We start from the raw sequence: 56,063 nt of genomic DNA, 5'->3' as shown, positions 1-56,063 counted from the left end.
GGCAGAAAGCACTGTACAATTTTCTGAAGCAAGACGCCGCACGACGGCAGAACCGACCATGCCTCGATGACCGGCGACGAAGATCCGCTTGCCCGAAAGGTCGTAGGTTGAAGTCCCCATCATCCGTTACCCCTACTCGGTCTTCCGATTACGAAAGCCGAAAGCTCAGCCCTTTCGCGTGCCACGGAGTGCCGGCAGCCGGGCTCGTGCGCGCTCCCAGTTGCTAACACAATCTTCACCGTTGAGCAGCCTGCCCAGGCGGGCCAGGCTATTAATGGTGAACTGCAACAGGGTGCGTAAACTTAAAGCAGGCCATTGGCAGTAAAATAGGCGGAGCAGCCGCGCGAGCCGCACGGCTGCCTTCTCGACTAAACATCAGCTAGTCCAGCTGGCGCGAGATCAGTAAGCGCGTCGGAGGACGGGCCCCTCGGGCGCGCAGACGCGGTCCATATACCAGCCATACGGGGTCTCAACCCGAACCAGCGGGCAGTGACGCGACGGCACATAACGGTACGGGTAAGGCTGTGCCCAAAAGGTAACCGGCGTTACCTGAGGGACGGCTGTGAGCAGCGCCGCGCTTGCGGACATCTGCATGCCGGCATTTGCACTGCTCGCTGCCCCCAAGGAAGCGGCCAATGCCAAAAGACTGACCCGCGCAAACGACTTGAACATTCGTAAAGCTCCTTTGCCCCAACAGAATTCACCGGTGAAGCCACTCAGCCCGTCGCGGGGACCGTCTCGGCAGCACTGAGACCCATCAACCAACCCTAGAAATCGCCCTAAAATCGTTGGGCTAGATTACCAAGGCCTGACGGAGGAACGCAACCGTTCCGAGGCACCGGATTCAAACTCGGAGCGATATGGTGCAGAACTGTGGCTTCTTGGCCCTAGTTCTCTCCGTTCCAGGCGCCCGGTGCGCCCAGGTCCGGCGAGCGACGATAAACATCGCGAAGGAATTGATAGTTGACTGCTTGGGCGAGCGGTACCTCCTCCTCGCCCAGCTTCGCGAATATCAGGATGTCCCGAAGGGTCCTCCAGCGGCTTTCATCATAGTCGGCAATGCGCCCGCCGGTCGGCAAGATGAGGCTGCGTTGCTGCTGCAACTCGGCTTTCAGGCGATCCGGGATCAGCGTTTCGGGAGCAATGCTGGCGAGAACAGGCACGCTCCGTGCATAATCGCTATAAGCGAACTGCCAGCCTCGGATAAGGCCTTGGAGCACGTCGGTGATCACGGATGGACGGTCATGAATAAGATCGTTGCTGGCGAAATAGACGAGCCCCGGGACATGGATGCCATAGTCCTGTGGCTTTATGATATTCAGCCGGACGTAACCCGCGCCGGACGGGCTCGGCTGGTCATCGATGGCGGCAATGATGGCGTCGACCTCACCGGCGCGGAGCGCATCGAAGCTGTCGCGATCGGCAACCTTTGTCACCTGACTGCGTGGCAGGCCCAACTGCGCCATCATCGCATCGAAGATCACGTCTCCTTCGCTCGCTCTGCGGTAACCGACGCGCTTGCCAACCAAGTCGGGGGGCCGGCGCAAGCCGGATCCTTCCAGGGTAAAGATCGCAATCGAGGTGTCGAGGAAGCTTGCAGCGAACGCCGTTACGGGGACGCCGCGCCAGGCGGCCAGCAGAAACTTTTGGCCGCTGGTCACGCCGATGGCATGTTCGCGTGCGATCGTTTCAACAAAGTTCGGGTCGTCCGGCTGGGGCCGCAGCGCAATCCGGGAAGTGAAAAAGCCCTGCTTGAGCGCGATCAATTCGCCGGCAAAACGCGCCGCGTAGGGTCCGTCGAGGAGCAGACTCGCCACAGCCGCGGGGTTCGCCTCCTGCCGCAGCGGCAACGAATCCGGGCGCAGCGCGATCAGGGCCAAGCCCAGCAGGGCAACGGTCGCAAGGCCAATCGCCACATACCGGCTGAACCTTCGCCTGGATCGCCGCCGGGACCGGGTCTGAGGCACTGAAGGCTTCCTAACGGGCTGTGAAATTTAACATATCGGGTAAGGGCAAATGCGCTACAATCAATCCATTGGGGTAAGGTTACTTTTTCCTTCGCCTTGTTTTAATTGCGATTCTGCCCGATAGCACGGTGTATTCGGATAGTGAATTGATCGTAAGTGAGCTTTTAGCGCGATGACAATTCTATCACCACGATCGGCCTCTGTGCCTGATTCTGTTGCGGAAATTCGTGTGCTCGAGCAGGCCCCGGCGGCACCTCAAGGTTTAGCCTGGAGCTTTCTTCGCCCTCTGGTGGTGGAACGTCTGGTGATGGTCGGCGACGCCGTGCTGGTGGTGCTGAGCGGCATCGGCTGCGCGGTCGCCTATCATCTCTACACCCAATCGGCGCTCGGCAAGGCCAATGTCTATGCCGCGGCGAGCGTCCTCGTCGCCATCAACTTCATCCTGCTGACCACGGTCCAGCACGGTTACCGGCTCAAGAACATTACCAACCTGTCGCGCGCGTTCCGCACCGCGGTGACGACGTGGACCGGGCTGTTCGGGGCGCTGCTGGCGCTCGCCTTCACCATGAAGGTCAGCGAGGAGTTTTCCCGCGGCACCACGCTCTCGTTCTACCTGGTCGGCCTCACGGTGCTGCTGGCCTGGAAGCTGGCGGCCGGGCGCTGGACCGCCAGGGCGCTCGCGACCGGCGCGTTCGCCAACAGCCGCGCGGTGATGATCGCCGAATTCGGGCTGCCGGCGGCCTCCAACACCATGATGGACCTCGCCCAGCACGGCTATCGCCTGATGCGGATCATGGAGATCCGCTCCGCCGACCTCGCCTCGCCGCTGCTGCTGTCGGCGATCGCGCCGCGCTTTGACGAGCTGATCGCCTATGCGCGCGAGAACCGGATCGAGCACATCTTCCTGCTGATGAACTGGAGCCGGCAGCACGCGATCGACAGCATCCTGGACGCGCTGAAGATCCTGCCCGTTCCCGTGCATCTGGTGCCCGATGCCCACGCCGCGCGCTTCCTGCGCTATCCGCTGCAATCGACCGGCAACACCTTCACCGCGGAGCTGCGCCGCGCCCCGCTGTCGCGGAACGAACGCGCGCTCAAGCGCACGCTCGACCTCGCCGGCACGGCCCTGGCGCTGATCGTGTTCGCCCCCGTGATGCTGGTGACCGCCATGCTGATCAAGGCGACCTCGAAGGGGCCGGTGTTCTTCCGCCAGACCCGCAACGGCTTCAACGGCCGCGCCTTCAAGATCTACAAGTTCCGCACCATGCGCGTGCTCGAGGACGGCCCGAAGATCGTGCAGGCGCAGAAGAACGACCCGCGCGTGACGGCAATCGGCAAATGGCTGCGCAAGACCTCGATCGACGAGCTGCCGCAGCTCTTCAACGTGCTCAAGGGAGACATGTCGCTGGTCGGCCCCCGCCCGCACGCGGCCGCCCACAACACCGAATATGAGCAGATCATCGGCAACTACGCCTTCCGCCACCACGTCAAGCCCGGCATCACCGGCTGGGCCCAGGTTAATGGTTACCGCGGAGAAACCCGCGCGCTCGAGATGATGGAGAAGCGCGTGGAGCATGATCTGTGGTACATCAATAACTGGAGCTTGGGCATGGATGTTAAGATAATTCTGAAAACTGGTCTTTTGTCATTTTGCAAACCGAGCGCGTACTGAGCTGTTCTCCAACTTCACCCTATAAATTTGTATACTGGAAGGATGTAACAGACGCATGACAACTGTGATCACGTACGGCACCTTTGATCTATTTCACATCGGGCATTTGAACGTGCTCGAACGCCTTCGAGCCCTCGGCGATAGACTAGTCGTCGCTGTTTCAACCGATGAGTTCAATGCCGAGAAGGGAAAGAACGCTTGCTTCTCATTTGAAGAGCGACGGAGGATTGTTGCGGGTCTGAGGTGTGTAGACTTGGTCATACCGGAAAATAACTGGGACCAAAAGGTGATGGATGTGAAGACACATAATGTCGACATCTTCGGGATGGGCGACGATTGGGTCGGCAAGTTCGATTTCTTGAAGCCTCACTGCCAAGTTATTTATTTGCCGCGAACCCCCGCGGTATCCTCAACTTCAATTAAGCTGGACATCTTCGAAACACACAAAGAGATGCGAAAGGACGTCCAACCAATAGAAGGTGTTAAGGCACTTGCAGATTAAACGGTCGGCGGTTGATTTCGCGGCGAGATGCCTAACTGAACTGCTTTCTCTTGTTCCTGCGAAATCTAAGCAGGTATGCTTTATTAGCAGTCCCGACTTGGGCGACAACGCGTGGGCGTTTTTTCGGTATTTGGCGGAACATACCTCGCCTAATACTGAATGGGTTTGGCTCGTCGCGAACGTACAAGCGTCGAAGGACAAATTGCTCCATGTGCTTGGAAACGAACACAAGGTCCAGGTTGCCGGCAAGCGCACCTTAGCGGGGCTTTTTCTATTTCTTAGAAGCAAGTACGTTTTTCACACCCATGGACATTACCATTTTTTTAGAGGCTCGAAGAACAGAACAATCGTATGCCTCTGGCACGGTATGCCGCTCAAAACGATTGAATTGTTAGATCCGAGCGCGAGACGCTCGCCTTTTCATTCCGATTATGCAATCGCAACATCCGAGTTTTTTCGAAAAGTGATGGCGCAGGCGTTTGGGATGCCAGAGTCTCGCGTTCTCGTGACCGGCCTGCCGCGAAATGATGCTCTGAGACTCAAGAAGGAGATACCAACCGACTTTGCTCAGCAGGGGTACCGGCGCATGGCCGTATGGATGCCTACTTTTCGCAGGTCTTTCTTTGGGGACGTTCGAGCTGACTCAAACGTCGACGTTGTAACGCCCGAGCTTCTGGCCGAGATCGATCAGCACCTGGGCCAAACACAAACTGTTTGCGTTTTAAAACTCCATCCCATGGACCATCTGAACGCAAATTTGAACGGCTCATACGCGAACATTCGAATCTTGCGCTCTAGTGACGACGGCGAAAAATACGATACTTACGAGGATTTGCTAGCAGCTGCTGACTGTCTCCTGACCGACTTTTCTTCCGTGTATATCGATTTTGCTCTTACGCGCCGCCCAATCGGATTTTATGTACCTGACCAGCATCAGTACATTCGAGGCTTTATAGGCGACGTTATTCGGAATGTTGGATTCCCAGGCGCTCGATTAAATACACCGACTGAGATCGCAGCATTTCTGTCCGGAGCGATTTCTAGAGAAGCTCCTGCCGCATCATTCGCTTGTATGCATTCAGACATAGGGGAGGCATCTTGTAGCGCTCTCCGCCTAAGTCTGCTTGAACGAGGACACTTGAGCGAGCTCAGTTAGCTCACACGACGCGGCCCGAGAAAGTACTCCGAAATGTTATCGAGACGACGTTTTCTCTACCGCAGCGCGGTGCTAGCTTCTGCGGTTTCCGAAATAGCCCTGCACAGGACAGCAATCGCAAAGGAGACCCGAGCGGGTTGGATGAGAGGCCGCTGGGGCATAATGGTTCATTGGATTGCTCCGGGACCTGCGGCACGAGCTGGTGAATACCGGAAAAACCTAAACGAGGCAGTGAATTCGTTCGATGTCGGAAAATTCGTAGATCAAATATCACAGACTAAGGCCGCTTGGCTAATCTTCACAATAGGCCAAAACACTGGCTATTACGCCAGCCCAAACAGGTATTTGGACAGCCTTGCCGGAGCGGGCCATGCCTCCCAACGGGACCTACCATTAGAGCTGGCTATGGCGTTAGCCAAAAGAGGTGTCCGCTTCATCGCTTATCTTCCCGGAGAGATTAAGGCAGTAACAGCCCTTCACAAGGCATTCGCCTGGAATCCAGACAACCAGCGCGAGTTTCAGCTAAGGTACACCGCCTTCATTCGCGAATACTCCGAGCGGTACGGGCGGTTATGCAGTGGCTGGTGGATAGACGGCTGTTACAACTGGAAAGATTTTCCCAATTCTGATCGCGACTGGTCTGTATGGACTTCCGCTATGCGGGCCGGCAATCCTGAAGCAGCACTTGCCTTTAACGACGGCTGCTTCCTCGTAAGGCATCCATTTCCGCCGGCGCCCGACCAGGACTTCCTGTCAGGTGAAGCCGACGGAATCCACCCAACGGGACCCTTGGTCAACAACAAGGGAAGGTTGGAACCTATTCCTCTGACTACAGCCTACATCGACCAACTATCGTGCTTGCCGCATGTACTTGCTCCTATTGATAGCTACGGCCGCTGGGGACATCGCGGTCCAGGCGACATAGGCCCTCCGCTGTATACACGTGATCAGCTGATATCGGTTTTGAGCAGCTATTCGAAACTCGGCATAGGGCTGACAATGAATGTTGGGATCTACCAAGAAGGATCACTAGGGGACGAGACGGCCAAACTATTAAGCCAGCTTCCTTGATTTGAGAAAGTGCCATGTGCGCGAAATATATCCTGTCACACAACTATGCCTACGTGCAAAATCCGGGCGGTGTCGCGGATATGGCAAATAATTTAGCAGCCGCACTTCGGGCCCGCAGTCGTGATGTTGCTGAAGTATTTCCACACACCGGTGTTTTAAAAGGAAGAACTATTCGTCGTTTCCTTTCGGAGATTTTCCTGAGCCTTCGCTATTATTCCTCTCAGGTCGTAATTCTTTTTCCGAATTATTTCGCCGTTCCGCTGCCCGGATCGAGAGCAAGGTCAGTTGTGGTAATTCACGATCTGCAATTCAAATACTATCCGGGCTTTCATTCGATGTTGAAGCGACTCACCTTGGAATTTTCGTACCAATTGGCGCGCAGAGCAGATGGAATAATATTTATCAGCGAGGGCACTAGAAATGACTTCATCAAGTTCTACGGGCGACCCAGCCGATCAAGAGTGATCCTTACCCCTATTGACGTGTCGCAAACCCGTGAAAATCACGACAAGGTCAGTAACGAGACGCACTCGCCGTACGCGATCGCTAATTTTCACTCCTATCCGCACAAGAACATGGAGAAGGTTTTTGAAGTTTTCCGGAAGGTCCAGCTCGTTATACCGCACCTAAAACTGATCATAACAGGGCGCCAACCCATGCGAGACGACCTGATCGCAAGGTTCAACTTGGCTCCAGGGTCGGTGATCTTTACCGGCTTCATCGAAAAGCAGCAGGTCCTTCGCCTAATTGCGGGCTCCGACTTTTTTATTTCGATGTCACTGTTTGAAGGCTTCAACATGTCCGCTGCCGAAGCTGCGAAGTTGGGACGACCGCTGCTTCTCTCCGACATACCAGTCCACCGCGAGTTATTTGGCGACTATGCCTTTCTCAGCAACCCGAGTGCGGAGACGTTTGAAACGAAGCAATTTATGGCCTATTTGTCGGAGTTTTCGGCTCGGCCGAAGTGGAAGTTTGCGAAAGAGACCGAGCCGGACGTCGCAGCGGATCACTACCTTCAGTTCTTTGATGAGATATTTGATCGCGAGGCGGTCCGCAGTTGACTTGGCTTCAACGCCCGAAAATAGCTGTCCCATAGACATCGGGTAGGGGAATGAACGGGGCCCCTCTGAGTTCCGAAAATTTCTGCACCGCTTGCTTTGCGCCTGGAAATTGCACGTTGTTGTAATCATGAACAAAGATGTAACCGCCGGGACTTAAGCGGTCATAGAAAAATTGGAGGCCGGCTAGAATTGGATCATACAGATCCGTGTCGATAGAAACGAAGCAGAATCGCTCCCGCTCCAACCCTTCTGCGGTTGCCGGAAATAAACCCTTCCGTACTACGCATTGAGACGGCGACACCATCCTGCGCAAAACATCTTGCTCATTTGTATCGGAAAAATCTCGCTTGTGAATAAGGCCTCGTTCACGGTCGGCTTGCTCTTCCGTTACATCGAACCCAGTAAACGTATCAAACAAATAAAGGCTTCTACCTGGAAACGCCTGATTTATGCGGCGCGCAAAATGGCCTTTGTAGACGCCAAGTTCGGCGACGGATCCCTCTACCTGTTTACGAGCGATCTCTTCCGCGATCAGTTCGAGAGTGGAGAGCCGGATGTATTCATTCGTGTAGACATTTTCAAAAACGTCAATGTGCCGCGCCCGCCCAAGGTTGGGCATTGTGGCAATAAGCGTACGATTTCTCTTATTCAACTGGCGACGGAACATCGCCACGATGGACTTCTTAAAGGACACGAAAATCTCCATGCATAAGTCCGGGCACAACAATCTGTTGATTGGCTTAAGTTAAGCAGGACTGAGTACTAGGAGCAACTACTCTCGGTCGCCCCCTTGAAGCGTCACCACTTCCGAGAGGTCTCGCTCGTGGCAATGAATCGTAGAACTACGTTCAAGTCGCCAAGTTTGATCCCCCGCCCATGTCAAGGTGATCCGCTGCCCAATATAAGGGTGCAAGTCGGCATCCGTCTTGGAGGGGTCAACTGGCGAGACTGTAGCAGAAATTCTCATTCCCCGCATTTCGGGTCTTTCCTTGCAACGTTCTCCCCTTCCCGTGCCGCTCTACCTTGGCTCAGTGAAGGGGGCGCGCTTACTTAAGGCCTTAAAAGAATCTAATCGCTCCAATCCTAAGACACAGATGCTCCAGCCCAAGATGAAGAAGATGAGAACGGGGCTATTGCCTAAGAAGGGACCGCGGTTGAGCGACAGCCAGTTCGCACTAATGATGGCAGACACGCCTACCGTCCAAAGGCTTGGCGATCCATAGTAGACTTTCTCTTGAAGTTTTCGCAAAGCTGCGAAAAGAGCGTAGGTCATCACGACTACGCCGATCCAACCGAAATCTACAAAGAACTCCACAAATATCGGAAGAGAGATATTGGTCTGGCTATAGATTGCCTTGAGGCGACCTGAAGCTAGTAGATGCTCGGCCTGAAATAATTTCAAATCGGACGGTAGAATGGTCGATAGGGATGCGAGGAGATGGCGCCCCAGCCTATGTCCTTCGATGTCGACCAACTGCATCGCTAGCGCGATATTCTGGTGAACATCAAAGTCGGGGGCAAACGGAAAGACGTCATTCCTCTCTTCGTACCTGGTTATGTTGGAAATGGCTGGAGCGACGATCACCGAGACGAGCGGAAGACATACGAGGATCCATTTCCGATCAAGGACGCGGAAGCGAGATGAAACAAAGACTACTGCCAAAAAACCCGTCAGCAGTAATTGGCGGGAAATGGCGATAGGATTAAAAAAGATGAGGCTCGGCAGCGCCAATACAAATTCGGCGATTGGCAAGCTTCTTTGACGGACTAACCTTCCGCAAGCGGAGATCGCGAGAGCAATCAGGTAGCCACCAGCTAGACCGCGGGGCGCTGTGACCAGCAATAGTTGGCGAAGCGCTCCACCCTCCTGACCTACCTCGGTGCGCACCTCAGCCCTCGTTTGCAGCAGTAGATTTGGAAAAGCCGCTGCGAAAGCAAGGAGACTAAGGGCAACCAACCCAAAGAGTGGAATGCGCAGTCGCACGATCGGGAGTTCGGTAAACCCCTGCGAACCTTGATTAGACCGCAGCGTAACCGCCGCGCCGGTGGCCAAAAATGCGCCGCACATCATTAATACAGAACCATTTGGATTATTGAAGTCCGACGGTGCGTTCCAAAAATAATAATGAGCATCGGCCAGCATCGGCTCTGGAAGCAAGACATAGAAGGCGATGAACATTACTGAAAGCGCTAAAAAGTCTTCAGTCACATCTCCTTGGACGAGCCACACACCCAAGGTGGTCAAATACATCGCAAATAATGCATAGTAGGTGATCGCGTCGACACCGAATGCGACCAATATTGAGACCCCCCCCAAGCTTACAATGAGCACGCTAAGTGAGAACGGCGCCAAGCCTCGGGCGTGTTTCGCCGCGGTGGAATATGGGTTTCGTTGTCGATGACGCTTCATCGAACTAGCCAGCTTACGTAAGACATCTTCATGTACTTGCGGACGACAACCTCAACTATGAGGAGATCGAGCAGGCCCAAAATTGGATAGATCACAACGACTCGGTCGCCGAAGCCCCCAGACCCAGCCAAGAGCAGACCAATTTTTAAGAGAGCCGAAGTTGCATAAGCCATGGTTAGCAGCTTCGTCTTTCCGTGTAGGACGAACGCTTGGTCCAGTGGCAACCAGAACATCCTCAGGAGGTAATAACTCAGGAGGAACGGCATTTCGGTCGAGAACTGGTATTTTCCAAAGTAGTAGGCCTGAAATATAATCGCAGCGCACAGTGCTCCGACGCTTAGTGATAGGCCCAACAAACCCAAGTTTCTGACAAGTTTTCTGCGGCCGTCTTTGTTGCCAAACTCGAATGTAGCTGAATATTTGTACATCACCGCTTGGACAAACTGCATGGGAGCTTCTGAGAGAACAAATGCGATCTTCAAGCTACCAAGCTCAGTATCAGCGAGATACACAGAGAGAAGCAAGATATCGCTCTTGCGCACAACAAAGCTGAGCAGCGCTGAAAAAACTAGCCAACCTTGGTCTTGGCTGATCCTCACGGTCTTCCAGGGAGCATTTCTGCGGTTTAGGCCGACCAACAGATATACAGTCAATATCAAGCAATTGGCGGCGATTACAGCCAAGCTGAGGGTCTGCAAGCTCTGTGTGGAACAAATCCACAAAGCAATGGCGAACGCTACATATAGGAAAAATCGAATCGCCGGATCCAGGGTAAAGAGCGTTACAAATCCAAACCCACGAAAGGCGCTGACCATTAGCTGCGAGGCACCGAGGGCGAGCGCAATACAGAACGCAAAGAGAATCTGTTCCGATGAGAATCTTGAGATGAAAGACAGAAGGAGAATTGTAACTAGAGCAAGAGCAGTTCCAACTCCAAGATTTAATGCGATCTGGGCGAGCGGCAGTTTTCCCTCGCCTCGCGCCTCGCGATAGATCAGCAATCCGCTGGCCAGCGTTACCGGAACCAAAAGCAGTTCGGCGATAGCCATCGTCGTGGCGAAAACACCGAACTCTGCGGGTCGAAGAAGATAAGAGAATACCAGATTATAAAGAAATCCTGAGATATAGACCGATGCACGGCCAATTAGTAACAGGACATTTTCTATGACCTTGATGTGCTTCGACAAATTGAGCACGTTCATCACTGTCCGGTGGAACGATAGCCTGATGCTTGCCACTGGCGTGCTTGAAGCAGAGTTGCTCTTCCTGCCCTGAGTAAGCTGATGGCTTGTGCGGTTACAATGGGAGCAAAGGTCCTTCTGTTGAGCGTGTCCCCCATTATCATCTTGTATTTTCCCTGAAAATGAATGGCGTACGGATAAATCAACTGGGCATCCCGTGTCCGGAACAACAATATGCTCTCGTCTCGGATCAGTCGCTTGGCGCCCCATCGCATTTGGAACTGATCCGCGATTTGATGAGAGGACATACCAAGATTGTGATCGATCGTTCTTCCGGCCTTTACCGTCGCACTATTCCCTACATTAAGGCCGGATTGTCTCGCCCACATTGCTAGTAGGGTCATATCAGAAACGCCGGCACGTGGAGATATCTGGCGGTTCCGATCATGGGTTGCTTCTATGAGAGCCCTTCCATTTGGAGTGCTGTATGTTTGCACGACGTAATCCAAGAAAGACTCAAGCGAGCTTTTGCGCCAAAAAGAAAAGTGAGGCGACATCTCCGAATATTTCAAAGGATCTCGGGTGGCTGTCGTTGGCGCACTCAAGAGCGCATCGACGCCTCCTACAAAGTCGCCAATCTCAAGGTAGCCGGGCTGAATAAGCACGTCCGTGTCGGACAAGAAGAACGAATCATCAGAAGAGCGCTTCAAGTAGTCAGCGATCGCAAAATAGCGGGCGAAGCAAGCAATCTCAAAGGCTGGCGGATTGACGGACCGGTGAACATAATTCCGGAGGAAAAGCGAGTATTCTGAGTTGTTCGTGTCTGGTGGTGTTGATAGCAGCGTAATGTGCGCGCCTGCGCGTTTGCCGCTCTCTAAGAAAGCATCAACGTGACGGGCAGATCGAGTTTCGTAGGCGAATACGACTGGCAAGGCGCGCTCTCTTGGCTATTACTTTTGAATTATGACGTATCTGAATATCTTGACGCCGGTCATTGTGCCAAGGATCGTATCTATCCTCTTGTAGCCAGGAAGATCGAGTGCGTTGCACCTTTCCGAACCATAATAGCAGACTTTGACATTTATCTTACGTGGGCAGTTATTCTTGATGCTGACCACGTGATCGAGAACGTTGGGATTTACGACATGGCTACGAGCCGCTGCTTCGACGTCAAGACAAGGACGACCTAAACCATCTCGCGTTACTGGCTGATTGGAATGTTCAGCAGGACCTTGCAAGGTTATTGTCGAGCTGGATTGCGCCTTGGCTTCCGAAAGGAAGGAAGGAGCAGATAAGAACAAGCAACAGAGTAAAAGTGCAGACCGCAAACAAAGGCGAATCACCAAGGCCTATCCTCCACCCGGACTCCGGGTAACCGGAGTTTCACACCTTCCCGGGCTAGCCGACGATTGAGCATCTCTCTTGAGAGGACATCCGCCTGTTCGAGGCCCGCTACCAGCTGGTCTCGATGCGCCCAACCGATACCCATCAGTATTAGCGCAGCATTGTCGATGAGATCTGCATCTGTGATTTTTGCGAATTCGGAGACAACCTGTTTTCGGACAGTTTCCGCCAGGGAGTCAAAAACAGATAGTGCAACCGGACTGCGCCGCAAGGCAATCCAACCCTCGTAAGGCCCACGATCGTACGAGTAATTGAGATGTCTCAACGAACTCTGATCGTAGCCGTTGCGGGTTATCTCCGCGGAGTAAAGCATCAGCCACAGAAAGGAATCGGAGGGGCTAAGCGACAAAGACCGTTTTATTGTATTTTCAACAGCGTCGTTTTGCCTGTCGACCTCCTCGTTGCTCGCCCGCTGCTTAGAATTTTCTGCAGAAACAAGTAGGACTAACGCTTCCGCACGCGTGAAAGCTGATTGCAAAATAGCCGGCAGAGGTGCCCCAGTCATGCTACGTAGAAGATCGCTTAATGCGCTCGGCTTGAAGCGCTGATCAGCCAAAATGCGAGCAGTCACATCTGCTACTGGTACGGAGAGGCGAAACGACGGCAGGGCCACTAAAACCCAAAGTACCGCGGCTACTCCCGACAGAAGAAGCGCGCATCTCGGTAAGATACGCAGCATAGACGTTATTCCACGTATCCGTAACGAGCATAGTATTTCTGGTAGTAATACCTGCCGTGGTAGGATTCGTAGCGAGCGAGCGCCTTAGTGTCGGCCTTGTTCAGCACCACGCCAAGCAGCTTGTCCTGGATCTCCGGGGAGCCGCGCAGATTGTGCCGGACTACGTCGATCTTGGTCTTGCCCCACTCGACCACGAACACGTAGGAATCGACGAACGACGAGGTGACGCGCACGTCGACAACGGGCGCCATCGGAGGCATGTCCAGCACTACATAATCGAACTGTGAGCGGAGCTGGGTGACCAGCGCGTGCATAGCCTTGGAGGCCAGGATCTCGTTGGTGTGCAGCAGCTTCGAGGTCGTGCCAGCGGGGAGGATCGAGAGCTTGGTCTGGGGATCGACGACCAGCGCATCCTCGAGCCGGGTCTTCTGCGCGACGACGTCGACCAGGCCCATCTTCGCATCCGGCACCAGCGTACGCGACAGCGAGGGGTTGCGCAGATCGGCATCAACGAGGATGACGCGCGCGCCGCCATGGGCCATCAGCTGCGCGAGGTTGGTCGAGAGCGTGCTCTTGCCCTCATTCGGCAGGGTCGAGGTGGTCGCCAGCACGCGGTTCTCGCGCACGATTGAGTTGAGGTCGATCGCGACCTTCACCGAGCGCACGGCTTCGGCGAAGCGCGACAGCGGGTTGTCGACCACGTAGCGCAGCAGGTCGGGCTGCGGGTTGCCCTTGCTGGTGAGCTTGCCGCTCCGCATTCTTTCACCAAGTCCCGGAGCCGCGGCCGGGCCGAGCGCTGGCAGGATGGCAATGCAGTTCGCGCCCAGCACTTCCTCGACCTGGCCGGTGGTGCGGAACACCTTGTCAGTGAACTCCCGCGCCAACGCCGCGCCAAAGGCCAGGATCAGGCCGCCGAGCAGGCTCGCCGCCAGAACGATCAGCGACTTCGGGAAACTCTTCTTCAGCGGCGTCGTCGCCGCGCTGATCACCCTTGCCTCGGTGATCGGGAACGATTGCTGCTGCACGCTTTCCATGTAGCGCTGCAGGAAATTGTCGTACATCGCCTGGTAGGATTGCGCATTGCTCTCAAGTTCGCGCAGAGCTACCTGTGCCTGGTTAGTGAGCTGCGATTCCGAGACGACGTTGGCGAGGCTTCCCTTGATGCTCTCCTCGCGCGTCAGTGCGATGTCGTAGTCGCTCTTGTAGGATTCCTGGATGCGCTTGAGCTCGTCGACGATGTTCTTCTTGATCTCGGCCATCTGGCGGCGAAGGTTGACTGCGGCCAAGTGATCCGAGCCATATTTCATCGCCCAGATCGATTCCTTGGAGGCCATGTCGACATATTGGCCGCGAAGCTTGACGATGGTGTCGTTCTTCAGTGCGTCGGCGACACTGGCGTCCGGAATCTCCTGCTTGAGGATATCGTTGATGCGGTCCATCCGCGCCTTGGCTTCAGCGGTGGCTGCATGCGCCATGATGAGCTGGCTGTTGACCTCGGCGAGTTGCTGTTCGGTCATCAGCCGGCCGCCGGTGTCGACGATGTTGTTGGCGGTCTTGAAATCGACGACCGACTTCTGCGCGGCGGAGGCCTGGGTGCGCAGCTCCTTGATGCGGTCCTGCAACCAGACGCTGGCGCGTCGGGTGGCCTGATACTTCGCCTCGAGCTGATCGACGATATAGGCATCGGCGATCGAATTGGCGATCTTCGCGGCTTTCGCCGGATCGAGTGAAGTGAAGCCAATTTCCATCACGTAAGTGAGGCCGAGTCGCTTGATGGTGCGGTTCTTTTCGAAGCGCTCGAGGGCCTTGCGCGTCAGCTCGAACTCGGACGCCGGGTGGTCGTCCGAGAACAGTCCAGACACGAATTCGAGCACCGCGCCCAGCGGACCGCCGCCGCGGCCGGTGAATTCAGGGTCCTCGATCAGGTGCAGGTCGCGGATCACCGCGAGGCTGATGTTCTCGGATTTCAGGATCTCGACCTGGGTCTCCACCGTCGCCGAATCCACCGCGATGTCGCCGAGCACCGATTGCTGCTGGAACAGCTGCACCTTGCGGGTGTCGATCACCATCGACGCGGTGGAGGTGAATTGCGGCGCCGCGGTGAAGAGATAGAGCAGCCCGAGGATCACGCAGGCCGCGACGATTGCGACGATGGTCGGAAACTGCCGCCTGACAATCTCGACATAGGAGGTGAGCGTTTGCGCCGGCGAGCTTTCGGCCTCAGCATAGCCGCGGTTGATCTCCGACGAAGGCTTATTCACCTGCAGCATTGTGCAATTCCCAAAAGCAATCCGTTAAATACACAGGGATTGGAAGTCCGGCATCGCGGGCTCAGCGTTTCGCAAAGCGCTCGCACAGGAAAGAGACCGTACGCCAGAATAGCACGGCCTCAATGCAACCAGAACCGGTTTGATGCAGCGCAATGCGCCAAGCCCCTGCCAATTCACATGAAGCTTAACGGTCGAAATGCAAAACGGCGCGATGAAGCGCCGCTCTGACTGGATCGCGAATAAGGCAGCCGGGAGGCTTTCGGCCTCCGGGCAAATACGGTCAGCGCGTGCTGACGCGATTGGCGGCGTTGGTGGTGCCGGTCACGCCGCCCGAGGCGCCGCCACTGACCTGCGTCGCGTAGTGCAGGCCGCCGAACGTGCTGGTGGTGCCGCCCTGTCCGCCGTTCGCAAAACCGCCCGCGCCCGTGGGGCCGCCCGCGCCGGAGCCGCCGCCGCCCGCGCCACCGCCAGCCGCCGCGATCGCGACGTCGCCGGTTGCGGCCTGGTAGGCTGCGATCACGTCGGGGTTGTTGGTGGCGGCGATCGCCGCCTGGATCTCATTGGCGAAAGCCTGATCGGCGACCGCGGCCATGCGTGCAAGCTGGGCGAGGCCGGCGGTGATCGCGCGGATCTGGTCCTTGGTGGTCGCGGGGTCCTTGAGCAGCGCGATCAGGGCCGGAACCGTGGTCGGATCAGACGCGCCGAGGTCGCGCACGCGCGAGATCAGCTGCGCACCGGCCGGAAATTGCGTCAACAGCGTGCCTGGTGTCGCCTTGAACTCCGAAATGACCGTGGCCGGCAGCTGGCGCTGCGGCGGATAGACGGCAGCGCTTGCGGCGCTCGAAATCGTCGCGGCCAGGGCCGCGGCCGCAGCCATGCGAAGCGCAATCTTGATAACGCTCATAATAAACCTCCAAAAAACGTCTGCCCACTTTACGTCTCGGCCCGGGCAAGTGGCTGTGTAGTGTCGGAACCTAGCGGAAGAGCAAATCGCTGTCCACTTATTCTAAAGACTTCGTAAACGGCGCAACTGCTTCAAAACTAGACAGTTTTGTGAAGCTCGCGGGCGCGGCGCAGGCCGCGCGCAGGCTGCGTCCGGCGCCCCTTCTCGTCCGGTGCGGCGATCGCCTCGCCTTGCGCCCGCGCCGCCTCGCTCGAGCGGAACGATTGCGCTAGCCCCGCGCCGAAAAGCGCAAAGAACGGAATGGAATAGCCGGGGATCTGGAGCGTGAAGTCCAGGCAGGAATGCAGCAGCGACAGGCTCGCGGTCGCCGCCGCTGCCAGCGGGATGATGGCGTCGCGCCGCCTGGCGAACACGCCGCGGCCCAGGATGACGAACATGACCGCCCATGCGGCCGCCACCAAAAGCGCCATGGGGATGCCGACGTCGGAGGCGAGCTCCAGCGGTGTGGAATGCGCGATATCCCAGATTCCGCGAATCGAGATGTTGGGGCTGCGGTAGGGCGGGAAGGCCCATTGGAAGGTGCCCATGCCGGTCCCGAACCAGGGATTGTCGGCGATGATCTTCAGCGTGGATTTCCAGGCCTCGATGCGGCCCTCGTCGACCAGGCCCTGGCTGTCGAACCGGCTGGAGACGCGGCCGCCGAGCAGCTGCATCAGGCCGAGCGCTACCACCACGCCGGAGCCGAGCGAGATCCAGATTCCGGTCCGCGGCGGCAGGTCGTTGCGCAGGAACACCGTGAAGGAGGCGATCATCGCGAGCAGCGACAGGCTGACGCCGGCGCGCGATCCGGTCATGAACATCGCCATCAGGCAAATCAGAAGCGCTCCGAGATGCGGCAGGATCTGGCGCGGCGGGATCTCGGCCACGTCGCGCGACACGCGCTTCCATTCGACGTGCCGCTCAGGCAAGCGCCGGCGGACATCCTCCAGGATCAAGAGCATCCAGATCACCGCGCAGGAACCGAAATAGGCCGCGGCCGTGTTGCGGTTGATGAAGGTGCCGGTGACGCTGCCCATATAGGCCGTCTTGTCCCGCCACAGGATCATGGTGGGCTCGATCAGGAACGAAGCGACGCCATAAAGCGCATAAAGGCTGCCGGAGACGGCGATGACCCAAAGCAGACGGCGGGCGCGCTCACGCTCGGCACCGACGGTGATGCCGAGGAGGATCGCCAGAATATTGCCGAGTGGCGCACCCAATGCGAAGAACGCCTCGTTCTTGACGATGGATGCCGACGGCGCAATCGGCACGCCCAGGAGTTCGGACGCCTGCTTCCAGATCGGATTGAACGGCGCGATCCAGGGATGATCGGACAGCTGCTCATGCAGCACGAAGGCGTATCCGGCCACGATCACCCCGATGCCCGCGATCATCCAGAAATGGGGGCGGCGCAAGTCGCGCGTCGGCGCCACGACCAAGGCGAGGCCCAGGCACAGGCACCAGAACGCGATCGAGAGGTCGTTGGTCGAGCCGAACGGGAACGGCGCCCCGGCGACGACGAAGAACAGGATGAAGGTCGCAGGCCAGCTCCACGACCAACGTATACGGGGAAGCGGAAAGCGCATCGTCGGTTGGCCGGCCTTGGCTCTAGCTCTAGAGGAAGCAATCGATCGGATAGATCTTCAGATCCACGTTCAAGCGGCTGATCCGGGTCTGCGCCCGGAAGCCGTAGAATAGCCCAAGATTATCACTCCCCGAGTCGAGTTTTATTCCGGGGGTTAATTCATCCGGCGGGACCAGCAGCCCGATGTGGCGGTTGATGCCGGATATCTCGACTCGCCCGTCCCCCTCGCCGAAATGTCCCGCGAGCTGGGTCACCGTCACCTTCGGCAGCCCGCGGCGCTGATGGCAGACCTCCTCTTCCCATAGCTTGGTCTGCCGAACGAGAGGTTTGCCCGCGCCGTCGGGAACAACAATGTCTGAGAAGTTGGGGTGCAGCATTCCGAAGAAGCGACTCTCCTTGGCGTTTGCTGAAAGCCGGACGGTGAAGGAGAGCTCGCCCTTGGCCTCGCGCAAGTGCCGAAAAATTGGTGCATCAGGCTCAGCCGAGACCACCACGTCGATCCGGTGGCGGACACCGAGCTGTTGGGTTTCGCCGGCAGCCTTGCCCATCAGAGACGGCCCCGCGATGACGAGAGCCAATAAGCACCGAGCTGCTTGCCGTCCAAAGCACATGAAGACCTTGTAACCTGCGGGGTGACCGATCGGCGATAAATCTGGCTCGGTGAAGCCTTGATCCACCCCGAACAGAACCGCTGTGATTTCTAAACGAAAATGGCACCGGGACGAAGCCCCGGTGCCATCGTTTCGTGGATCAGGTTGGCTCCGGCCTTACGGCGCCAGCTTGATGTTGTTGCGGAAGATCAGGGCGTCGTTGGAGAGGTTCACGGCATCGCTGCCGGTCGCCATGATCACTCGCAGGAACTGCAGGAACTTGGCAGTTTCGACGTTGCGCGAGTTCGAGACATAGAGCACGTCGCCATTCTTCATCATGACCTTGGTGGCCAGGAAGAAGCCACCCGGGTCGCGGAAGTTCACGTTGAAGATGACCGGGATCGTCTCAGAGGTGTACTTGCTGACGTCGACGCCAAGCTGGGCAGCAACCTCACGCGGCTCGCGGCGATAGAGATAAACGGCTGCCGGATCGGCCTGGCCATCCAGGAGACCACCGGCCTTGCCCACGGCTTCGCCAAGGTTGATGCGCCATGCGTCGAAGTTGAACTCGCCGCTCTGACCGCTGGCACCGAACGCCAGGAACTTCTGCTGTTCGCGGTAGACGTAGATGCTGTCCTCAGGCCGAACATAGACGTTGTTCTCAGGCGCCATGACGAGATTCTCGAAAGGCACGGTTGCCCTACGCCCGCCGCGCTCCAGCATGACCCAGGTCTCGAAACCCTGGCCCTTGATGCCGCCAGCGCGGGTGATCGCGTCGAGCACCTTGTCCTTGGCACCCGCCGCACTCGCCGGATAACGCGCCGGCGCGTTGACCTCGCCGAGCACGCTGATGAGCTGTGTCCGCTGCGAGGACATCGCAACCACGACCTGAGGCTCAATGGCGCGGTTGGAGATCTTCTCAACGATAGAGCGCTGAATTTGTACCGCAGTGAGACCCGCCGCCTTGACCTGGCCGGCGTAGGGCACAGTGATGAAGCCGTCATTGTCGACCGACTGATCCGGGATGGTGACGAAGTTGCCCGGACGGACGCCGGCTTCTGCCGGGATGAACAAACCGCCTGCCGCGGCTTCGAAGATGGTGACGCTGACAACGTCGCCGATGCCGAACACGATGCTGGCGGGCGGACGGCGATCGGTGAACACTCCCGCGAGCCCCTTGGGCTCATGGGTGTGCAGGATCTTCACCGTGGCCGGGTTGAGCGGTACCAACTCGTACGCCGGTGCATTCTCGGTCTGGATCTTGTTGTTGACGTCGTCGGTTAACGGGCCGGAGCCAGGGTTGGTCGAACACGCCCCCAGCGCCAAAGCGACGGCCAGGAAAGCCGGCTTGAATAGATACGTTTTGGCAAAGGTATGCATGAATGGCCCCCGTAGTTCCAATTGCATCGATTGGTACGGCCTAGTGGGCAGTGCGACAAGGGTTCCCGGCCCTGAGCGAATGGTTAACGGCCCAATGAGTCCCCAACTGTTGCGTGCAAGCCACGGTTCGGAACCCCGCTAACCCTTTGTGACTGTTTGTTGACATCCTTTTGCCCGATGTACGGGCACCATGCCCAGGAAGAGACCTTCTCCAAAACCCCCGCCCTTCTGCTAGTAAAGCCGACAGCACCAATTTGATGGATTTCCGACGTGCCGATTCTGGCTTTGGCCCTTCTTGGATTGTTGTCGTCCTTATTTGGGGGACTTTCATCGCCTCCTGCTGCGGGCTCTGCCCCCTTGAGAGGTGATTGCGCCGTCGGGCCATCAGGATTGCACTCGGTCTGCACGTTTGCGGTGGCAAGCCCATCCTCGATCTGGAAATTCACCCGCACCCAAGGCCCCAAAGAGGGCGAGAGCTTCGCTTCCATTTCCAAGACAGCCGAAACGATGCAGTCTGACCCGGAGTTCGCCGGCCTGATCGTCCGCTGCGCTCCCAAGGGCAAGATCGACGTGTTGGTCGCCTTGATCCGGCCCTTCCCGCCACGGAGCCACCCGCGAGTGACGATCTCCTCAACTGGCGGCGGTACCCAGACGTTCGAGACCAGCATGGCGGCGGCCGGCGCTGCCGTCCTATTACCCGACGAAGTTTCTGCGTTCGCGGCCGGTAAGTGGCAGACGACGCCCTCGCTTTCCGTGGTGGTGAAGGAAGGTGACACCGAAATCAAAGGCGTGGTGACCCTGAGCGGGCTTCGTGAAGCCTATAATTCTCTGGGGGCAAGTTGCGGCCAATAGACAGAATTTAGCCATACGACTTAAGGGTCTTTTTAGGGTGGGGAACCTAAGGTCCGGAGCACGGAGTGTTTCGGATGACCGAGCTTTTGATCTTCAGCTTTCTCGTGGGCGCAGTTCTGGGCCAACGCTTTCGCGTCCTGGTGCTCCTGCCGCTGACATTCGTCATGCTGCTCGCCGCGATCCCGGTCGGCTGGATGGCCAATCTGGGCTTCCTTGACGGCCTGAAGGGCGTGGCGTTCGCGGCTATCGCGCTCCAGGCCGGCTATCTCTTCGGCTCGGCCGCCCGCTTTGCTCTCGCCGCCGGTCGTGCCGCCCGCGTGTTTGCCCGTCCGCTCAAGACCGCCCGCTGACCTCTTTGGCGCATCAAGAGTCCGTCTGATCCCCCGCACGCGACGCTGCCTTAATGTGGGGTTGGGTTGGGGTTGGGAGCTGCGTTGGCTGCAGAGCTCTGTTTGAAAACTTGCCTCCGGCTTGTATGGTGGCCTGACCCTTTCAGGATTCCTTCCAGGCGCACGTTTGTCCTTCGCTTATTTTGCCCTCATCGTTTGCCTTGTTTCTGCATCCGCTCTCGACATTGCCGGCGCCAAATTCGGCGTACAGCTCGGGATGACGGCTACGGCCCTGGGGCTATTTGCAGCGGTCTTCAGCGCACGAAAGGCCGACTACGAGCACTATCTGCGTGCCACGGTCTGGGGCCGTTGGATCCTGATCGGCATTCCCCTTTGTATCGCGGCTCAGCTGGTGCCGCTGTGGCTGAGTTGGGCGCATCCGATCTGGGCGAGCAGCCACGATGCTCTGGCTGGCCTGTCGCTTGGGCCAGTGACGGCGGATCTCGGCCTCACCCTGAATGCGCTGTTTCAAGCCCTCGCAGCGATCTCGTTGCTCAGCGTGACCATCGTCGTGGTCCGTGACCGCAGCCGTGCCGAACTGGTGCTGTTCGTGCTGAGCGGGGTAACAGCGGTGTCGGCTCTGACCTTGGATTTGCGTCCGTTCTCATCCGCCCTTGCAACCGCCGTTCCTTCCGACCTGGCGACAACGATGGCCGGTCTTGGCGTCATGCTTAATATAGCCGTCATGCAGCTGGCCGCCGAGCGGGCCGAAACGCGCCACTCGGTCGTTCGATCGGTCGCCATCGGCCTTTGCGGCCTTGTGGGCGCTCTGGCCAGCGCGGTCGCGGTTTTTGGCTTGTCGGGGACGAACAGCGCGATCGCCGCGGCCTTTGGCCTCGTGTTGATGTTGCTGATCCTTGTCATTCGAAGGATCGACCTATCCCCGTTGGCCGCAGGCGCGCTGTCCTTAGCCGCGCTGGTCGGAGCGATCATTGTCCTGAGCTTCTTGTTCGAAAAGAATGCAGGGCCGATTCTTTTGCGGCTCGTCGCGGAGGTGGGGGCCGAAACCAGAGCCGCGCTGGAGCGAATGTTGGCCGACACCAGGTGGTTCGGTGCGGGGGCAGGCACCTTTTCTGCCGTTGGCAGGATCTACCAAAGCGATTCCGGCGCGGCTTTGATGGCGCCCTCGACGGCTTTTGCCATCTTCGCGGATACCGGATGGATCGGTTTTTCCGCCGCGCTGCTGGCGGGCATGTTGGCTTTGGGCCGCTTGTTTTTGGGGGCTTTGCAGCGCGGCCGCGACTCGTTCTTCCCTGCGGCGGCCGCGGCCTGCCTTGTCTTCGCGCTGGTTGAGGGCTTCGCCGGTTCAGGACTGCTGCATCCGGCAGCAATCCTTTGCCTGTCAACGATCATGGGACTCGGCTTGTCCCAAAGCATCACCCAGTCCCCACGCGGCACGGGTCATTAGTCGTTCGTCGTTAGACGTCGCGATCAGCCAGTGACGCCCAGTAGGTCGGGTTCTTGGGCATTTGGATGCGGACCCACCGATAGGACTTTTTCGACCAGGGCAGGATGTGCCCGGTGAGGTTATCCAGCACGAGATCGCCGGCGAACGTGCGCACCACGACCACAAGATGATGCTCACCCCAGGTCGTCACGACCTCGCTGAGCAACACCGATCGCGCCGGGAAGCCCTTGGCAATCAGATCGTGGCGTTTTGTCACGGCGTAGTCGTTGCAGTCGCCGCTGGTGGGATGCAGCAGCCACTTCTCGCCGCGCAGCCCCTCCAAATTAGGCTCGGGTCGGATCGCGCTGTTGACCCGCCGATTGACCTCCTGAAGCTGGGCCATGCGCTCGGCCGTGAGCTTGAGACGTCCGCCCCTGAACACGATTTGCTGCGGTCGCGGCTTACACTCGCCCTCGTACTTCAGGCAAAAGAGCGTGAAAGCCATCGGCGCCAGGGTCGGCTGGTCGAACTTGATGTACTGGATGGCGCCGCGCAACGCCGACGGCGCACCGACAAAGGCGGCCTCGGCCTTGTGTTGAGCCGCCCCAGCCAACAGAGCGGCGGCAATCGCCAGGAACTTTAAAGTCTTGCGCATGTCGCGCTCCCCATTTCTTGTTGGGGAAACGCTACGGGACACGTCTTGAAATCCGGCTCAAAAGCCGAGCGATCCTTTAATCAAAACCGCTGCGACTCCGTCAGAAACAATTAAGAATACCGATGCGTAACTTGTTCTGCTATGAGCGACCATGCCCTCCATTCATGACGCCAGACCCGATTCGACCAGCTGATGGGCCTTTCCAAGCGTTTTCGTAAGAACGTCAAGCCGCGGCTCCCCGACGGCGTGAGGATCTATGCCATCGGCGATGTGCATGGACGCGCCGACCTGCTTCAGTCGCTCTTAACTGTCATCGACGCCGACCTTGCCCGCTCCGCTCCCGAACGAGCGATTCAGGTCTTTCTTGGCGACTACGTCGACAGGGGCCCGGACTCGCGCGCTGTGATTGATCTCCTGATCGAGCGCTCGAAGTCGCATGAGACAGTGTGCCTCAAGGGCAATCACGAGGTGTTCCTGCTCGAGGTCCTCAAGGACCCGGCGCGCCTGGAGGAATGGCGTCGCTACGGAGGCCTGCTGACCCTTGTTTCATACGGCATCAACCCGACGATGAATCCGACGCCGGAGCAGCAGATTGAATTGATCGAAGGGTTGAGGCAGGCGCTTCCGCGGGAGCATCTTTCGTTTCTTCAGCAGCTCCGCCCGTCCTTCGCGTGTGGCGACTTCTTCTTTGTGCACGCCGGCGTCAAGCCGGGCGTAGCCCTGGAACGTCAGAAGGAGGAGGATCTGCTCTGGATCCGCGAGGAATTCCTCGAGTCCGAAAGACGCTTCGGCAAATATATCGTCCACGGCCATACCCCGGTCAGCGTCCCGGATATCCGCTCAAACCGGATCAATATCGACACCGGCGCTTACGCGACCGGCAACTTGACCTTGCTCACGATCCAGGGCGATAGTCTGCTCGCAATTTAGGACTTTTGCAGAGTTGCTGGCCAACTCCTGCGCCCTTCCACACGGGCATCGAAATTCATCATGAGCCGCATGACCTTGCTTCGCATCATTGGCGCCTGCATCGCAGTGATGTTGCTGCTTTACGCAGCGTTGGGGTTTTACGGCGATCTCACGCGGTCGAACTTTCGGGCGAGCGATTTGTTCTTGGGCGAGTTTCCGCCCGAGAAGGTCAACGTAGCCGCTTCGGGCGTTCTGGCGCCCCTTTCATTCGACGGCGACTTGCTGGCGAATTATGCGGCGGCCAAAGCCGCGGATTTTCTTCACCGTCCTGCAGCCGATGTGAACAGCAGGGCCGCCGAGAACAAGGCTGCCCAGGATGCCGTTGTTGCGGCTCTGAAAGTATCGCCCATCCGGCCCGCGCTTTGGCTGACGCTCGGCACGCTGAAGACGCAGGCGGGTGAGCTGGCGACGCCTGCAGTGAAAATGTCTTACCTGGCCGGCGCGGTGCCGATCGCCGTCGCCTTCGCACGGCTCCAAACCGTCACATCGAACGCGGCAGCAGCCGACGAAGAGATCAAGCTGCTGGCGCAATCGGACGTCCGCGCGGCGCTTGCCAACCGCTCTCGCTACGAGCAGCTCCTGATCGCTGCCTACCTGCAGGCCACGCCGCAAGGCAAGTCGCTGCTTCTGGAGACCACGCAGGGGACCGATCCCAAGTTCAATCAGATTTTGCGGCGGTACTGAAGTTCGAGCGCGAGTTAGCCTGCTGGCTTGCAGTCAATTTTTCAGCGCGTCGCTTTTGGTGCGATCGGCACGAAATCCCGCTCACGGCGCGGTTGATCCGGTCGCCCCTGGTAGACGAACATGCCCTTCTTGGTCGAGACGATGTCGCCGCGCTGCAGGCTGTCGTCGTTGAGGAGGCGTTCGGTCGCGACAAGGTCCGGATCCTCCGGGACCGGTTTATAGAGCTCTGGATGGTCCCGCCGCTCGCGCGAGAGCTCCTTGGCTCGTCGCCGCGCATCTTCGATACGCTGACGCCACTCGTCACGGCTGACTTCCGGCTCGCTTGGTGGAAGATAGTCGCTGACCGAGGGCTCCGGTTCGGTCTGCGCAAAACACGAGGGCGGATTGGCGAGACCGAAGTCGATTGCACCGGCAACGGTCAGGACCACTCCGGCCAGCTGCCCAAGCCGCCTGGCATGAGCTAGAAAGGTGTGAGGTCGCGCGGTTGGCACGCTGTAACTCCAGGGCAGAGCGAGAAGAACGAGCAAGGGCCGGAAACTTCTCGTCCATTCCCTTCAATCTATACGTTTGCCGATTGCACGAAAGCCAAATCGCGGGCAAGCTTCGTGCTTTAGCTCGCGAGGATATTGACCAGTGGTCCGCAACGTTACTTTCCTGGTTCTGGTGATCTTTTTAGGCACTCACTTTGCGACAGCAGGCCAGATCGAATACCCGCAAGTGATCCATACGCAATACGAAGCCGTCGATCAGAAGACCGGGGGTCACTTCGTGCTGTGGTCGGAGCGGGAAAAGATCTTCTATGGCCTGGACCAGAAGCTTTTCCCGGGAGCTCGGTTTGTCGACATCACCCAGGTAACCCCAAGCGTGGGTTCGATCACACTGACCTATGTCGAGGTGCGGACCGTCAGCAGCACGACGTCGGACTATCTGTATCTGGCAGGAAATGTCCGCTTTCGCGTCAGTGGGATGGCGCTCAAATCCAGCAACTTCCCCGCCGGCGGCGGAATGACACCCAACGTACAGTAGCCAGACTAACGCCTGCTCGACCCACTAGTCCGCGTTCTGTTGCCGTAATAGGGGCGCGCGCGCCCTCCACTGACCAGAGGCGGCTGAATCTGGCTCGGAATATTCCGCGTAGCCGTGCTCGGCGCGGGCTGCGAGGGATTGACGATAATTACATTTCGATCGGGGGTCGATGGATCATTGACCCCCTGGGCCCGAGCGCTGAGGGCCCACGTGCTTGCCGTCACAAGAAGCGTAAACGCGGTCAGGACTAATCGTTTCATAAGATGTCTCCCAAGCGAGAACATCGGGAGGCGATCACCGTTCCTTCACGGTTGCTTGGGTCGTCATTGCCGAGGCACGGCGATCAACTTGCCGTCTCTCCAGACCCCCTGAGCCGCCATCCCGCTCGGCAGCTTGCCCGGCGCCAGGTTTCGGGTGGCTGTGGGTCGTGAGGCGCTCTGGGCCGTTTGGGTTTTCTTCGTAGGGGTGGTCACGATGCTGGTGCTCGTCAAATTGGCTTTGTCCTTGGTCCCTTGTGCAAAAGAAGGTTGCACCAGGAGAGCCACAAACGTGAGTGCTATGAAACCGTCGCGCATGATCAAAATACCGGAAAGAGGAGCTCGTCGAACTGTCACAGCTTTCTGCCCAAAAGCAAGCCCCCGAAGCTGTTCGACCATGGGCTCTTGCAAGGCTGGCGATCAGAGCGGCTTTCGCCGAGATAGGATTTTGACGCGGAAAAGCCTAGCGAAACAGCCTGTTCCGGGTTACTTGATCGGCCTTGATGACCGACCCCAGCGACACCGCCGCCGGCGCGCCAAATATGCACGCGATCAAGGCCGGGTTTGTGCGTCTCCTGTCCGGGCGGATTCGCGACATATCCAGCGACCCCCGGCAGATCCGCGAAATCGTATACGAGCTGGCTCGCATCAAGCTTCTGGAACAATTAACGCATGGCGACGCACGGGAGTCCCGCGAGCTCCAGCAAGTGCTTGAGCGCGCCATCCGGGAGGTTGAGCTTTCATTTGACCGTAGCGAGCGCGACGCGCTGTCCAAAGCGCCGGAGTTGGCGCTAGACGTCGCTTCGCATCAGTCGCCACCCAGTCCCCCGGCTCCTCAGCCCGTTCCGCATCTGGCGCCCGTTCCGCCCTCGCCGCCCGTCCCGAAGCCTGCGGAAACAGGGCGCGGTTCTGTCGCACCGCCAAGCCCCCCCGACCAATCTCGGCGAAGCGGCATCCTCAACTCCCTCATCCGATTAGCCGCCATCCTGGTCGTCATTGCCGGTGCCAGCGCGGCGGTTACTTATTGGCCGCGGTTGAGGACACAATCCCTCGCATTGTGGCAGTCCGCGACGCTGTCCAAGCGCACCTCCACAAGCCCCGAGCCTCACTCCACCGGGGCTGTGACTCCATCGAGCGGTGAGAGCGTCGAACGGACACCGGATCAACCGAAGGAGCCGGTGACGCCTGCGCAACCCTCGATGCCGTTGCCAACGACCTTCGGCGTCTACGCCCTGAGCCAGGGCCAGCTCCAGGAGCTCAAGCCGGTCCCCGGGAAGATTCCGGATCGTCGTGTCGCGATCTCAGCAGCAATCACCACACCGAGCGCGACGACCCTGACAAGCGGAGATGTCAGCTTCATTGTTTTCAGGCCCGACGGTGGTGTCGATGCAACCGGGACCGAGGTTCGAGTAGTCGCAAAAGTCTCCCGAGCGATGGGCGTCGATGCAACCGGGAAAGCGGCCATGGTCTCTGCCGGCGACACCTGGGTCATCCGCAGCATGTCCTTCCCTTACAAAGTAGGTCCGGTCGAGGATCAGCCGAGAATGCTATCGCTGCAGCCGGAGCAGGACGGCTTTACGCTTTCGCCGGGTCGCTACGTCGTGGTCGTCAAAGGTATGGGCTATGACTTCACGGTGGCCGGGACGCCGACTGATCCCAACCAATGCGTCGAACGCATCAATGCAACGAACGGCGCATTCTACTCCCCCTGCCCGCCGCGACGCTAAAGTGGCGCGACGCGTTCCGTTTATTTCTTGGCCTTGGCGTCTTTAGGCGCATCCGCGGGCGCATCATCGACCTTGCCGTTGTTCGTGACGCATTTGCTGAAATAATCGCGCCGCTCCTTGGCTGTCCCTGCGCTGCCGGCAGCGGGATTGCCGATTTGCTTTGGAGGAAAGGCCTTGGCCAAAGCTGCGTCGCATGCACGCGCTACTTCTACAGTGACGGCCGACGCCGTTACTGGCGCGCCAATAGCCAAAACAAATGCCAATCCCATTGACCTTTGCAAATTTCTGGAGATCACCTGGCTCGCTCCTTCAATCCGTCCGAGAACGCTGGACGGGACCATATCAAAACCGGCAGAAGAGCCAAACGGCAAAGCGGCGCCCGAATTGTCCCGTGGCAAAGCTGTTCAGCGAGAGATTATGCTTTTCGGACCGAGATATCCATCGTGCCCAAACCTGCTGCGTTTAGCAGACGGAAGGGTGCCGAGCCAAACCCTCGATCCTAGCTATTGAGCTGCGGCGGCTTCAGGTTCGGAAAGCGCGTGAGCATCGCGGTCCTGATAAACCTCAGATGAGCGATGGTGTTTGCCAATTCCTTGAGCCGCCGCTGGCCGTTGGAGATGTCGGCGGCAAAGAGATCTTGATGATGACTGTCGATCGGCTCCCGTTCGAGATATTCATCGGTGCCGTTTCCGAAAGTGACGGATGCACGCGCGAGTGCGTCATCAACACGTCGTCCGAGGCCGACCTGCTCCCTCTCCGCATCGCGCAATGCCGTATCGATCGCGACCATGACGGCATCGATTCGAACGCGGTCCGTCTCCGCATCGCGCTCGATAGTACGGGCCTTGAAGCCTTTGTCCTCACGGCGGGAGCTGAGAAAATTGTGTGCGCGCGCTCTCAGGAACAGCTGAAACATTTGGGCCATCCCACGTTCGAGATTTGGACCGCTAACATCGGTCAGACATAGTTAACAAAGCTTGAATCTTGTGGCTGCTCCGCCTGGCTTTGTACGATCCACGCCCGCCAGGCTCCTTCATGTTTGGAATAAAGCTCAAGCCATCGAGCTTCGTCCGCCGCGGCGGCTCCATCGCCCGGACCGATTTGAACCGTCTCTCCCGACGTGATGTCCAGCGCTTCGAACTCCGCCGTTTCCGGAAGCGACAGCCCTATCAGCACCCGCTTCCCTTGCGCATCAACGAAATACCTGCGGGGCGCGTTGTGCCTTTCAGTCATTCGAACGAGCCTCGTCCATGATCCAAGGACCTGGAAGATCTTTCAGGTGTCGATCATAGGCGCGAACGAAACCCATCAAAATAACGATGCAAATTATCGCGCCCAGCAATGCAATCAGATACGTCATTTACGCCTACCCTAACGCGGGGCCACGGAAAAATCGGGGCGGCTAAGCTTCCGCCGTGAATCGAGATGTTCTAGGTGGCATTGGCTAGGCTCTCAAGAATTGCGACAAGTTAACCTAACCGCACATGGTTATTTCGATAATGCTACAGAGATCGCTCGGCAAACAGGCCAGGCGCGAAATACCATCATTAGGAGGGCGACCGACTTCGTCCCGCCCCTGTTGCGGGAGTATAGGGCGCATAGAGACGATATCTTGCCGATCGCTTGCGTGAGCGCCACGCCCTCGCACCATAGCCGCAAGCAAAACCGCCCGCGAAGATCGAACCCAAAATCACAATTGCCAACATTTGAACGTCCCATTTTTTCGGCGCGTTCCTCCCATTGCATTTCATCTTGTCGTTGTGACGACTTCAAGATCGGCACCGCTGAAAGTTTTGCCAGGCGATGACGAAATTTGTGCAAGGAGCTGATTGAAGTTTGGTCGTTGCCGGACAGCCGCGGGCCGGGGAATGACAAAACGTCTCACTGATTGAAGTTGGATCCGGCCGGATGTTAATCGGGGTTCACGCAGTCCATGCAGCCTTCAGAACCGGCGCCCGACAATTCGGCTTCCAGCCATTCAAAGCGCGGTAACGGCCGCCGCTGATCAGCATTGACACCTCCGTGATAGTACGGAGCGACAAAGCCGGATTAGACGCGTTAAGGTTGAGCGGTTAGCTTAATCCGCGTTGTTTGTTGCGAATTCTCACTAATCACTTATCCCATCGTCTCACCGGGCTCCCCCAAGCTCGGCCCCACCCAAGCAAAGCCGTCGAGCGACATGGGTCCGCTTGGCGGCTTTGTCCTTGTCGCGACGAGAGGATGATTTCGGTTATGGCGCGCAAGCCCTGGTCGTTCAAGGAAGACCGCCGGCTGATGGAGTTGGCTAAGTCTTCGGCTTCATTGGAGGAGGCGGCGAAACAGCTCGGACGATCGCCCGATGCGATCAAGCGCATGGCCCTGCGCCTTGGTCTTTCGTTGAAAACGAAGGCGCGAAAAAAGGCCTAAGCGAGCGTGCGGCGGCGTTCCGCCAACGACGTCATGATGGCCGCGGGCGCGCGATCGCCGGTTCTGACGAAGAACGAATGCGTCGTGTTGCTGATCGGAGTAGAGCAAGGACCTCAAGGCAAGGTGAGGTCGCCGTCCGCCCCGAAGGCTCGACTCCGGCTACATGAAATAGATGCGCTCTAGCCCGGTTCGCCAGGGAACCGAACCAGCGCGCTCGCGTTGACTCCAACTTCATCGCGAGGTCTGGCCGTGGCCCATCTTGCCATTTCCGTCATTCTGGTCTGGTTGGCTATCAATATCGCCTTCGTGGTCTTGCGCTTGCGAGCCACCCGGCCACAGCATGGTGGCAGCCCTCGGCAGGCTTCCATCGCGCCCTACAATCCCGCACCCGCTTCGCTCCGCCATCGAATGGGCCGCCAGAACTTGGGAGCGGAAGGTTAAGTAGCATTTTCGATAGGGTCCCCCGGTCCGGGGGCAGACGGGTCCCTCGCCTGCCCACCCCCAAAGGCCGGTTCCACATGCCTCGCCCGCGCATTAAACCCTATCTTAGCGCGTCCTGCTTAGGATCGGCCGACGCTTCCCTCTGTTCCGCCGGGCCGAATGAGATTGCAGCGACCGACTTTCGTATTTGCGGCGTTCGTGCTCGCGAGCGCGGCCGCGTTCGGCGTGGCTGGCCACTTTGCGGCAACTTCGTTCATTCGGTACCAGCAGGCCCACCAGCTCGACGAATTGACCGAGGTGGTTCTGCGTCGCGCCGAATTTGCGGTCGACTTTGCCGGCGCGAGCCTGGGCGAACTCGCGCGGCGCGATCTTGCCGATTGTGGGCCCGCGACGCTGCAGGCGATCCGGCTCCACGTCTACCAACGTTCCGCAATCAAGGATGTGCGCCTCGTCAACCCAGATGGCTCGGTGATCTGTTCGGCCTATTCCGAAACGCTGGAATTCGACAAGGGATGGATCGACCGCCGCGATATGCTTCCCTCGCACGACAAGAACCTTTCGCTCTTCCGTGTTGAGCAATTCGGCGGGGATGCTCTGGGCGTGCTCAAAGACATCAACGGCAATGCCGCATTGGTCGCCATTCTTGGCGTCAACGCCAGCCTGTTCGACATCATGCCCGCCGAGTTGCGCGCCCACAGCGAAGTGATCCTCGCGTTGAGCAACGGCGAGAAACTTGGCGAATTCCTGCTCGATCCCGACAAAGCCTTGCAGGCCCCGATCGATCTCGACAAAAATTCAGCTCGATTCCCACTCCATGCGACCATTCGCCTCGAACGCGGCATCCTCTCGACGTGGAACAACGAGGCTTACTGGCCGACGCTGGCCGTAGCATTTGCAATCGGCGCCCTTTTCGGCGGGCTTTTCGCGCGGAGCCGCCGCATGGAAGGGCCCGTCGCCGATCTCGACCGCGGGCTGGCCGCGAACGAATTCAAGCCGTACTACCAGCCCATCTTCGAGCTCAAGACCGGTCGGATCAAAGGCTGCGAGGTGTTGGCTCGGTGGCTCCTCAAAGACGGATCGGTCGTGCCTCCGATGAACTTCATCCCGCTCGCGGAATCCAGCGGCCGCATCCAGGTCATGACCTGGCAGATCCTGCGATCAGCGCTGTCGGATCTGCAGCCGCTGTTGAAAGCGAACAAGGATTTTAAGCTCTCCCTCAACGTCGTACCAAAGCATCTCTTGAGTGCGGGCTTCATTGAAACGCTCCGCCGCACGGTCATGGCGGCGCAAGTCTCCGCGCGCCAGATCGTCATCGAGGTGACCGAGCGCGACGAGCTCGACGACCTCGCACGCGCCGCAGCCGTGGTCAGCGAATTGCGGGACTGCGGGTTTCGCGTCGCCATCGATGACGTCGGCGTCGGTCATAGCGGGCTATCCCGGCTCAAGGGCCTGGGCGCCAATACAATCAAGATCGACAAATTTTTCGTCGACACGATCACCGTGGACGCATCGACTGCCACGATCGTGGAGATGCTGGTCGCACTTGCGAAGGACCTCCAAATGACGGTGGTCGCGGAAGGCATCGAGACGGAGGAGCAGGTCCGGGCGCTTATTTCATCCGGCGTAGAGGAGGGGCAGGGCTATCTGGTCTCCGCCCCACTGCCCTTCCCTCGATTCAACGAGTTGGTCGAGTCACGCTGCTTGGCGCAGAGCGCTAAATTGCCGACCGACGCGGCGTTGGTGGCCTGAAAGGATTGAGCCGTTAACCCGGGACGGCAAACGCGCCGCGCCGCGCCCCTTGCTCAATCAGCCTTAACGATACTCTCATCTTTCAACGCGGCCTGGCTCCGGTCCGGCTATGGTCGTTCAATGCGCCGCAACCACCTTATCGCAGCCGCAGGCGTCTGCTTCGCGCTCATCGTCTATGCCACGCTTGCGAGACTGGCGGGGAGACCCGTGCTTATTGGCCATCACGACGCTTATTGGGTCGTCGTGATCGAGCGCTTCAGCGCCTACGGGTTGCTGGGATTTCTCTTGTCCTTCCTGTTGCCCGGTCGGCTCACCCTCGCATGCTCGCTTGTCGTGGCGGTCGCAATGGGGCTGGAAATCCTGCAAGCAATGACGCCCGATCGTGATCCGGGTTTCCTGGACGTGCTGCAAAAAGCAGCAGGCGGGACCGTCGGGGTCCTCCTCGCTCAAACAATCCTGGCCTTCTTACCGAGGCCGCCCTCCTGAGCAGATGCATGGCCTGCACGTCTGCATCGGGGAAGTGACCGTCCTTATTTTATCATTTGTCCGCGTAGTTCACCGCCCGGGTTCGCGGCCGTATGAATGTTGGCATACCATTTCCCAGCCAGCAGGTCCGCAGCCTGAGCTTCGGTGAGCGTTGCGCTCCCCTGAATCGGGCTTTGGACCGTCTTGAACGGCAGCACGATGCCGGCGTTCTTGCCGGCCTCCACGGGGCCATGGAAATGTGCCCCCATGGCTGGCCCGGTCAAGCCGGCGAAGCTGACTGTGTAGGTCAGGGTTTTCGCCTCCGTATCGTAGGTCGCCTCGGCCTTGCCTGTTCCAGGCGAGTTGTTCGGAGGCACTTCATTGCTGCCTTTTAAATCGGCCTGCAACTTCACGAGCTCTGCATTTGCCGTTGCGGCTGTCATGATGATCAGCGCACCCAGCATCGACGCTGCCAACAGTGTCGCGTAGCCTCGATCGCTGTCGTTCCTCATGGCATCCTCCTGCAGGCTCTACGGCCCGCTGCGGTTAAACCCCGGCCAGCAATGAAAATTCCGGATGGCGATTTATGCCTGATTCGGAACAACTATCGCGAGAATCTCGGCTCCTTATACCCGGAGCCTGATGGATTGCGTGCGGGAGCTAAGCCGAGCGGCGCCGGCCCAGGAACTGGTTCGGCGTCAGGAGTTCTGCCATCTGCCGATGGGTGGCCTGGAGCGCCTCGATGGCGCCGTCCAGATCAAAATCGGCGTCCCGGACAGAGGCGAAATATTTGGCCGTCAGCGCCAGATCGAGCTTGACGCGGGTTGCGCCGTCGCGGCTTTTGCGGCGGTCAAGTGACAAATGGATGGCCCGCATTCGTGCCTCGGCAGACGTGCAGCCGCTAAGCTCGGCGAGTTCGTCATAGGTCATCCAGATCTGTGCCATGTTTCAGTCACTCCTTTACTCGGCATCAGCTTAATTTTGGTTCTTAAAGCTTCGGTTGCCGCGATGCGCGCGCCCACCGTTTCGCAGCGATAGGGTCAATGCGAGCTAAACGAAGAAGGACGATCGTGCCGAGCCGCCGGTGGGTTGCATACAGCGAAGATCAATCTATGCTCACCAGATCGATCAACTATTGAACTGAGGCAATCGCATTGGGACAGGTCACTTCGGAAGCCCTCTCCTTGATTGATGTCGTCTCCCGTGGCGCCACGCGGCATGTCCTCGCCTTCCGCAAACGTCCCGCATGGCTGACGCTTGCGGTGCTCGTGCCGGGTGCCGATTTGGTGCTGGCCGCGGCGCATGGATGATCGTTGATTTCACCTCGAGGTAAGCAGACATGACCGACCGACCGACTGTCCTCGTTACGGGAGGCGCGGGCTATATCGGCTCGCATGCCTGTCGCGCCCTGACCGCCGCCGGCTATCAGCCCGTCGTTTATGACAATCTGTCGACAGGTCATCGCGGCTTCGTCGCCGGCCCGCTGGTAACAGGCGATCTGCTCGACGGCGGCACGCTGGCGCGCGCCTTCGCCGAGCACAAAATCACGGCGGTCATGCATTTCGCGGCGGCGAGTCTCGTCGGCGAGTCCATGACCGACCCGCAAAAGTACTACATCAACAATGTGCAGGGCACGCTGTCGCTATTGCAGGCGATGCGCAATGCGGGCTGCCATCGTATCGTGTTCTCCTCGACCGGCGCCGTCTACGGCAATGCCGATTCCAAGGAACTGCCGGAAGACTTCCCCTGCGCGCCGATCAACCCCTATGGCGCATCGAAGTGGATGATCGAGCGCATGCTCGCCGATTACCGCGCCGCTTACGGCTTCGGCGCGTTCTGCCTGCGCTATTTCAATGCCAGCGGCGCCGATCCTGCCGGCGGCATCGGCGAATTGCGTGACAATGAAACCCATCTCATTCCGCGCGCCATGATGGCATTACAGGGCCATGTCGATTTTGCCGTGTTCGGTCAGGACTACGACACGCCCGATGGCACCGCGATCCGCGACTACATCCACGTCACCGACCTCGCCGCAGCGCATGTCGCGGCGCTGAAGCTGCTGGAACAAGGGCATGCCGGCGGCAGCTTCAATCTAGGCACCGGCTCCGGCTTTTCGGTACGGGAGATCCTGACCGCCATCAGGCAGGAGACCGGGCGCGAGGTGCCCCACACCGTCAAACCGCGCCGCGCCGGCGATCCCACCTATCTGGTCGCCGATCCCTCCGCAGCGCGAAAAGCGCTGAATTTCGTGCCGCGATATTCGGATCTGCCGACTGTAATCCGCACCGCCTGGGCCTGGCACCAGAGGGCTCATCCGCTTAAGCAGCCCTGACAACATCCTCGAAGTCGATCAGGCGGGATAAGACGTGGCCTTATGGTCTATTCCGTTCTGAGCCGAGCGATCCCGGCGCAAACGGATGGGGCGATCGCGAACGGCCGTCGAGCCCCTTGGGCAGCTTGTCGGCGTTGAGCTTCACGACCGCACCTCGGGCGTCAACGGCCGGCACCTCGTCCTGGCTGTAGATGAGCGTCGCCTCGAAGGTCACATCGGGGGCCTGCTCGGCCGTTCCGGAACAGGTCGCCATCGCACCGCTGCACACGCCCGAGAGCTTGACCTCGACCTCGTCGAGCCCGAACACGGTCGGCGGCCCCTCGGCATGACGCCGCGTGGTCAGAACCGCCGTGAAGCGCTGCTCGTCAATTCGGTAAGAGCCTCCATAAGTGAAGAAGCTGTCGCTGCCGGAGATTCGTCCCTCCGCCAGATGCACGACGCCCGTGCCCTGACCGCGCGGGGTCCTGAACCAGGCCGCATATTTGCCGTCTCTCAGCATGAAAACATCCACCGTAAAACTCCAACGTATTTGCAACCAACTCTGGGGCGCGACAATGACCCGCGCGGGGAGCATTCCGCCACGGTTAACGCCCTGCAAAATCAACCCGTCAATTTGACGCCGAGGCGCAGCGACGCGGGCGCACGCTTCCCGTGCGGCGGGCAAGAAAGCTGGAGCTGGACCTCGTTGCATACCGCGCTAAAAACGATCGGCGTGCCGACCTCGTTTGGCAGCACGCATATAACCGCTATCAACTCCAGCCAGCTCGTGACAGCTAGCCTGTCACGCGGGAGGAAGTGGTCGAGATCGCCGCCGGTCAGCAGGCGACGCCGTATCAGAAGACCGAGGCTACGCTCGCGCCCATCATAGATATGGAGAGCCACCCGGTTGAGGCCGTCCCAGCCGAATGAAATTATCCATCCAGCTTGCCGGCGCACTGTCTTCTCGGGTCGCCGGCTTGAACCTCTTCCTGATAGAGTGCACCAATATCAAAGAGTGATTCCGGTCACACTTGCCTGGGCGTTTCGCTGCTAAGCATCGGGCCTGGATGGGGACCGGCAAATATTGGTCGAATTGGATGAGAATTGCCATGAAAAGCCTGATCGGCGCTGTTGTCGGCACATGCTGTCTTGCTGCTCCGGCTTTGGCGGAGAGCCCGACCGCCATCGTCGAGGACGTGCAAGGCAAGGTCGACGGTGTCGCGTTCATGGATTATGTGGTGCCGGGCAAGATCATCAAGCTGGGGCCCAAGGCAACCATTACGCTCAGCTATCTCAAATCGTGCCAGCGCGAGACCATCAGCGAAGGCGTCGTCATGGTCGGCACCGAGCAGAGCACCGTGCAACTCGGCGAGGTCAAGCGGGAAAAGGTCCCCTGCGATACCAACGCGGCAAAACTGTCGGAGCGCGAGGCGAACCAGAGTGCCGCGACGACCTTCCGCACCATGCGGTCGGACGCCAAGGGCAGCGCTCCGGCCAAGCTGCCGACGCTCTACGGTGTCGCGCCGTTGGTGCAGGCCAAGAGCGGCAGCACCCTGGTGATCGAGCGCACCGATGGCAAGGAGCCCACGATCAGCGTGCCGCTCAAGAGCGAGACCATGGTCGGAGGCAAGTTCTATGACTTCGCCAAGGCCGGGAAGTCGCTGACGCCGGGCGGCAGCTATCTCGCCATCCTCGGCACCAAGCGTTACGCCTTCCAGGTCGATCCCAGCGCCACGTCGTCGCCGACGCCGATCGTGGGACGCCTGCTGCGGCTCGAATAGGCAGCTAGCGACGGGGCGATGCGGCGGATCGGCAGACGGGACATCGTTGCAGCGATCCTGATTGCGCTTCTTGCAGGCGCCGTCGTCACGTCTCCGCCGTTCCAGACGCTGCAGGGCCTGTCGCTCGACATCCTCACGGCACTGCGCGGCAAGCTCGTCGGCGACCACCGCGATCCCGCGACATCACCGGTCGTCGTCGTGGCCATCGACGGCGAGACCTACGACACTCCGCCGTTTCAGGGGTCGCCGACGCTGACCTGGACGCGCGAGATCGGCCGGGTGCTCGGCAGCATTGCCGACGGCGGCGCCAAGGTGATCGGTTTCGATGTCATCTTTCCGAGCTCGATCGAGCGGTCGGAGATTCCCTTTGGCGATGCGCCGCTTGGCGCGCGATTGAAGGGATTCGACCGAGACTATCTCATCGCCTTGCGGAAACTCTCTAGTGACGGCAAGCTGGTGCTGGGCGAGGTCCTCAGCAGCGATCATCCGGACCGCGCACAGCAATTGGCTGTGGGGAATAACGTCCGCGGCCTCAACGTCTATACCGACACCGACCATGTAATCCGGCGAATGCCGCTGAGTTTTCCTGTCGGCGACATGCCAGCTCCCGCAATGGCCGTCGAACTCGCCACCCGCGCGCTCGGCGCAAAACCGCAGACCGCGCCTTCTGGCGTGACTGCTTTGTCCGGGTATACGATCCCGAGCGCGGTGCCGAACACGCTAACGCTCAATTTCCGAGGACTCGGCCGCGACGTGCCGACATATTCGTTCGCAGACCTGCACGCCTGCGTCGAGAAGAACGACCGCGACTTCTTCCGCCGCGCCTTCGGTGGCAAGATTGTGGTGCTCGGCACGATCCTCAATGTCGATGACCGCAAGATCACCTCGATGCGTCTTTCCGGCGGCTATGACGGAACGCCGGCCGCAAGATGCGCCCTGCCCGCACCGGCAACCACTGAACAAAAAGCCCGCAGCGACATCGCCGGTGTCTTCGTGCATGCCAACGCGGTGCGAAATCTGATCGAACGCGATGCGGTGACCGAGCTCGGCTTTCCACTGCGGAGCATTCTCACGATCGTGTTCGCAGCGATCGTGGCCTGCGCGGCCTGCGTGCTCGCACCGGGTGGCGCACTAATCGCCTGGTTCGTCCTCACCGCCGTTTACGCCGCTGCAGCCGTCGCCGCTTTCGTACACGCGTTGGCGCTACCATTGGCCGAGCCCGCGCTCGCGAGCCTTGCCGCGCTCGCGATGATGATTGGCTACCGTTTCATGCTGGCCGATCGCGACGAGCGTTTCCTGCGCAAGAGCTTTGCGTTCTATCTCGCCCCCGAAGTGATCGACACTATGGTTGCGTCCGGCAAGATGCCGGTGCTCGGCGGCGAAATGCGCAACGTCACCATGTTCTTCTCCGACCTGAGTGGCTTTTCCTCCATCGCCGAGACGATGACGCCGGGCGAACTGGTGACGCTGATGAACGAATATCTGTCGGCCATGACCGACATCATCGAGAGCCATGGCGGCTATGTCGACAAATATATCGGCGATTCCATTGTCGCCATGTTCGGCGCGCCCGCCGACGATCCCGCGCATGCGCGCCACGCCGTCCATGCCGCGCTGAAATGTCACGCAAAGCTGGCGGAGCTCAACGCCGGCAGCGCCGCTTTCGCCGGCCGCGGCCTGTCGCACCGCATCGGGCTCAACAGCGGCGAGGCTGTCGTCGGCAATATCGGCTCCCGCCGCCGCTTCAACTACACCGTGATGAGCGACACCGTGAACGTCGCCTCGCGGCTCGAAGGCGCCAACAAATATTATGGCACCGCAATCATGGCTTCAGAAACGACTGTCGCGCAGACAGGCAATACTTTCACCTGGCGCGAGCTCGACGCCATCAAAGTGATAGGACGCGGCGAGGCGATCAAGGTGTTCGAGCCCCTCGCGGAGAAGGGCACGGAGAGTGCCGGGCAGACGAAGGTTGCCGCCGCGTATGCGGAAGGGCTGGCGTGCTGGCGGGCAAGGGAGTTTGCGAAGGCGGCTGATGCGTTCGGGCGAATGGCGGAAATGGATCCGGCGTCAGCGCTTTTTGGCAAGCGCGCGACTGCGCTCGCTACAAATCCACCGGGGTCGGATTGGACGCCGGTGAACATCCTAGAAGGAAAGTAGCGCAGCGTCCCACCGCTTTTCGGGTCCACTCCCCGCTAGAACGGCAACCCCACGTAATTCTCCGCCAGCAGACGCTGCGCCGTCTCGGACGACAGCAGATATTCCAGCTCCGTCTGCTGAAGCCTCTCTTCATACTCGGAACGGTCGGGGAAGCGATGCAGCAGCATCGTCATCCACCACGAAAAGCGTTGCGCCTTCCAGATCCGCGCCAGCGCCTTGGCGGAATAGCCCTGGAGCCCGGAATCATCGCCCTTCTGATAATGCGCGAGCATGGCGTGGTAGAGATAATAGATGTCGGAGCCGGCGCTGTTCAGCCCGCGCGCGCCGGTCGGCGGCACGATGTGGGCGGCATCGCCGGCGAGAAACAGGCGGCCGTAGCTCATCGGCTCGGCGACGAAGCTGCGCAACGGCGCGATGCTCTTCTCGATGGACGACCCAGTGATCAGGCGATCGCCGACCTCGTGCGGCAAACGGCGCTTCAGCTCGGCCCAGAACGCATCGTCGCTCCAGTCCTCCACCTTGTCGGTGAGCGGCACCTGGACGTAGTAGCGGCTCAGCACTTGCGACCGCAAGGAACACAGCGCGAAGCCGCGCTCGTGCTTCACATAGATCAGCTCCGGCGACACCGGTTTCGTGCGCGACAGCACGCCGAGCCAACCGAACGGATAGATCTTCTCGTATTCCCGCAGCACGTCCTTCGGGATCGACTTCCTGCTGACGCCGTGAAAGCCGTCAGCGCCGACGATATAGTCGCAATCGACTCGGACGGTTTCGGCATTCGAACGATAGGTCACGTACGGCTGGTCCGAGGTCAGGTCATGCGGCGTCACGTCCTCGGCATTGTGCACGACGTTGCCGCCAAGGCGATCGCGCGCCTCGTAGAGGTCGCGCGTCAGCTCGGTCTGGCCGTAGACCAGCACCGAATTGCCGCCGGAATGCTTGTGGAGGTCGATCTGGGAGAGCACCCCGTCATGGGCGATCTCGAATCCCTTGTGGATCTCGCCCTCGCGGTCCATCCGCTCGCCGCACTGTGCCTCGCGCATCAGCCTGGCGAAGCCGTGCTCGAGCACGCCGGCGCGGATCCGGGCAAGCACGTGGTCGCGGCTGTACTTTTCCAGCACGACCGTGTCGATGCCCTTGAGGTGCAGGAGCTGGGACAACAGCAGCCCGGACGGCCCGCCGCCGATGATACAGACCTGGACTTTCATTTTTGCGTCCTCCTCGGCACTTTCTTGCAGATTCAGCGCCGCTGACGGATGGAGGCTTTCGTCTTTGTCTTGTACTATTCGAACATGAGAAACCCAGCCCCCGCCCCGGCAATCCGGGTCTACAATTTGTTCGGCGAATCCGGTGATCTGCCCGATGTCGTGCATTGCGAGACGATAGCGTCGCGCTCGGTGCTGCACGATTGGACGCTCGCCGTGCACCGCCATGCCCGGCTGCACCAGGTGCTGCTGATCGAGCGCGGCGGCGGCGAAGCGACGCTCGACGGGCGCGTGGTGCAGCTGAAGCCGATGCAAATCGTCAACGTGCCCGTCGGCCACGTCCACGGCTTCCGTTTCGTGCCTGATACCCAGGGCTGGGTGCTGACCATCGCCGCGGAAATATTGGACGAAGCGCTGCTCGCCTCCGAAGGGCTGCGAGGTGCCTTGTCGCGCTCGGCCGTGATACGCGGCACGCCGCAGATTCGGACCACCATGAAGCAGATCTTTGCCGAACACGCCGCGCGCGATTTCGGCCGAGCGCATGTGCTGCGTGCACTTTCGGCGGCCATGATCGGGCTGGTGGCCCGCGCGCTCACCGGCGAGAGCGGTGGCAACGGCACGGCTGAAAGCGGACTATTCCGCCGCTTCGAGGCGCTGCTGGAACAGCATCATCTGGAACGCTGGAGCGTTGCGGACTATGCGAGCGCGCTGTCGATCACGCCGACCCATCTCAACCGTGTGACCCGGGCAGCAACCGGCGACACCGCCTCGCACCTGATCCTCAACCGGCTGATCCGCGAGGCGCGGCGCAACCTCGTCTACACCAATTTACCGGTCTCGACGATCGCCTATTCGCTTGGCTTCGAGGACCCCGCCTATTTCAGCCGGGTCTACGCCGCCGCCACGGGCGTGTCACCGCGGGCCTTTCGTGCCCAGCTTCATGGCGATGAAGGCTGACACACCGGCCGATCGATCAGCCGCGCCTGTGGTCGAAGGCCACGCTGGGAACCGCAATGGCCCTTGTTGCCAGCGCTGCCACTTAACCTTCGTATATGGGGCCCTATCCTTTGGATAGGCGCCCTTTACCTCAGTACAATTGAGTAGGGAATGCGCGCGCCTTAGCCTGGCTGCATTCGGCGCCCTGGCGCCGGTGGCATTGTATCCTCCCTAACCTGGGCGCAAGACGGCCGCCCCTGTCCGGTCGTCTGCGCTTCTTTTTCGGCAAGCCATCGGTGCCTTCAATGTTTTTCCGGCCGACACACCGCCCCCGGCGGTTGGACCGGCCACCTTTCGCGTACAACTGGAGATTTGTGCATAATGTCTTCGATTGAGAAGATCGCACTCTTTATCGATGGCTCCAATCTCCATGCCACCTCCAAGGCGCTCGGCTTCGACATCGACTACAGGCGACTGCTCCGCGAATTCCAAAGCCGAGGTGCGCTGTTGCGGGCCTTCTACTACACGACCGTCGTCGAGGATCAGGAGTATTCGTCAATCCGTCCGTTGATCGATTGGCTCGACTATAACGGATACACCGTCGTCACGAAACTCACGAAGGAATTCGTCGACGCCATCACCGGCCGCCGCAAAGTGAAGGGCAGCATGGATGTCGACCTCGCCGTAAATGCGATGGAGCTCGCCGAGCACGTCGATCAGATCGTGTTGTTCTCGGGCGATGGGAATTTTCGTTCGCTGGTGGAAGCCCTGCAACGCCTCGGTGTCCGCGTGACGGTCGTCTCCACACTCTCCACTCAGCCGGCCATGGTCGCTGACGAGCTGCGCCGACAGGCGGACATATTCATCGATTTGGCAGAACTGAAACCAAAAGTGGGGCGCGATCCGGCCAATAGGCCGGGATCGCGCGAGATGCGTCAGTCACCGCAATTCCACGCGCGCGTAGCGATCGATCGCAGTGACCAGGTGGAGTGAACCTTCGGGCGGCGGCTCTCAGACGTCGAAGAACATCGTCTCCTCCGGCCCCTGCAAATTGATCGTGAAAGCATACACGATCTTGGCGCCACGCTCGCTGCGCTTTGCGATCAACGTCGAACGTCGCACCGGCTGCTCGATCAGGCTGAGCACGGGGTCGGCGGCGTTCGCAGTCTCTTCATCGGAGAAATACAGCCGGGTGTTGAGCCCGATATTGATGCCACGCGCGACGATCCAGATGTTGACGTAAGGCGCGCATTTGCGGCCCGCCTTGTCGGTGATGGCCCCGGGCTTGATGGTCTCGAACGTCACCAGCCCGCTCTCGAAGTCGGAGCCGGCGCGGCCCCAGCCACGAAATTCCTCGTCGAGCGCGCCGGTCGACCGATCGGCCGGATGGTTGTAGCGGCCGGCCGCGTTCGCCTGCCAGATCTCCAACAGCACGTCACGCAGCGGCGTGCCGCTGCCGTCGAACACCTTGCCCTCCAGCGTGATGCGTTCGCCTTGCGTGTTCGGCGTCACCAGCACGTTGGAAAAGTTCTTCTCGAAGATGTCGAAGCCGGCCATCGCCGGGATCAGGCCGATATGGACGTAGGGCCCGGCGGTCTGCGAGGCGGTTTCCTTGAGGTAGTTGAGCGGCTGCGGCATGGACCTAGTTCCCTGCGGTGCGATTTTCAAAGTAAGTGGAGCGCTGGCCGCGCAAGACGATGTCGAAGCGGTAGGCGAGCGAGTCGAACGGGGTCGATGCGTTGAGGTCGAGCGGCGCGATGAGGCGCTCCAGCGCATCCTTGTCCGGGATCGTCGTCAGGATTGGGCAGACCGGGATCAGGGGATCGCCCTCAAAGTACATCTGGGTGATCAGACGCTGTGCAAAGCCCGAGCCGAACACCGAGAAGTGGATGTGAGCGGGACGCCAGCTGTTGACGTAGTTGCGCCAGGGATAGGGTCCCGGCTTCACGGTGCGGAAATAATAGTAGCCGCTGTCGTCGGTCAGCGCGCGGCCGCAACCGCCGAAATTCGGATCGATCGGCGCCAGATACGTGTCCCTCTTGTGCCGGTAGCGGCCGCCGGCATTGGCTTGCCAGAACTCGACCAGCGTGTTCGGCACGCCGCGGCCGGTCTCATCCAGCACGCGGCCGTGGACGATGATGCGTTCGCCGACGGGATCGCCGTCCTTGGCGTAGTTGCGGATCAAATCATTGTCGAGCGGGCCGAGATCGTTGTGCCCGAACACCGGCCCCGTGATCTCCGAGACCGAGTTCTCAAGCGACAGCAACGCCTGGCGCGGCGAGCGCAGCACCGAGGATTTGTAGCCCGGCGCGTGCGCCGGCGGATGCATGGAACGGTCGCGCTGGAAGAAGCCGCCGTCACCGAGCGGCGGCGTGAACGGCTCGGGACGGTTGGGGCGGGCTTCCCGCAAGGCTGGCGCCTGGGCATGCATCGGCGTTGTCTCTCCCTCTGGCGCTCCCGTTGGGGCGCACGGCTTATCGGGAGATGATGGCGCCGGCTATTCTCAAGATAAATAGATCGATTATAATGCATTCAATGAATAAAATCGATCATTTGGCGCTCGATGGCCACGCGCTTGAGCTGTTCCTGGCCGTGTTAGAAGAAGGTTCGGTGACGGCGGCCGCAACGCGGCTCGGCCTGACGCAATCCGCGGTCAGCCACGCCCTGAACAAGCTGCGGCGGATCGTCGGCGATCCGCTGTTTGCCAAATCCGGCCGCGGCATTGTCGCTACGGCGCACGCCCAGGCGCTCGCGGCAAAGGCGCGAGCGCTGATCGACGAGATGCGCAGCTTTGCCGGCGGCGTCACGTTCGAGCCGGCGAGCGCGCAGCTTTCGCTGACAATCGCCGCCAATGACTTCCAGCGCGACCTGCTGCTGCCGCGGTTCTTCGATCATGTCGCAGCGCAAGTGACGAGCCTGAACCTGCGCGTGATCCCCTCGCGGTCGCCCTCGCCGGCGATGCTGCGCGAAAACCGCTGCGATCTGCTGATCACGCCGCTGCCGCCATCCGGCGTGGACATCGTGCAGAAGCGCCTGCTGCAAGACCATTACGTTTGTTACTACGACCCCAAAGCGCGCGCGGCGCCGGCTACGCGCGGCGACTATCTCGCGGCGCGTCACGTCACGGTGGTCTACACTGACAATGAGCGGCTCGACTTCGATCGCCGGCTTGCAGCCAACGGCTTCCACCGCGACATCGCGATCTCCGTGCCGAGCTTCTCCGGCGTGCCGTCCTTCCTGCGTGGCTCGCAGATGCTGGCGAGCATGCCGAGCCTGCTGGCGCCCGGCGTGATGCACGGCTTCGCGCGTGTGCGGATTCCGCTGGCCTCGCGCACGCGAACCCTGGCCGAGCTGCCGATGTTCATGGTCTGGCACCAGCGATATCAGAAGGACCCGGCGCATCGCTGGATCAGAAGCCAGCTCGAGACCGTGGCGGCAACGGCCTCGCACCCCGCCCCCGCGAAAACCTGATCCCCGTCAAACCCACTGGTTGCGCCGGGGCCGCCACGCTAGAATTCCCCCATGACAGTGACCGACATTGCGAGCCGGACCTACAATCACAGCTGGCGGCTGGATCCCATCATCCGCAGCCTGCTTGATACCGACTTCTACAAGCTATTGATGTTGCAAATGATTCGGGAATCTTACCCGAATCAGCAGGTGACATTCTCGGTCATCAACCGATCGCGCCATGTCCGGCTCGCCGAAATCATCGACGAGGGCGAGCTGCGCGCCCAGCTCGACCACGCCCGCACCATCCGCTTCACCAAGAAAGAGCTGATCTGGCTTGCCGGTAACACTTTCTACGGCAAGACCCACATGTTCTCGGCGGACTTCATCCGCTGGCTCGCCGAATTCCGGCTGCCCGAATACGAGCTGCGCAAGGTCGAAGGCCAGTACGAGCTGCACTTCCACGGGCCGTGGAGCCATACCACGATGTGGGAAATTCCTGCGCTCGCCATCCTCAACGAATTGCGCTCGCGGGCGGCGATGAAGGGCCGCGGCCGCTTCGAGCTCGACGTGCTCTATGCCCGCGCGAAGGCCAAGCTGTGGACCAAGGTGGAACGCCTGCGCAAGCTGGATGGCCTCCGGCTCTCCGATTTCGGCACCCGTCGCCGCCATGGCTTCCTCTGGCAGCGCTGGTGCGTGGAGGCCGTGAAGGAAGGCCTGGGCCCGTCCTTCATCGGCACCTCCAACGTGCTACTCGCGATGGACAATGATCTCGAAGCCATCGGCACCAACGCCCATGAACTGCCGATGGTCGCGGCTGCGCTGGCCAAGGACGACGAGGAATTGCGCTGGGCGCCCTATCGCATCCTCGACCAGTGGCGCCAGACCTATGGCGGCAACCTCCTGATTGCGCTGCCCGACGCTTTTGGCACCAAGGCTTTCCTGCGCGATGCGCCGGAATGGGTTGCCGACTGGACCGGCTTCCGCCCCGACAGCGCGCCGCCGATTCAAGCCGGCGAGGAGATCATGAAATGGTGGGAGCAGAAGGGCCGCAATCCCAGGGACAAGCTGCTGGTGTTCTCCGACGCGATGGACGTGGGCTCGATCGAGGAGACCTACCACCACTTCGTCGGCCGGGTGCGGCTCTCCTTCGGCTGGGGCACCAATCTCACCAATGATTTCGTCGGCTGCACGCCGGACGGCTCGTTCAACCTCGATCCGATCTCGCTGGTCTGCAAGGTGTCGTCGGTGGACGGACGTCCGGCCGTCAAGCTTTCCGACAATCCCGAGAAGGCGACCGGCCTGCCTTCGGAGATCGAGCGCTATTTGCGCGTCTTCGGCGACTCCGGCCGCGTGCGCAAGCCGGTGCTGGTCTAGCGCCAGAGCAATCTATCTCCATCAAGTAAACCATCTGGGGCAAATGCGCGACATCAGCTCGCCGATGCCGCGTCAGTTCCGGGTCGACGGCATTTGCGACGATCTGCAAGCATCCACTTCACAACGCCTTCACCCTGCGACGCAGTCTCCTGGCATTTTCAAGTCGAGTTAAGCACCTTTCGCGCGTAATCCGCGTTATGAGCGGATCGCTCCGCTGGGGTCGTTGAGCGACTTGGGGAACGCATAGTGTTTCGCAGAACAGCGCCGTCAACGAAGGGACGAAGCTTCCTTCACGTCATCAAGCTCGTTTCGCCTTTCGTCACCGTCGTTCTGCTGCAGGCGGCGATCGCCGGATTCAGCCTGGAGGTGATGTCCTCGGTCCGCGCCTATGTCGCGGGCGAAGCGTTGTGGTCGCGCTCGCAGAAGAACGCCGTCTATTTCCTCAATCTCTATCTGCATTCGGGCGACGCCAGCCAGTTTGCGCAATATCAGACCTCGCTGGCCGTTCCCATCGGCGACGAGTTCGCGCGCTGGGCGCTCGAGCGCGATCCGGTCGACGTCGAGGCCGCCCGCATCGGCTTCCTGCAAGGCGGCAACCATCCCGATGACGTGCCGGGACTGATCTGGCTGTTTCGCTACTTCAAACAGGTCAGCTTTCTCAAGGAAGCGATCAGCGAGTGGGCTGCCACCGACCCCATGCTGCTGGAGCTGAGCGTTTTCGGCGAGGTCATCCGGTCAGAGTTGAAGAGCGGACCGGTTCAGGACGGCAACCGCCTGCAATTATTGTCGTCGCGGCTTTCGGAGCTCAACACTCAGTTCACGGTGCACGCCAAGCGGTTCTCCACCGTTCTCGGCGAAGGCTCGCGCGCCATCAAGATGACGCTGACTGGCGTCAATATCGTCACAGCCATGACGCTGATCCTGCTCCTGATCTGGCACACGCGGCGATTGGTGCTGCAACGACAGGCGTTTGAGGATGCCCTGCATGCCGAGAAGGAGCGCCTAGTCTGGCAGGCGTCGCACGACTGGCTGACCGGCTTGTCCAACCGGCGCGCGTTCGAGGCCCGCCTGCAAAGCGAGTTGGACGACACCGCGGCGGGTTCGCTGGGCCTGGTCCTGCTCGATCTCGACCAATTCAAGGACGTCAACGACAGCTGCGGTCATCTCGCCGGCGACCGCCTGCTCTGCCAGATCTCGCGTCTCCTGCAACAGGAACGACGGCCGCATGACCTGGTGGCCCGGCTTGGCGGTGACGAATTCGGCCTAATCCTTCCACAAAGCACGCCGTACGACGCCGTGGATATCGCCGAACGGCTGCGCCGGTCGCTCGAGCTATCCGTCTTCGCGTGGGACGATCGTTGCTTTGCAGTGACCGCCAGCATCGGCGTTGCCTGCATCACCGACGGCAACACCACGCTCGAGGACGCGATGCGGCGCGCGGATGCCGCCTGCTATCGCGCCAAGGAGAACGGACGCAACCGTGTTCAGGTCGACAACGGGACGACGGACGTCGTCGTCGTCACCTCGCGGCACCGCAAGGCCGCCAGCGCGTAGCAGCGCTCCACACTTTATCGTACTGGCACAATCCCGAGCCCTGCGAGATGCGCATCCAGAAACTGATCGACCTGCTGGCGCAGCATCTGCGGCGGCACGGCTACCATGCGTTCTTCGAGGCCGAGCGAGATGATCCCGTGCACGGCGGAAAACAGGGTGCGTGACAGCAGCGCGATCTGCACGTCGTCTGCATTCGGAAGCAGCCGCACCAGGGGTGGATGCATCAGCGCGAAGGCGTCCATCACCATCTGAAGGATGTCATCGGGGTAAGGGCGGTCGTCCTCCATCCGATGTTCGAACAGCGAGCGCAGCAGATTGGCGTGCTCCGCAAAAAATTCGAGGTAGGTCGCGGCCAGCCCGTAGAGCTGGCGAACGGGATCCTCGGCGGGAACCTGGCCCAGCCGCACCGTCAGCTCCTTAACGGTCTCCCGATTCACGGTCAGGATCACCCCGTCGAAGTCGCCGAACTCGTTGTAGACGCTCCCAACCGAGCAGCCTGCGGCGTCCGCAACATCCCGGACTTTCAACGATTTCAGCCCCTTAGTCGCGATAATGCTGCGAGCGATCTCCACGATCTGCTGCCGCCGGCGAGATTTTTTTCGGTCTCGCAACGATTCGTCTTGAACATTGTTCATTTTCAAGGTACTCATTTGAACAATGTTCAAATTAACCTGGAGATCTGCAAAATGCAAACCCTCGCTGTTGATATCGCCTCCACCTTCGTCGATGACGCCACAGCTCTCGTGACCGGATTTGGCCGCGCCTTCCTGCGGTTCGCGACGGGGCCGATCGATCGCATTGCAAATGCCTGCGACATTGCCGGCGTCCTGACCGAGCGCCGCGTGACCTTCCCGATGTGGCGGGCCAACCGCGACCGCGCCCGTCATGAGGGCCGCCGCATTAGCCTGCTCGGCCGCCTCTCGCCCTTTCGCCGCCTTGCCCACCTTACCTGAGGCGCGCACGCCTCCTTGCCGGGGCGTGATAGAGCCGCGACCAGCCATTTGCGAACCAAACGTCGCCACGCGGAGACCAACAGGATCGGAAGGTAAAGGCGCAGAGCAGGCCGGGGCGATCGTTCGTCAACCCGCAAATGCCCGTCGCATCTCCTCGGGTCCCGACGCCCATCCGACAATGAAACAACCTCAGACAGCGTTTCCAAAACAGGACTAGTCATGATCAGGGATTTGATGTCGTCACGCCGCTTCGCGCCGCTGTTCTGGGCGCAATTCTTCTCGGCGCTGAACGACAACGTGCTCAAGAACGCACTCGTCATCATCCTGCTTTACAGTGCCGCGACCGGCCACGGTGATGCGCTGGTGACGGTCGCGGGCGCGGTGTTCATCTTCCCCTATTTCATCCTGTCCGGGCTCGGCGGCCAGCTCGCCGACAAATACGTCAAATCCGTCGTCGCAAGGCGGCTCAAATTCGCCGAGATCTTTGCCGCGGGCTTTGCCGCGGCCGGCTTCTTCCTGCACTCGGTGCCGCTGCTGTTCGCAGCGCTCGCACTGTTCGGCGTCATCGCCGCGCTGTTCGGACCCGTGAAATACGCGATGCTGCCGGACCAGCTCGAGCTCGGCGAGCTCGCGACCGGCAACGCGCTGGTCGAAGGCGCGACCTTCATGGCCATCCTGCTCGGCACCGTTGCCGGTGGCCAGTTCGTGGCCGGCTCCGCGCATATGGGCTGGGTCGCATCGGCCGTGGTCGTGCTGGCCCTGCTGTCCTGGACCTTCGCCTCCCGCATTCCCGCGACGACGCCGTCTGCACCCGATCTGCCGGTCAACGCCAATCCCTGGACCTCGACGCTCGGCCTGTTGAAGACGCTGCACGCCGACCACCGGCTGTGGGACGGCACCGTGATCGTGTCCTGGTTCTGGCTGGTGGGCGCCATCGTGCTCTCGCTGCTGCCGGCGCTGGTCAAGGAGGTCATCGGCGGCACCGAGGGCGTGGTGACGTTGTGTCTCGCGATCTTCGCAATCGGCATTGCCGTCGGCTCGCTGTTCGCCGCGAATCTGAGCCACGTTCGCCCAAACCTCGCGCTGGTGCCGATCGGCGCCGTCATGATGGGGTTTGCCGGCCTCGACCTCGCTTGGGCGATCGGCGTGACCGCCAAGGGCCAGGACATCACTGCTGCCGACTTCGCAACTTCGTTCGCGGGCCTGCGCATGCTGCTCGACTTCGTCGCCTTCGCATTCGGCGGCGGGCTGTTCGTCGTTCCGTCCTTCGCCGCCGTCCAGGCCTGGTCCGCCCCCTCCGAGCGCGCCCGCATTATCGCCGCCGGCAACGTGCTGCAGGCCGCCTTCATGGTGGCCGGCTCGCTGTTCGTCGCGCTGTTGCAGGCCGGCGGATTGCACATCGGCTGGATCTTCTTTGGCCTCGGCGTCATCAGCTTCGGCGCAGTCTGGTTCGTGCTGACCAAGTGGGGCAAGGAAGGCGTGCGCGACTTTGGCGGGCTGCTGTTCCGCGCGCTGTTCCGCACCGAGGTCCGCGGGCTGGAGAACCTGCCGCCTGCTGGCACGCGCATGCTGATCGCGCCCAATCATGTCAGCCTGATCGACGGCCCGCTCCTGCACGCCGTGCTCCCGATCGACGCGAGCTTCGCGGTTGATACCGGCATCGCCAAGGCCTGGTGGGCCAAGCCGTTCCTGCGGGTGGTCAAGCACTACACCATGGACCCCACCAAGCCGCTGGCGGCGCGCGACCTCATCAAGCTCGTCGCCGCCGGAGAGCCGGTGGTGATTTTCCCGGAAGGACGCATCACTGTTTCCGGCTCGCTGATGAAGGTCTATGACGGCACCGCGATGATCGCGGACAAGGCCGACGCAGTCGTCGTCCCGGTCCGCATCGAAGGCGCCCAGCGCTCGCATCTCAGCTATCTCAACGGCAGCCAGATCAAGCGCTCGTGGTTTCCGCGGGTGACCGTCACCATCCTGCCGCCAGTCAAGCTTCCGGTCGATCCGTCGCTCAAGGGCAAGGCGCGCCGCAACGCCGCGGGCGCAGCACTTCAGGACGTGATGATCGACGCCATGGTGAAGAACGCCATGCTCGATCACACCCTGTTCGAGGCGCTCGGACACGCCTATCGCGACCGCGACACCGGCAAGGTCATCGTCGAGGACGCGCTCGGTACCAAGCTGACCTATCGCAAGCTGATCCTGGGCGCGCAGGTCTTGAGCCGGAAGCTGGAGAACGGCACCGCTATCGGTGAGAATGTCGGTGTGCTGCTGCCGAATTCCGCTGGCGTCGCCGTCGTCTTCATGGCGCTGCAAAACATCGGCCGGGTGCCGGCAATGCTCAACTTCTCGGCGGGCCCGGTCAACGTGCTTGCCGCCATGAAAGCCGCGCAGGTCAAAACCGTGCTGACGTCGAAAGCTTTCATCGAGAAGGGCAAGCTCGACAAGCTGATGGCGGCGATCTCCGCGGAAGTTCGCGTGGTCTACCTCGAGGACGTCCGTGCTTCGATCGGCACGGCCGACAAGATCAAGGGCCTGCTCGCCGGCACCGCGCCCCGCGTCGCCCGCCAGGCGAGCGATCCGGCGGTCGTGCTGTTCACGTCGGGCTCGGAAGGCACGCCCAAGGGCGTTGTGCTGTCCCACCGCAATATCCTTGCGAACGCCGCACAGGCGCTGGCGCGGGTCGATGCCAACGCCAATGATAAGGTGTTCAACGTGCTGCCGGTGTTCCACTCCTTCGGGCTGACCGGTGGAATGATGATGCCGCTGCTCGCGGGCATTCCGATCTACATGTACCCCTCGCCGCTGCACTACCGGATCGTGCCCGAGCTGATCTACCAGACCGGAGCCACGATCCTGTTCGGCACCGACACATTCCTCACGGGCTATGCACGCTCGGCCCATGCCTACGACTTCCGCACCTTGCGCCTGGTGATCGCCGGCGCGGAGGCGGTCAAGGATCGCACCCGGCAGGTCTTCATGGAGCGTTACGGCATCCGCATCCTCGAAGGCTATGGCGTCACCGAGACGGCACCGGTGCTGGCGATGAACACGCCGATGGCCAATCGTCCAGGCACGGTCGGCCGCCTGTCGCCGCTGATGGAAAGCCGCCTCGACCCGGTCCCCGGCATCGAGGAAGGCGGACGCCTGTCGGTGCGCGGACCCAACGTAATGCTCGGATACTTGCGGGCCGAAAATCCCGGCGTGCTCGAACCGCTCGCCGACGGCTGGCACGACACCGGCGACATCGTGGCGATCGACCCGGCCGGCTTCATCACCATCAAGGGTCGCGCCAAGCGCTTTGCCAAGATCGCCGGCGAAATGGTCTCGCTGTCGGCGGTCGAGAACATCGCGACAACGCTGTGGCCGCAGGCCGCATCGGTCGCGGTTTCGATCCCGGATCCGCGCAAGGGCGAGCGTATCGTGCTGCTGACGACGGAAAAGGGTGCCGAGCGCAGTGCCATGCAGGGCCAAGCCAAGGCGATCGGCGCATCCGAGCTGACCGTTCCCGCGGCGATCATGGTGGTGGACAAGGTGCCGCTGCTCGGCACCGGCAAGACCGACTACGTCACCGCAACGACGATGGCTCGCGAGCAGGCGTCTGGACCAGAGCGCGAGGTGGCATAAGAGAGATGCACGAGGCGCCTCAATCAGGCGAGGCGCGGTGCCCCGATCGGCCGCTTCCGCGCCGCCTGAATCTCAAGAACCGGCTTCTCCGCGTCGCTCCTGCGCATAACGCACCAGCGCCGCGAAGCGATAGATGCCGTGCACGAACTTGCCGTAGGGCATGGTGATGAACAGCGCGAACACTGCACCTAAATGGAGTGCCAGCAGCGGTCCCATGGCGGCAGTCTCCCGCAGAATCAGAAGCAGCATGCCGGTGAACCCGGTCAGGAACAGCATGGCGATGAAGCCGACATCCATGCCGTAGCGCTGCTCGTCGAGCAGCGCCGGATCGCGCCGCATCTTGGCGACGAACAGGCCGATCGGCCCGATGATCAGGCCGATGCCGCCGAGCGTGCCGAGAACCACCGGCAGATCCCACCACGGATACGGCGCCTCGCGGCCGAGCAGATAGTGATACAGCGTTGCGACCGAGGTCGCGGCGAAGCAGAGCAGGAAGCCGTAGAAGGTCAGGTGATGGAAAAGCTTGCGCCGGTCGGTCGGCTTGTCATCCTCATTGTAGCAGCCGACGCCGCCACCATGGAGGTAGCGCAGCTCACCAGCGTCGCGCATCGCCTGAAAGATCGAGCCGCCGTCCGCACGGCCGCCGATCGGCGGGCCGATATCCCGCCAGAAGGCACGCACGCTCATCACCAGCGCGAAAATCGCATAAAGGAAGGCGGCGCTGAACAACGCTGCCATCGCGTTGTGCGGCATCAACTTGTAGAACGCGCCGGGGCCAGTGTGCACGCCAAACAGCACGCTGCGGTGGTTTAGGGCAGCGAAGCCGAGTATGAAGGCGGCCATGCTGAGCGCGGCGACGATGCTGATGACGAGACCATTGCGGGCGAAGGCACCGGACAGCGCCTGCGGCCAGGCATAGGTCGCATAGGATTCCGCGCGCGCGATCGCCAGCGTCTGCGGGACGTTGACGTTGAATTCGTGCGGCGGCGAGAACTGGCAGTCGACGTAGCAGGCGCCGCAGCCATGGCAGAGATTGGCGAGATAATTGAGGTCGCCGTCGGAGAAGGCGCGGCGCATCTCCATGGCGGGAAAAACCGCGCAAAGGCCTTCGCAGTAACGGCAGGAATTGCAGACCGTCATCAGGCGGTCGCCTTCATCCAAAATTCTGCTTCCGTGCATGGCTTTACTTCGTCAGGCCTTTGCCCTCGAGCCATTTCTGGATCAGGGCCGCGACCTCGAGATTGTTCTTGTCCATCATCACCATATGCGAATTGCCCTTGATGCCTGTCTGCGGGAGATCGATGATGTCGACGCTGCCGCCGGCCGCCTTGATGGCGTCCGCAAAGGCGATGCCGTTGGCGCGGATCTTGGGCCAGCGCGAATCGCGCTCGATATAGTCGCCGTAGATGATGAGGGTCGGGATGTTCTTCAGCACATCCGCTTTGGCGGGATCGCCGATGCCGGCCGGCTCGATCGCAATCAGCGCCTTGACCTTGTCAGGGCGGGCTTGCGCGACCTTGAAGCCGAAGGTGCCGGCCTGGCTGTGGAACAGAAGCACCGAGGGGCCGACGCGATCGATCTCAGCGATATAGGCGGCGATGGTCGCATCGTCGGTCGTGGTCCAGCGCGGTACGTTCTGCTTGACGAAATTCTCGTAACCCTCGACGGGGAACTGGTTGCCCGGCAACAATTTTCGCTTGGCGGGATCGGGATCGTACGAGTTCGGCCCATCGCCGATGCGGAAACGCTCGAACGGGTTGGCCGTGGTCAGGAAGACCGGCTCGCCTTTGAAGATATCGGGATATTGCGCCCAGCCCGCGCGTCCGCGCTCTACTGCGTCGGAGTTATAGACCCCCCACCCCATGCGTAGAAAATAATTCAGCCAGCCTTCGCGTCCGTCAGGCGTGGTCTCGTAGGTGACGCCGGTCAGTCCGCCGCCATGCCACATCAGCAAAGGATAGGCACCCTTCTCGTTTGCCGGCAGGAAATACTGAACATACATCTGCTCGACCTGATACGTCCCGTTGGGATCAACCTTGGCCGGCACTCCGCCGGGCGCGAACACGACCTCCCTCACCGGCTGGCCCGAGATTTCGACAAGACGGCCACCGACATGGAACGAGCCCATGTCTCGCAGCGTGATCGGCTCGGCCGCGTGGGCGTAGCCGACGGTCAGCAGCGCCGCGATCGAAGCAATGGCAATGCGTGACATGGTTCCTCCCTCGTGTCTGTTCTTCCGCCTAATTCTTCGCGTGGCGTGCCGCTTCCCGTCCTGCGATCCGCCCGAACACGCTGCCGATGGTCATGCCCATGCCGGCGGCATAGCCCTTGCCGAGCACGTTGCCGGCCATGATCTCGCCGGCCGCGAACATGTTGGCCGACGGCTTGCCGTCAGCCATCAGCATGCGCGCTTCCCTGGTCACGCGCGTGCCGAGATAGGTGAAGGTGATGCCGGGCCGCACCGGATAGGCAAGGTAGGGCGGTGTCTCGATCCGCCGTGCCCAATGCGTCTTCGGCGGCGTGATGCCTTCCGTGCGGCAATCGTCCAGGGTGGTGTGGTCGAAGGTGCCGGGCTGCACCGCGGCGTTGAATTCGGTGATCGTCTTTTCCAGCGCGGCCGGATCGAGCTCGAGCTTGCCGGCAAGCTCAGCCACCGTCTGCCCTGCGATCGGCGGGAATAGCGTCGGCATGAAGCTCGTGACCACGGTGGAGTCGAAGATGATGTAGGCGATCTGTTCGGGCTGCGCGGCCACCAGCCGGCCCCAGATCGCGTAACGCTTCGGCCAGATGTCCTCACCTTCATCATAGAAGCGCTGCGCGTGCTTGTTGACGACGATGCCAAACACGACAGAATCGTGCCGCGTGATGATGCCGCCGTCGAATTTCGGCGCGCGCGCGTCGATCGCGACCGCATGGCACTGGGTGGGGTCGCCGACCTCCTGCACGCCCTTGGCGAGCAGCATCTTCAGGATCGAGCCGCGGTTATAGGGGGTACCGCGGATCAGGAAATTGTCGGCGGCCTCACCCCAATATTGCTTCAGCCATTCGATGTTGGCCTCGAATCCGCCGGCGGCGGCGACTAGCGACGTCGCGCGGATCTCGGTGTCGCCCTTGATCGGCCGCCTGAGGTGGGCGGCGAGAAACATGCCGTCTTCGATCATGAGGTCGATAACCTCGGCGTCATATTCGATTTCGACGCCGAGCTTCTCGGCGGTGAGATAAAGTGCGTTCAACATCGCGCGGCCGCCACCGAGAAAGAAGGAGTTGGTGCGACCGAGGCTCAGCGTCCCCCCAAGCGAGGGCTGCCAGCGCACGCCCTGCTCCACGATCCAGTTCAAGATGTCCTTGGACTCGCGGATCATGTGCCGGCCGAGCACCTCGTCGGTCTGGCCGCCGGTGACGCGCAGGAGATCCTCCCAAAACTCTTCCTCGGTGTAGGGGCCGGTGAGGATTTCGGTCGCCTCGTCATGTGCGCAACGCATGTTGCGGGTGTGGCGCGTGTTGCCGCCGCGATAGAACTTTGGCGCGCCTTCGAGCACCAGCACCGATGCCCCACCGCGTCGCGCGCTGATCGCCGCACACAGCGCCGCGTTGCCGCCGCCGATCACCAGCACATCGTATTTGCTGCTCATGCCGTCTGCCCGATGCGACGAAGTTGGAGACATTCTGCCCGCTGGCGGCCGGTCAATCCGGTTAGCCGTTGCGCACCTTTGTATACAAAGATATACGAATGTCCGGCAAGCGTCCCCCTTGCATGGGCAGGATGCGCGTGGCGAGCACGAGGATGCATGGCAAGACGCCCGACAAAGGCAGGCGGCTCGATCGCGCGCGGCG

At 60.4% G+C, this 56,063-nt stretch carries 55 protein-coding genes (2 of these 55 running past the window's edge); 26 read left to right on the top strand and 29 right to left on the bottom strand.

Annotated features, from left to right (window positions below):
* Positions 1-123, bottom strand: the 5' portion of a protein-coding gene (locus tag AC0L3B_RS22680) for a GDP-L-fucose synthase family protein (protein WP_473381078.1). The gene continues 852 nt to the left of window position 1, outside the view; 123 of the gene's 975 nt are visible here — the first part of the coding sequence; its start codon is at positions 121-123; the stop codon falls past the left edge of the window.
* 764 nt (positions 124-887) lie between these two features.
* On the bottom strand, positions 888-1,916 hold the full coding sequence (locus AC0L3B_RS22675) for an ABC transporter substrate-binding protein (protein ID WP_473381077.1): 1,029 nt from the start codon (positions 1,914-1,916) through the stop codon (positions 888-890).
* 358 nt (positions 1,917-2,274) lie between these two features.
* Here AC0L3B_RS22675 and AC0L3B_RS22670 point away from each other — a divergent pair, with 358 nt between their 5' ends.
* The 5 genes from AC0L3B_RS22670 (at position 2,275) to AC0L3B_RS22650 (ending at position 7,429) form a co-directional block, all read left to right on the top strand.
* On the top strand, positions 2,275-3,639 hold the full coding sequence (locus AC0L3B_RS22670; protein WP_473381086.1) for an undecaprenyl-phosphate glucose phosphotransferase: 1,365 nt from the start codon (positions 2,275-2,277) through the stop codon (positions 3,637-3,639).
* A 55-nt stretch (positions 3,640-3,694) separates the two neighbouring features.
* Positions 3,695-4,141 carry a glycerol-3-phosphate cytidylyltransferase gene (tagD, locus tag AC0L3B_RS22665; protein WP_473381076.1) on the top strand — a complete coding sequence of 149 codons (447 nt, stop codon included), beginning with the start codon at positions 3,695-3,697 and terminating at the stop codon, positions 4,139-4,141.
* Positions 4,119-5,297 (top strand): CDP-glycerol glycerophosphotransferase family protein, encoded by a 1,179-nt coding sequence (locus tag AC0L3B_RS22660; RefSeq protein WP_473381075.1) that lies wholly within the window; start codon positions 4,119-4,121, stop codon positions 5,295-5,297. The genes tagD and AC0L3B_RS22660 overlap by 23 nt, the downstream gene beginning before the upstream one ends.
* Before the next feature lie 405 nt (positions 5,298-5,702).
* Positions 5,703-6,368, top strand: a complete 666-nt coding sequence (locus AC0L3B_RS22655; RefSeq protein WP_473381074.1) for a hypothetical protein — start codon at positions 5,703-5,705, stop codon at positions 6,366-6,368.
* 14 nt (positions 6,369-6,382) lie between these two features.
* Complete coding sequence (locus AC0L3B_RS22650; protein ID WP_473381073.1) at positions 6,383-7,429, top strand: glycosyltransferase; 1,047 nt, start codon at positions 6,383-6,385, stop codon at positions 7,427-7,429.
* 7 nt (positions 7,430-7,436) lie between these two features.
* On the opposite strand, the gene AC0L3B_RS22645 is transcribed toward AC0L3B_RS22650, so the two are convergent.
* The 10 genes from AC0L3B_RS22645 to AC0L3B_RS22600 all read right to left on the bottom strand — a co-directional run bounded on the left by AC0L3B_RS22645 (position 7,437) and on the right by AC0L3B_RS22600 (position 19,871).
* Positions 7,437-8,123 (bottom strand): TylF/MycF/NovP-related O-methyltransferase, encoded by a 687-nt coding sequence (locus AC0L3B_RS22645; RefSeq protein ID WP_473381072.1) that lies wholly within the window; start codon positions 8,121-8,123, stop codon positions 7,437-7,439.
* Between the two features lie 324 nt (positions 8,124-8,447).
* A complete protein-coding gene (locus AC0L3B_RS22640; protein ID WP_473381071.1) occupies positions 8,448-9,728 on the bottom strand; it encodes a hypothetical protein in 1,281 nt (426 codons plus the stop codon).
* A 107-nt stretch (positions 9,729-9,835) separates the two neighbouring features.
* Complete coding sequence (locus AC0L3B_RS22635) at positions 9,836-11,041, bottom strand: lipopolysaccharide biosynthesis protein (RefSeq protein WP_473381070.1); 1,206 nt, start codon at positions 11,039-11,041, stop codon at positions 9,836-9,838.
* The gene (locus AC0L3B_RS22630) at positions 11,041-11,952 is read right to left on the bottom strand and encodes a hypothetical protein (protein WP_473381069.1); all 912 of its coding nucleotides are present in this window, start codon (positions 11,950-11,952) and stop codon (positions 11,041-11,043) included. The genes AC0L3B_RS22635 and AC0L3B_RS22630 overlap by 1 nt, the downstream gene beginning before the upstream one ends.
* Before the next feature lie 407 nt (positions 11,953-12,359).
* Positions 12,360-13,103 (bottom strand): hypothetical protein, encoded by a 744-nt coding sequence (locus AC0L3B_RS22625; protein WP_473381068.1) that lies wholly within the window; start codon positions 13,101-13,103, stop codon positions 12,360-12,362.
* A gap of 5 nt (positions 13,104-13,108) precedes the next feature.
* Positions 13,109-15,373 carry a polysaccharide biosynthesis tyrosine autokinase gene (locus AC0L3B_RS22620; protein WP_473381067.1) on the bottom strand — a complete coding sequence of 755 codons (2,265 nt, stop codon included), beginning with the start codon at positions 15,371-15,373 and terminating at the stop codon, positions 13,109-13,111.
* A gap of 280 nt (positions 15,374-15,653) precedes the next feature.
* Positions 15,654-16,277: a hypothetical protein gene (locus tag AC0L3B_RS22615; RefSeq protein WP_473381066.1), complete on the bottom strand. Its 624-nt coding sequence runs from the start codon at positions 16,275-16,277 to the stop codon at positions 15,654-15,656.
* A 137-nt stretch (positions 16,278-16,414) separates the two neighbouring features.
* Positions 16,415-17,902: an O-antigen ligase family protein gene (locus AC0L3B_RS22610; RefSeq protein ID WP_473381065.1), complete on the bottom strand. Its 1,488-nt coding sequence runs from the start codon at positions 17,900-17,902 to the stop codon at positions 16,415-16,417.
* Positions 17,903-17,930: 28 nt separating this feature from the next.
* A complete protein-coding gene (locus tag AC0L3B_RS22605) occupies positions 17,931-18,449 on the bottom strand; it encodes a hypothetical protein (protein WP_231188845.1) in 519 nt (172 codons plus the stop codon).
* A gap of 219 nt (positions 18,450-18,668) precedes the next feature.
* On the bottom strand, positions 18,669-19,871 hold the full coding sequence (locus AC0L3B_RS22600; RefSeq protein WP_085359815.1) for a polysaccharide biosynthesis/export family protein: 1,203 nt from the start codon (positions 19,869-19,871) through the stop codon (positions 18,669-18,671).
* Between the two features lie 270 nt (positions 19,872-20,141).
* Between AC0L3B_RS22600 and AC0L3B_RS22595 the strand changes: the two genes are divergently transcribed.
* The 3 genes from AC0L3B_RS22595 (at position 20,142) to AC0L3B_RS22585 (ending at position 22,520) form a co-directional block, all read left to right on the top strand.
* Positions 20,142-20,723, top strand: a complete 582-nt coding sequence (locus AC0L3B_RS22595; protein ID WP_473381064.1) for a hypothetical protein — start codon at positions 20,142-20,144, stop codon at positions 20,721-20,723.
* A gap of 74 nt (positions 20,724-20,797) precedes the next feature.
* Positions 20,798-21,073: a hypothetical protein gene (locus AC0L3B_RS22590; RefSeq protein ID WP_085359811.1), complete on the top strand. Its 276-nt coding sequence runs from the start codon at positions 20,798-20,800 to the stop codon at positions 21,071-21,073.
* A 166-nt stretch (positions 21,074-21,239) separates the two neighbouring features.
* The gene (locus AC0L3B_RS22585; RefSeq protein WP_085359809.1) at positions 21,240-22,520 is read left to right on the top strand and encodes a hypothetical protein; all 1,281 of its coding nucleotides are present in this window, start codon (positions 21,240-21,242) and stop codon (positions 22,518-22,520) included.
* Positions 22,521-22,530: 10 nt separating this feature from the next.
* Here the strand turns inward: AC0L3B_RS22585 and AC0L3B_RS22580 are convergent, their stop codons facing one another.
* Positions 22,531-23,154, bottom strand: a complete 624-nt coding sequence (locus tag AC0L3B_RS22580; protein ID WP_085359807.1) for a transglutaminase-like cysteine peptidase — start codon at positions 23,152-23,154, stop codon at positions 22,531-22,533.
* A gap of 192 nt (positions 23,155-23,346) precedes the next feature.
* Between AC0L3B_RS22580 and AC0L3B_RS22575 the strand changes: the two genes are divergently transcribed.
* Together AC0L3B_RS22575 and AC0L3B_RS22570 are read left to right on the top strand one after the other, a co-directional pair.
* Positions 23,347-24,084 (top strand): metallophosphoesterase family protein, encoded by a 738-nt coding sequence (locus AC0L3B_RS22575; RefSeq protein ID WP_085359805.1) that lies wholly within the window; start codon positions 23,347-23,349, stop codon positions 24,082-24,084.
* A gap of 60 nt (positions 24,085-24,144) precedes the next feature.
* Positions 24,145-24,807: a hypothetical protein gene (locus AC0L3B_RS22570; RefSeq protein WP_085384362.1), complete on the top strand. Its 663-nt coding sequence runs from the start codon at positions 24,145-24,147 to the stop codon at positions 24,805-24,807.
* Positions 24,808-24,848: 41 nt separating this feature from the next.
* On the opposite strand, the gene AC0L3B_RS22565 is transcribed toward AC0L3B_RS22570, so the two are convergent.
* The gene (locus AC0L3B_RS22565) at positions 24,849-25,235 is read right to left on the bottom strand and encodes a hypothetical protein (RefSeq protein WP_231188851.1); all 387 of its coding nucleotides are present in this window, start codon (positions 25,233-25,235) and stop codon (positions 24,849-24,851) included.
* A gap of 205 nt (positions 25,236-25,440) precedes the next feature.
* Here AC0L3B_RS22565 and AC0L3B_RS22560 point away from each other — a divergent pair, with 205 nt between their 5' ends.
* Positions 25,441-25,833: a hypothetical protein gene (locus AC0L3B_RS22560; protein ID WP_204513756.1), complete on the top strand. Its 393-nt coding sequence runs from the start codon at positions 25,441-25,443 to the stop codon at positions 25,831-25,833.
* Between the two features lie 323 nt (positions 25,834-26,156).
* Here the strand turns inward: AC0L3B_RS22560 and AC0L3B_RS22555 are convergent, their stop codons facing one another.
* Positions 26,157-26,489, bottom strand: a complete 333-nt coding sequence (locus AC0L3B_RS22555; RefSeq protein WP_231188852.1) for a hypothetical protein — start codon at positions 26,487-26,489, stop codon at positions 26,157-26,159.
* A gap of 104 nt (positions 26,490-26,593) precedes the next feature.
* On the opposite strand from AC0L3B_RS22555, the gene AC0L3B_RS22550 reads away from it, so the two are divergent.
* A complete protein-coding gene (locus tag AC0L3B_RS22550) occupies positions 26,594-27,817 on the top strand; it encodes a hypothetical protein (RefSeq protein WP_247294517.1) in 1,224 nt (407 codons plus the stop codon).
* A 20-nt stretch (positions 27,818-27,837) separates the two neighbouring features.
* Here the strand turns inward: AC0L3B_RS22550 and AC0L3B_RS22545 are convergent, their stop codons facing one another.
* From AC0L3B_RS22545 to AC0L3B_RS22535, 3 genes are all read right to left on the bottom strand, one after another.
* Positions 27,838-28,113 (bottom strand): hypothetical protein, encoded by a 276-nt coding sequence (locus AC0L3B_RS22545; RefSeq protein ID WP_083926416.1) that lies wholly within the window; start codon positions 28,111-28,113, stop codon positions 27,838-27,840.
* Positions 28,114-28,316: 203 nt separating this feature from the next.
* Positions 28,317-28,733, bottom strand: coding sequence for a hypothetical protein (locus tag AC0L3B_RS22540; RefSeq protein ID WP_018456120.1), 417 nt, complete (start codon positions 28,731-28,733; stop codon positions 28,317-28,319).
* 41 nt (positions 28,734-28,774) lie between these two features.
* A complete protein-coding gene (locus AC0L3B_RS22535) occupies positions 28,775-29,050 on the bottom strand; it encodes a hypothetical protein (RefSeq protein ID WP_247453646.1) in 276 nt (91 codons plus the stop codon).
* A gap of 999 nt (positions 29,051-30,049) precedes the next feature.
* On the opposite strand from AC0L3B_RS22535, the gene AC0L3B_RS22530 reads away from it, so the two are divergent.
* The 3 genes from AC0L3B_RS22530 to AC0L3B_RS22520 all read left to right on the top strand — a co-directional run bounded on the left by AC0L3B_RS22530 (position 30,050) and on the right by AC0L3B_RS22520 (position 32,899).
* On the top strand, positions 30,050-30,223 hold the full coding sequence (locus AC0L3B_RS22530) for a hypothetical protein (protein ID WP_162847250.1): 174 nt from the start codon (positions 30,050-30,052) through the stop codon (positions 30,221-30,223).
* Between the two features lie 600 nt (positions 30,224-30,823).
* Entirely contained in the window at positions 30,824-32,413 is a 1,590-nt protein-coding gene (locus AC0L3B_RS22525; protein WP_085384364.1) for an EAL domain-containing protein, read from the top strand.
* 120 nt (positions 32,414-32,533) lie between these two features.
* Entirely contained in the window at positions 32,534-32,899 is a 366-nt protein-coding gene (locus tag AC0L3B_RS22520) for a VanZ family protein (protein ID WP_204513754.1), read from the top strand.
* A 44-nt stretch (positions 32,900-32,943) separates the two neighbouring features.
* Here the strand turns inward: AC0L3B_RS22520 and AC0L3B_RS22515 are convergent, their stop codons facing one another.
* Together AC0L3B_RS22515 and AC0L3B_RS22510 are read right to left on the bottom strand one after the other, a co-directional pair.
* Entirely contained in the window at positions 32,944-33,390 is a 447-nt protein-coding gene (locus tag AC0L3B_RS22515; RefSeq protein ID WP_473381063.1) for a CHRD domain-containing protein, read from the bottom strand.
* A gap of 148 nt (positions 33,391-33,538) precedes the next feature.
* A complete protein-coding gene (locus AC0L3B_RS22510; RefSeq protein ID WP_085384365.1) occupies positions 33,539-33,823 on the bottom strand; it encodes a hypothetical protein in 285 nt (94 codons plus the stop codon).
* Between the two features lie 239 nt (positions 33,824-34,062).
* Between AC0L3B_RS22510 and AC0L3B_RS22505 the strand changes: the two genes are divergently transcribed.
* Positions 34,063-34,188, top strand: coding sequence for a hypothetical protein (locus tag AC0L3B_RS22505; protein WP_268738914.1), 126 nt, complete (start codon positions 34,063-34,065; stop codon positions 34,186-34,188).
* Between the two features lie 29 nt (positions 34,189-34,217).
* Complete coding sequence (gene galE / locus AC0L3B_RS22500; RefSeq protein ID WP_085394779.1) at positions 34,218-35,210, top strand: UDP-glucose 4-epimerase GalE; 993 nt, start codon at positions 34,218-34,220, stop codon at positions 35,208-35,210.
* A gap of 40 nt (positions 35,211-35,250) precedes the next feature.
* Here the strand turns inward: galE and AC0L3B_RS22495 are convergent, their stop codons facing one another.
* On the bottom strand, positions 35,251-35,709 hold the full coding sequence (locus AC0L3B_RS22495) for a hypothetical protein (protein ID WP_473381062.1): 459 nt from the start codon (positions 35,707-35,709) through the stop codon (positions 35,251-35,253).
* A gap of 101 nt (positions 35,710-35,810) precedes the next feature.
* Positions 35,811-36,146 (bottom strand): hypothetical protein, encoded by a 336-nt coding sequence (locus AC0L3B_RS22490; RefSeq protein ID WP_161494832.1) that lies wholly within the window; start codon positions 36,144-36,146, stop codon positions 35,811-35,813.
* A gap of 152 nt (positions 36,147-36,298) precedes the next feature.
* Here AC0L3B_RS22490 and AC0L3B_RS22485 point away from each other — a divergent pair, with 152 nt between their 5' ends.
* On the top strand, positions 36,299-36,970 hold the full coding sequence (locus tag AC0L3B_RS22485; RefSeq protein WP_085384366.1) for a hypothetical protein: 672 nt from the start codon (positions 36,299-36,301) through the stop codon (positions 36,968-36,970).
* 18 nt (positions 36,971-36,988) lie between these two features.
* Positions 36,989-39,130, top strand: a complete 2,142-nt coding sequence (locus AC0L3B_RS22480; protein WP_204513752.1) for an adenylate/guanylate cyclase domain-containing protein — start codon at positions 36,989-36,991, stop codon at positions 39,128-39,130.
* 35 nt (positions 39,131-39,165) lie between these two features.
* Here AC0L3B_RS22480 and pobA read toward each other — a convergent pair whose 3' ends face one another.
* A complete protein-coding gene (gene pobA / locus AC0L3B_RS22475) occupies positions 39,166-40,338 on the bottom strand; it encodes a 4-hydroxybenzoate 3-monooxygenase (protein ID WP_085359785.1) in 1,173 nt (390 codons plus the stop codon).
* Positions 40,339-40,386: 48 nt separating this feature from the next.
* Between pobA and AC0L3B_RS22470 the strand changes: the two genes are divergently transcribed.
* Positions 40,387-41,292 (top strand): helix-turn-helix domain-containing protein, encoded by a 906-nt coding sequence (locus AC0L3B_RS22470; RefSeq protein WP_204513751.1) that lies wholly within the window; start codon positions 40,387-40,389, stop codon positions 41,290-41,292.
* A gap of 360 nt (positions 41,293-41,652) precedes the next feature.
* The gene (locus AC0L3B_RS22465; protein WP_473381061.1) at positions 41,653-42,264 is read left to right on the top strand and encodes a LabA-like NYN domain-containing protein; all 612 of its coding nucleotides are present in this window, start codon (positions 41,653-41,655) and stop codon (positions 42,262-42,264) included.
* A gap of 18 nt (positions 42,265-42,282) precedes the next feature.
* Here AC0L3B_RS22465 and pcaG read toward each other — a convergent pair whose 3' ends face one another.
* The gene (pcaG, locus tag AC0L3B_RS22460; protein ID WP_026233093.1) at positions 42,283-42,909 is read right to left on the bottom strand and encodes a protocatechuate 3,4-dioxygenase subunit alpha; all 627 of its coding nucleotides are present in this window, start codon (positions 42,907-42,909) and stop codon (positions 42,283-42,285) included.
* A gap of 4 nt (positions 42,910-42,913) precedes the next feature.
* Positions 42,914-43,702 carry a protocatechuate 3,4-dioxygenase subunit beta gene (gene pcaH, locus AC0L3B_RS22455; protein WP_085350039.1) on the bottom strand — a complete coding sequence of 263 codons (789 nt, stop codon included), beginning with the start codon at positions 43,700-43,702 and terminating at the stop codon, positions 42,914-42,916.
* Positions 43,703-43,797: 95 nt separating this feature from the next.
* Between pcaH and AC0L3B_RS22450 the strand changes: the two genes are divergently transcribed.
* From AC0L3B_RS22450 to AC0L3B_RS22440, 3 genes are all read left to right on the top strand, one after another.
* Entirely contained in the window at positions 43,798-44,742 is a 945-nt protein-coding gene (locus AC0L3B_RS22450) for a LysR family transcriptional regulator (protein ID WP_473381060.1), read from the top strand.
* Between the two features lie 51 nt (positions 44,743-44,793).
* Complete coding sequence (gene pncB, locus AC0L3B_RS22445; protein WP_473381059.1) at positions 44,794-46,098, top strand: nicotinate phosphoribosyltransferase; 1,305 nt, start codon at positions 44,794-44,796, stop codon at positions 46,096-46,098.
* Between the two features lie 246 nt (positions 46,099-46,344).
* Positions 46,345-47,652, top strand: coding sequence for a GGDEF domain-containing protein (locus AC0L3B_RS22440; protein WP_085384371.1), 1,308 nt, complete (start codon positions 46,345-46,347; stop codon positions 47,650-47,652).
* A 14-nt stretch (positions 47,653-47,666) separates the two neighbouring features.
* Here the strand turns inward: AC0L3B_RS22440 and AC0L3B_RS22435 are convergent, their stop codons facing one another.
* Positions 47,667-48,287 carry a TetR/AcrR family transcriptional regulator gene (locus AC0L3B_RS22435; protein WP_162496297.1) on the bottom strand — a complete coding sequence of 207 codons (621 nt, stop codon included), beginning with the start codon at positions 48,285-48,287 and terminating at the stop codon, positions 47,667-47,669.
* 537 nt (positions 48,288-48,824) lie between these two features.
* Between AC0L3B_RS22435 and AC0L3B_RS22430 the strand changes: the two genes are divergently transcribed.
* Positions 48,825-52,229 carry an acyl-[ACP]--phospholipid O-acyltransferase gene (locus AC0L3B_RS22430; RefSeq protein WP_473381058.1) on the top strand — a complete coding sequence of 1,135 codons (3,405 nt, stop codon included), beginning with the start codon at positions 48,825-48,827 and terminating at the stop codon, positions 52,227-52,229.
* A 72-nt stretch (positions 52,230-52,301) separates the two neighbouring features.
* On the opposite strand, the gene tcuB is transcribed toward AC0L3B_RS22430, so the two are convergent.
* The 3 genes from tcuB to tcuA are packed head-to-tail and all read right to left on the bottom strand — an operon-like array spanning position 52,302 to position 55,861.
* Complete coding sequence (gene tcuB, locus AC0L3B_RS22425; protein WP_473381057.1) at positions 52,302-53,408, bottom strand: tricarballylate utilization 4Fe-4S protein TcuB; 1,107 nt, start codon at positions 53,406-53,408, stop codon at positions 52,302-52,304.
* A 4-nt stretch (positions 53,409-53,412) separates the two neighbouring features.
* Positions 53,413-54,441, bottom strand: a complete 1,029-nt coding sequence (locus tag AC0L3B_RS22420; protein ID WP_354264456.1) for an alpha/beta hydrolase — start codon at positions 54,439-54,441, stop codon at positions 53,413-53,415.
* Positions 54,442-54,469: 28 nt separating this feature from the next.
* A complete protein-coding gene (tcuA, locus tag AC0L3B_RS22415) occupies positions 54,470-55,861 on the bottom strand; it encodes an FAD-dependent tricarballylate dehydrogenase TcuA (RefSeq protein WP_473381056.1) in 1,392 nt (463 codons plus the stop codon).
* A gap of 156 nt (positions 55,862-56,017) precedes the next feature.
* Here tcuA and AC0L3B_RS22410 point away from each other — a divergent pair, with 156 nt between their 5' ends.
* On the top strand, positions 56,018-56,063 hold the 5' portion of the coding sequence (locus AC0L3B_RS22410; RefSeq protein ID WP_473381055.1) for a GntR family transcriptional regulator. The gene runs 638 nt beyond the window's last position; the window shows 46 of its 684 coding nt (coding positions 1-46); it begins with the start codon at positions 56,018-56,020; its stop codon lies beyond the right edge, outside the window.

It is taken from the genome of Bradyrhizobium sp. Kon56 (genome assembly GCF_055807635.1).
The sequence above is the reverse complement of the archived record's forward strand: the minus strand, read 5'-3'. Positions and strand labels throughout refer to the sequence as shown.

What these genes read in the sequence shown, in the direction of transcription:
- AC0L3B_RS22670 (WP_473381086.1), top strand. Translation starts at nt 2,275, where the DNA reads ATGGTCGGCGACGCCGTGCTGGTGGTGCTGAGCGGCATCGGCTGCGCG.
- tagD (WP_473381076.1), top strand. Translation starts at nt 3,695, where the DNA reads ATGACAACTGTGATCACGTACGGCACCTTTGATCTATTTCACATCGGG.
- AC0L3B_RS22655 (WP_473381074.1), top strand. Translation starts at nt 5,703, where the DNA reads ATGGCGTTAGCCAAAAGAGGTGTCCGCTTCATCGCTTATCTTCCCGGA.
- AC0L3B_RS22650 (WP_473381073.1), top strand. Translation starts at nt 6,383, where the DNA reads ATGTGCGCGAAATATATCCTGTCACACAACTATGCCTACGTGCAAAAT.
- AC0L3B_RS22635 (WP_473381070.1), bottom strand. Translation starts at nt 11,041, where the DNA reads ATGAACGTGCTCAATTTGTCGAAGCACATCAAGGTCATAGAAAATGTC.
- AC0L3B_RS22625 (WP_473381068.1), bottom strand. Translation starts at nt 13,103, where the DNA reads ATGCTGCGTATCTTACCGAGATGCGCGCTTCTTCTGTCGGGAGTAGCC.
- AC0L3B_RS22620 (WP_473381067.1), bottom strand. Translation starts at nt 15,373, where the DNA reads ATGCTGCAGGTGAATAAGCCTTCGTCGGAGATCAACCGCGGCTATGCT.
- AC0L3B_RS22615 (WP_473381066.1), bottom strand. Translation starts at nt 16,277, where the DNA reads ATGAGCGTTATCAAGATTGCGCTTCGCATGGCTGCGGCCGCGGCCCTG.
- AC0L3B_RS22610 (WP_473381065.1), bottom strand. Translation starts at nt 17,902, where the DNA reads ATGCGCTTTCCGCTTCCCCGTATACGTTGGTCGTGGAGCTGGCCTGCG.
- AC0L3B_RS22605 (WP_231188845.1), bottom strand. Translation starts at nt 18,449, where the DNA reads ATGGGCAAGGCTGCCGGCGAAACCCAACAGCTCGGTGTCCGCCACCGG.
- AC0L3B_RS22600 (WP_085359815.1), bottom strand. Translation starts at nt 19,871, where the DNA reads ATGCATACCTTTGCCAAAACGTATCTATTCAAGCCGGCTTTCCTGGCC.
- AC0L3B_RS22590 (WP_085359811.1), top strand. Translation starts at nt 20,798, where the DNA reads ATGACCGAGCTTTTGATCTTCAGCTTTCTCGTGGGCGCAGTTCTGGGC.
- AC0L3B_RS22580 (WP_085359807.1), bottom strand. Translation starts at nt 23,154, where the DNA reads ATGCGCAAGACTTTAAAGTTCCTGGCGATTGCCGCCGCTCTGTTGGCT.
- AC0L3B_RS22575 (WP_085359805.1), top strand. Translation starts at nt 23,347, where the DNA reads ATGGGCCTTTCCAAGCGTTTTCGTAAGAACGTCAAGCCGCGGCTCCCC.
- AC0L3B_RS22570 (WP_085384362.1), top strand. Translation starts at nt 24,145, where the DNA reads ATGAGCCGCATGACCTTGCTTCGCATCATTGGCGCCTGCATCGCAGTG.
- AC0L3B_RS22555 (WP_231188852.1), bottom strand. Translation starts at nt 26,489, where the DNA reads ATGGTCGAACAGCTTCGGGGGCTTGCTTTTGGGCAGAAAGCTGTGACA.
- AC0L3B_RS22550 (WP_247294517.1), top strand. Translation starts at nt 26,594, where the DNA reads ATGACCGACCCCAGCGACACCGCCGCCGGCGCGCCAAATATGCACGCG.
- AC0L3B_RS22540 (WP_018456120.1), bottom strand. Translation starts at nt 28,733, where the DNA reads ATGTTTCAGCTGTTCCTGAGAGCGCGCGCACACAATTTTCTCAGCTCC.
- AC0L3B_RS22535 (WP_247453646.1), bottom strand. Translation starts at nt 29,050, where the DNA reads ATGACTGAAAGGCACAACGCGCCCCGCAGGTATTTCGTTGATGCGCAA.
- AC0L3B_RS22530 (WP_162847250.1), top strand. Translation starts at nt 30,050, where the DNA reads ATGGCGCGCAAGCCCTGGTCGTTCAAGGAAGACCGCCGGCTGATGGAG.
- AC0L3B_RS22525 (WP_085384364.1), top strand. Translation starts at nt 30,824, where the DNA reads ATGAGATTGCAGCGACCGACTTTCGTATTTGCGGCGTTCGTGCTCGCG.
- AC0L3B_RS22520 (WP_204513754.1), top strand. Translation starts at nt 32,534, where the DNA reads ATGCGCCGCAACCACCTTATCGCAGCCGCAGGCGTCTGCTTCGCGCTC.
- AC0L3B_RS22515 (WP_473381063.1), bottom strand. Translation starts at nt 33,390, where the DNA reads ATGAGGAACGACAGCGATCGAGGCTACGCGACACTGTTGGCAGCGTCG.
- AC0L3B_RS22510 (WP_085384365.1), bottom strand. Translation starts at nt 33,823, where the DNA reads ATGGCACAGATCTGGATGACCTATGACGAACTCGCCGAGCTTAGCGGC.
- galE (WP_085394779.1), top strand. Translation starts at nt 34,218, where the DNA reads ATGACCGACCGACCGACTGTCCTCGTTACGGGAGGCGCGGGCTATATC.
- AC0L3B_RS22495 (WP_473381062.1), bottom strand. Translation starts at nt 35,709, where the DNA reads ATGCTGAGAGACGGCAAATATGCGGCCTGGTTCAGGACCCCGCGCGGT.
- AC0L3B_RS22485 (WP_085384366.1), top strand. Translation starts at nt 36,299, where the DNA reads ATGAAAAGCCTGATCGGCGCTGTTGTCGGCACATGCTGTCTTGCTGCT.
- AC0L3B_RS22480 (WP_204513752.1), top strand. Translation starts at nt 36,989, where the DNA reads ATGCGGCGGATCGGCAGACGGGACATCGTTGCAGCGATCCTGATTGCG.
- pobA (WP_085359785.1), bottom strand. Translation starts at nt 40,338, where the DNA reads ATGAAAGTCCAGGTCTGTATCATCGGCGGCGGGCCGTCCGGGCTGCTG.
- AC0L3B_RS22470 (WP_204513751.1), top strand. Translation starts at nt 40,387, where the DNA reads ATGGAGGCTTTCGTCTTTGTCTTGTACTATTCGAACATGAGAAACCCA.
- AC0L3B_RS22465 (WP_473381061.1), top strand. Translation starts at nt 41,653, where the DNA reads ATGTCTTCGATTGAGAAGATCGCACTCTTTATCGATGGCTCCAATCTC.
- pcaG (WP_026233093.1), bottom strand. Translation starts at nt 42,909, where the DNA reads ATGCCGCAGCCGCTCAACTACCTCAAGGAAACCGCCTCGCAGACCGCC.
- pcaH (WP_085350039.1), bottom strand. Translation starts at nt 43,702, where the DNA reads ATGCATGCCCAGGCGCCAGCCTTGCGGGAAGCCCGCCCCAACCGTCCC.
- AC0L3B_RS22450 (WP_473381060.1), top strand. Translation starts at nt 43,798, where the DNA reads ATGCATTCAATGAATAAAATCGATCATTTGGCGCTCGATGGCCACGCG.
- pncB (WP_473381059.1), top strand. Translation starts at nt 44,794, where the DNA reads ATGACAGTGACCGACATTGCGAGCCGGACCTACAATCACAGCTGGCGG.
- AC0L3B_RS22435 (WP_162496297.1), bottom strand. Translation starts at nt 48,287, where the DNA reads ATGAACAATGTTCAAGACGAATCGTTGCGAGACCGAAAAAAATCTCGC.
- AC0L3B_RS22430 (WP_473381058.1), top strand. Translation starts at nt 48,825, where the DNA reads ATGATCAGGGATTTGATGTCGTCACGCCGCTTCGCGCCGCTGTTCTGG.
- tcuB (WP_473381057.1), bottom strand. Translation starts at nt 53,408, where the DNA reads ATGCACGGAAGCAGAATTTTGGATGAAGGCGACCGCCTGATGACGGTC.
- AC0L3B_RS22420 (WP_354264456.1), bottom strand. Translation starts at nt 54,441, where the DNA reads ATGTCACGCATTGCCATTGCTTCGATCGCGGCGCTGCTGACCGTCGGC.
- tcuA (WP_473381056.1), bottom strand. Translation starts at nt 55,861, where the DNA reads ATGAGCAGCAAATACGATGTGCTGGTGATCGGCGGCGGCAACGCGGCG.